The sequence below is a fragment of the Salinivibrio sp. EAGSL genome, from assembly GCF_013366455.1.
Lineage (GTDB): Bacteria > Pseudomonadota > Gammaproteobacteria > Enterobacterales > Vibrionaceae > Salinivibrio > Salinivibrio costicola.
The window spans coordinates 1-56687 of record NZ_JABWMG010000001.1 but is presented as its reverse complement, the minus strand read 5'-3'; the positions used below and the strand labels follow the sequence as shown (position 1 = coordinate 56687).

The 56687-nt window shown below is 48.7% G+C and carries 59 protein-coding genes, 1 pseudogene and 1 riboswitch (1 of these 61 running past the window's edge); of the genes and pseudogenes, 28 read left to right on the top strand and 32 right to left on the bottom strand.

The annotated features are described in order from the left end of the window. The 6 genes from ugpA to panP all read left to right on the top strand — a co-directional run. Positions 1-67, top strand: partial view of a sn-glycerol-3-phosphate ABC transporter permease UgpA gene (gene ugpA / locus HLG76_RS00300; protein ID WP_175992871.1) — the 3' portion only. Its footprint begins 815 nt before the window's first position; the window shows 67 of its 882 coding nt (coding positions 816-882); its start codon lies beyond the left edge, outside the window; it ends in the stop codon at positions 65-67. Beyond that, complete coding sequence (gene ugpE, locus HLG76_RS00295; RefSeq protein WP_077461149.1) at positions 67-915, top strand: sn-glycerol-3-phosphate ABC transporter permease UgpE; 849 nt, start codon at positions 67-69, stop codon at positions 913-915. Before ugpA ends, ugpE begins: the two co-directional genes overlap by 1 nt. Beyond that, complete coding sequence (locus tag HLG76_RS00290) at positions 916-2019, top strand: sn-glycerol-3-phosphate import ATP-binding protein UgpC (RefSeq protein ID WP_175992870.1); 1104 nt, start codon at positions 916-918, stop codon at positions 2017-2019. A gap of 32 nt (positions 2020-2051) precedes the next feature. Beyond that, positions 2052-2849, top strand: a complete 798-nt coding sequence (locus tag HLG76_RS00285) for an HAD family hydrolase (protein ID WP_175992869.1) — start codon at positions 2052-2054, stop codon at positions 2847-2849. A 233-nt stretch (positions 2850-3082) separates the two neighbouring features. Further along, on the top strand, positions 3083-3604 hold the full coding sequence (locus HLG76_RS00280) for a hypothetical protein (protein WP_021023736.1): 522 nt from the start codon (positions 3083-3085) through the stop codon (positions 3602-3604). 220 nt (positions 3605-3824) lie between these two features. After that, positions 3825-5471, top strand: a complete 1647-nt coding sequence (gene panP / locus HLG76_RS00275) for a pyridoxal-dependent aspartate 1-decarboxylase PanP (RefSeq protein ID WP_175992868.1) — start codon at positions 3825-3827, stop codon at positions 5469-5471. Between the two features lie 47 nt (positions 5472-5518). On the opposite strand, the gene HLG76_RS00270 is transcribed toward panP, so the two are convergent. The 5 genes from HLG76_RS00270 to HLG76_RS00250 all read right to left on the bottom strand — a co-directional run bounded on the left by HLG76_RS00270 (position 5519) and on the right by HLG76_RS00250 (position 9915). After that, on the bottom strand, positions 5519-5962 hold the full coding sequence (locus tag HLG76_RS00270) for a hypothetical protein (RefSeq protein WP_021023734.1): 444 nt from the start codon (positions 5960-5962) through the stop codon (positions 5519-5521). 83 nt (positions 5963-6045) lie between these two features. Further along, entirely contained in the window at positions 6046-6516 is a 471-nt protein-coding gene (locus HLG76_RS00265; protein ID WP_077461145.1) for a DUF2947 domain-containing protein, read from the bottom strand. Between the two features lie 137 nt (positions 6517-6653). Continuing rightward, positions 6654-7223: a heme utilization protein HutZ gene (gene hutZ, locus HLG76_RS00260; RefSeq protein ID WP_077461144.1), complete on the bottom strand. Its 570-nt coding sequence runs from the start codon at positions 7221-7223 to the stop codon at positions 6654-6656. Positions 7224-7225: 2 nt separating this feature from the next. After that, the gene (gene hutX / locus HLG76_RS00255) at positions 7226-7762 is read right to left on the bottom strand and encodes a heme utilization cystosolic carrier protein HutX (protein WP_175992867.1); all 537 of its coding nucleotides are present in this window, start codon (positions 7760-7762) and stop codon (positions 7226-7228) included. Positions 7763-7857: 95 nt separating this feature from the next. Beyond that, on the bottom strand, positions 7858-9915 hold the full coding sequence (locus HLG76_RS00250) for a TonB-dependent hemoglobin/transferrin/lactoferrin family receptor (protein ID WP_175992866.1): 2058 nt from the start codon (positions 9913-9915) through the stop codon (positions 7858-7860). Between the two features lie 209 nt (positions 9916-10124). Between HLG76_RS00250 and HLG76_RS00245 the strand changes: the two genes are divergently transcribed. From HLG76_RS00245 to HLG76_RS00200, 10 genes and pseudogenes are all read left to right on the top strand, one after another. Next, positions 10125-10973: a hemin ABC transporter substrate-binding protein gene (locus HLG76_RS00245; protein ID WP_175992865.1), complete on the top strand. Its 849-nt coding sequence runs from the start codon at positions 10125-10127 to the stop codon at positions 10971-10973. 2 nt (positions 10974-10975) lie between these two features. Then, on the top strand, positions 10976-12010 hold the full coding sequence (locus HLG76_RS00240; RefSeq protein ID WP_077670083.1) for an iron ABC transporter permease: 1035 nt from the start codon (positions 10976-10978) through the stop codon (positions 12008-12010). Next, positions 12010-12786, top strand: a complete 777-nt coding sequence (locus tag HLG76_RS00235; protein ID WP_158009952.1) for a heme ABC transporter ATP-binding protein — start codon at positions 12010-12012, stop codon at positions 12784-12786. The genes HLG76_RS00240 and HLG76_RS00235 overlap by 1 nt, the downstream gene beginning before the upstream one ends. A 315-nt stretch (positions 12787-13101) precedes the next feature. Next, positions 13102-14105: pseudogene (locus tag HLG76_RS00230) on the top strand (substrate-binding domain-containing protein). A gap of 178 nt (positions 14106-14283) precedes the next feature. Beyond that, a riboswitch (cyclic di-GMP riboswitch) is annotated at positions 14284-14385 on the top strand. A 145-nt stretch (positions 14386-14530) separates the two neighbouring features. After that, the gene (locus HLG76_RS00225) at positions 14531-15124 is read left to right on the top strand and encodes a TfoX/Sxy family DNA transformation protein (RefSeq protein ID WP_077461137.1); all 594 of its coding nucleotides are present in this window, start codon (positions 14531-14533) and stop codon (positions 15122-15124) included. Positions 15125-15505: 381 nt separating this feature from the next. Further along, on the top strand, positions 15506-17641 hold the full coding sequence (gene lpdA / locus HLG76_RS00220; RefSeq protein ID WP_175992864.1) for a dihydrolipoyl dehydrogenase: 2136 nt from the start codon (positions 15506-15508) through the stop codon (positions 17639-17641). Positions 17642-17657: 16 nt separating this feature from the next. After that, positions 17658-18797, top strand: coding sequence for an ABC transporter substrate-binding protein (locus HLG76_RS00215; RefSeq protein WP_175992863.1), 1140 nt, complete (start codon positions 17658-17660; stop codon positions 18795-18797). Positions 18798-18808: 11 nt separating this feature from the next. Then, positions 18809-20524 (top strand): ABC transporter permease, encoded by a 1716-nt coding sequence (locus HLG76_RS00210; RefSeq protein ID WP_175992862.1) that lies wholly within the window; start codon positions 18809-18811, stop codon positions 20522-20524. Beyond that, complete coding sequence (locus HLG76_RS00205) at positions 20484-21155, top strand: ATP-binding cassette domain-containing protein (protein ID WP_175992861.1); 672 nt, start codon at positions 20484-20486, stop codon at positions 21153-21155. Before HLG76_RS00210 ends, HLG76_RS00205 begins: the two co-directional genes overlap by 41 nt. Beyond that, positions 21148-21768 (top strand): CDP-alcohol phosphatidyltransferase family protein, encoded by a 621-nt coding sequence (locus HLG76_RS00200; protein ID WP_077669928.1) that lies wholly within the window; start codon positions 21148-21150, stop codon positions 21766-21768. The genes HLG76_RS00205 and HLG76_RS00200 overlap by 8 nt, the downstream gene beginning before the upstream one ends. A gap of 25 nt (positions 21769-21793) precedes the next feature. Here the strand turns inward: HLG76_RS00200 and punR are convergent, their stop codons facing one another. Beyond that, positions 21794-22693: a DNA-binding transcriptional activator PunR gene (gene punR / locus HLG76_RS00195; RefSeq protein ID WP_175992860.1), complete on the bottom strand. Its 900-nt coding sequence runs from the start codon at positions 22691-22693 to the stop codon at positions 21794-21796. 106 nt (positions 22694-22799) lie between these two features. Here punR and punC point away from each other — a divergent pair, with 106 nt between their 5' ends. Continuing rightward, positions 22800-24005, top strand: coding sequence for a purine nucleoside transporter PunC (punC, locus tag HLG76_RS00190; RefSeq protein ID WP_077679303.1), 1206 nt, complete (start codon positions 22800-22802; stop codon positions 24003-24005). A gap of 152 nt (positions 24006-24157) precedes the next feature. Here the strand turns inward: punC and HLG76_RS00185 are convergent, their stop codons facing one another. Genes HLG76_RS00185 through HLG76_RS00165 form a run of 5 tightly spaced genes read right to left on the bottom strand, consistent with a single transcriptional unit; the run spans position 24158 to position 26233 of the window. After that, positions 24158-24586, bottom strand: coding sequence for a VOC family protein (locus HLG76_RS00185; RefSeq protein WP_077576045.1), 429 nt, complete (start codon positions 24584-24586; stop codon positions 24158-24160). A 42-nt stretch (positions 24587-24628) separates the two neighbouring features. After that, complete coding sequence (locus tag HLG76_RS00180; RefSeq protein WP_021023716.1) at positions 24629-24922, bottom strand: hypothetical protein; 294 nt, start codon at positions 24920-24922, stop codon at positions 24629-24631. A gap of 54 nt (positions 24923-24976) precedes the next feature. Continuing rightward, positions 24977-25528, bottom strand: coding sequence for a lipocalin family protein (locus tag HLG76_RS00175; RefSeq protein ID WP_077576046.1), 552 nt, complete (start codon positions 25526-25528; stop codon positions 24977-24979). Positions 25529-25556: 28 nt separating this feature from the next. Then, on the bottom strand, positions 25557-25874 hold the full coding sequence (locus tag HLG76_RS00170; RefSeq protein ID WP_175992859.1) for a DUF4144 family protein: 318 nt from the start codon (positions 25872-25874) through the stop codon (positions 25557-25559). Next, positions 25871-26233, bottom strand: coding sequence for a DOPA 4,5-dioxygenase family protein (locus HLG76_RS00165; protein ID WP_175992858.1), 363 nt, complete (start codon positions 26231-26233; stop codon positions 25871-25873). Before HLG76_RS00165 ends, HLG76_RS00170 begins: the two co-directional genes overlap by 4 nt. 168 nt (positions 26234-26401) lie before the next feature. Here HLG76_RS00165 and HLG76_RS00160 point away from each other — a divergent pair, with 168 nt between their 5' ends. Then, complete coding sequence (locus HLG76_RS00160) at positions 26402-26875, top strand: peroxiredoxin (protein ID WP_077646713.1); 474 nt, start codon at positions 26402-26404, stop codon at positions 26873-26875. Positions 26876-26963: 88 nt separating this feature from the next. Here the strand turns inward: HLG76_RS00160 and HLG76_RS00155 are convergent, their stop codons facing one another. Both HLG76_RS00155 and HLG76_RS00150 read right to left on the bottom strand, forming a co-directional pair. Beyond that, positions 26964-28598 carry an acyl-CoA synthetase gene (locus HLG76_RS00155; protein ID WP_175992857.1) on the bottom strand — a complete coding sequence of 545 codons (1635 nt, stop codon included), beginning with the start codon at positions 28596-28598 and terminating at the stop codon, positions 26964-26966. 146 nt (positions 28599-28744) lie between these two features. Next, complete coding sequence (locus tag HLG76_RS00150) at positions 28745-30832, bottom strand: TonB-dependent siderophore receptor (RefSeq protein WP_175992856.1); 2088 nt, start codon at positions 30830-30832, stop codon at positions 28745-28747. Between the two features lie 365 nt (positions 30833-31197). Here HLG76_RS00150 and HLG76_RS00145 point away from each other — a divergent pair, with 365 nt between their 5' ends. Beyond that, positions 31198-32319, top strand: coding sequence for an efflux RND transporter periplasmic adaptor subunit (locus HLG76_RS00145; protein ID WP_077669922.1), 1122 nt, complete (start codon positions 31198-31200; stop codon positions 32317-32319). Positions 32320-32329: 10 nt separating this feature from the next. Beyond that, positions 32330-35425 carry an efflux RND transporter permease subunit gene (locus tag HLG76_RS00140; RefSeq protein WP_077576053.1) on the top strand — a complete coding sequence of 1032 codons (3096 nt, stop codon included), beginning with the start codon at positions 32330-32332 and terminating at the stop codon, positions 35423-35425. A gap of 46 nt (positions 35426-35471) precedes the next feature. Here the strand turns inward: HLG76_RS00140 and HLG76_RS00135 are convergent, their stop codons facing one another. Further along, positions 35472-36362: a LysR family transcriptional regulator gene (locus HLG76_RS00135; RefSeq protein WP_077461120.1), complete on the bottom strand. Its 891-nt coding sequence runs from the start codon at positions 36360-36362 to the stop codon at positions 35472-35474. A gap of 90 nt (positions 36363-36452) precedes the next feature. Between HLG76_RS00135 and HLG76_RS00130 the strand changes: the two genes are divergently transcribed. Continuing rightward, positions 36453-37385 carry a DMT family transporter gene (locus HLG76_RS00130; RefSeq protein ID WP_175992855.1) on the top strand — a complete coding sequence of 311 codons (933 nt, stop codon included), beginning with the start codon at positions 36453-36455 and terminating at the stop codon, positions 37383-37385. Between the two features lie 6 nt (positions 37386-37391). Here HLG76_RS00130 and HLG76_RS00125 read toward each other — a convergent pair whose 3' ends face one another. Then, on the bottom strand, positions 37392-38084 hold the full coding sequence (locus HLG76_RS00125; RefSeq protein ID WP_175992854.1) for a response regulator transcription factor: 693 nt from the start codon (positions 38082-38084) through the stop codon (positions 37392-37394). Positions 38085-38277: 193 nt separating this feature from the next. Then, entirely contained in the window at positions 38278-39519 is a 1242-nt protein-coding gene (locus HLG76_RS00120) for an FAD-binding oxidoreductase (RefSeq protein WP_175992853.1), read from the bottom strand. A gap of 270 nt (positions 39520-39789) precedes the next feature. On the opposite strand from HLG76_RS00120, the gene HLG76_RS00115 reads away from it, so the two are divergent. The 3 genes from HLG76_RS00115 to HLG76_RS00105 all read left to right on the top strand — a co-directional run bounded on the left by HLG76_RS00115 (position 39790) and on the right by HLG76_RS00105 (position 43554). Further along, complete coding sequence (locus HLG76_RS00115) at positions 39790-41742, top strand: hypothetical protein (RefSeq protein ID WP_175992852.1); 1953 nt, start codon at positions 39790-39792, stop codon at positions 41740-41742. Positions 41743-41875: 133 nt separating this feature from the next. Further along, positions 41876-42883, top strand: a complete 1008-nt coding sequence (locus HLG76_RS00110; protein ID WP_175992851.1) for an amidoligase family protein — start codon at positions 41876-41878, stop codon at positions 42881-42883. Then, complete coding sequence (locus HLG76_RS00105; RefSeq protein ID WP_175992850.1) at positions 42859-43554, top strand: gamma-glutamyl-gamma-aminobutyrate hydrolase family protein; 696 nt, start codon at positions 42859-42861, stop codon at positions 43552-43554. Before HLG76_RS00110 ends, HLG76_RS00105 begins: the two co-directional genes overlap by 25 nt. 70 nt (positions 43555-43624) lie before the next feature. Here HLG76_RS00105 and HLG76_RS00100 read toward each other — a convergent pair whose 3' ends face one another. From HLG76_RS00100 to HLG76_RS00065, 8 genes are all read right to left on the bottom strand, one after another. Continuing rightward, positions 43625-44098 carry a 2TM domain-containing protein gene (locus HLG76_RS00100; protein ID WP_175992849.1) on the bottom strand — a complete coding sequence of 158 codons (474 nt, stop codon included), beginning with the start codon at positions 44096-44098 and terminating at the stop codon, positions 43625-43627. 146 nt (positions 44099-44244) lie between these two features. After that, positions 44245-44460 carry a VF530 family DNA-binding protein gene (locus HLG76_RS00095; protein ID WP_077669916.1) on the bottom strand — a complete coding sequence of 72 codons (216 nt, stop codon included), beginning with the start codon at positions 44458-44460 and terminating at the stop codon, positions 44245-44247. An 85-nt stretch (positions 44461-44545) separates the two neighbouring features. After that, a complete protein-coding gene (locus HLG76_RS00090; RefSeq protein WP_254877477.1) occupies positions 44546-45118 on the bottom strand; it encodes a GNAT family N-acetyltransferase in 573 nt (190 codons plus the stop codon). After that, positions 45111-45632 (bottom strand): GNAT family N-acetyltransferase, encoded by a 522-nt coding sequence (locus HLG76_RS00085; protein ID WP_077676756.1) that lies wholly within the window; start codon positions 45630-45632, stop codon positions 45111-45113. Before HLG76_RS00085 ends, HLG76_RS00090 begins: the two co-directional genes overlap by 8 nt. 80 nt (positions 45633-45712) lie before the next feature. Next, entirely contained in the window at positions 45713-46300 is a 588-nt protein-coding gene (locus HLG76_RS00080; protein WP_077676755.1) for an N-acetyltransferase, read from the bottom strand. A gap of 14 nt (positions 46301-46314) precedes the next feature. Continuing rightward, complete coding sequence (locus HLG76_RS00075; protein ID WP_175992848.1) at positions 46315-47037, bottom strand: hypothetical protein; 723 nt, start codon at positions 47035-47037, stop codon at positions 46315-46317. A gap of 92 nt (positions 47038-47129) precedes the next feature. Beyond that, positions 47130-47654 carry a GNAT family N-acetyltransferase gene (locus tag HLG76_RS00070; RefSeq protein WP_077669931.1) on the bottom strand — a complete coding sequence of 175 codons (525 nt, stop codon included), beginning with the start codon at positions 47652-47654 and terminating at the stop codon, positions 47130-47132. A gap of 188 nt (positions 47655-47842) precedes the next feature. Next, positions 47843-48271: an organic hydroperoxide resistance protein gene (locus HLG76_RS00065; RefSeq protein ID WP_021023689.1), complete on the bottom strand. Its 429-nt coding sequence runs from the start codon at positions 48269-48271 to the stop codon at positions 47843-47845. A gap of 174 nt (positions 48272-48445) precedes the next feature. Between HLG76_RS00065 and HLG76_RS00060 the strand changes: the two genes are divergently transcribed. The 4 genes from HLG76_RS00060 (at position 48446) to HLG76_RS00045 (ending at position 50513) form a co-directional block, all read left to right on the top strand. Beyond that, positions 48446-48889: a MarR family winged helix-turn-helix transcriptional regulator gene (locus HLG76_RS00060; protein ID WP_077669911.1), complete on the top strand. Its 444-nt coding sequence runs from the start codon at positions 48446-48448 to the stop codon at positions 48887-48889. A gap of 117 nt (positions 48890-49006) precedes the next feature. Continuing rightward, positions 49007-49243: an RNA recognition motif family protein gene (locus HLG76_RS00055; protein ID WP_021023687.1), complete on the top strand. Its 237-nt coding sequence runs from the start codon at positions 49007-49009 to the stop codon at positions 49241-49243. Positions 49244-49437: 194 nt separating this feature from the next. Beyond that, complete coding sequence (locus tag HLG76_RS00050) at positions 49438-49689, top strand: hypothetical protein (RefSeq protein ID WP_175992847.1); 252 nt, start codon at positions 49438-49440, stop codon at positions 49687-49689. Next, positions 49686-50513, top strand: coding sequence for a TauD/TfdA family dioxygenase (locus tag HLG76_RS00045; protein ID WP_175992846.1), 828 nt, complete (start codon positions 49686-49688; stop codon positions 50511-50513). Before HLG76_RS00050 ends, HLG76_RS00045 begins: the two co-directional genes overlap by 4 nt. Positions 50514-50526: 13 nt before the next feature. Here the strand turns inward: HLG76_RS00045 and HLG76_RS00040 are convergent, their stop codons facing one another. The 8 genes from HLG76_RS00040 to HLG76_RS00005 all read right to left on the bottom strand — a co-directional run. Continuing rightward, on the bottom strand, positions 50527-51003 hold the full coding sequence (locus tag HLG76_RS00040; protein WP_368656332.1) for a GNAT family N-acetyltransferase: 477 nt from the start codon (positions 51001-51003) through the stop codon (positions 50527-50529). A 296-nt stretch (positions 51004-51299) separates the two neighbouring features. Then, on the bottom strand, positions 51300-51575 hold the full coding sequence (locus HLG76_RS00035) for a putative quinol monooxygenase (RefSeq protein ID WP_175992844.1): 276 nt from the start codon (positions 51573-51575) through the stop codon (positions 51300-51302). A gap of 113 nt (positions 51576-51688) precedes the next feature. Then, positions 51689-52288, bottom strand: a complete 600-nt coding sequence (locus HLG76_RS00030) for a glutathione S-transferase family protein (protein WP_175992843.1) — start codon at positions 52286-52288, stop codon at positions 51689-51691. A 1-nt stretch (position 52289) separates the two neighbouring features. Then, positions 52290-53486 (bottom strand): YbfB/YjiJ family MFS transporter, encoded by a 1197-nt coding sequence (locus HLG76_RS00025; RefSeq protein ID WP_077774675.1) that lies wholly within the window; start codon positions 53484-53486, stop codon positions 52290-52292. Between the two features lie 77 nt (positions 53487-53563). Beyond that, positions 53564-54289, bottom strand: a complete 726-nt coding sequence (locus HLG76_RS00020; RefSeq protein WP_175992842.1) for a class I SAM-dependent methyltransferase — start codon at positions 54287-54289, stop codon at positions 53564-53566. Positions 54290-54491: 202 nt separating this feature from the next. Next, positions 54492-54971, bottom strand: a complete 480-nt coding sequence (locus tag HLG76_RS00015; RefSeq protein ID WP_152798896.1) for a lecithin retinol acyltransferase family protein — start codon at positions 54969-54971, stop codon at positions 54492-54494. Positions 54972-55337: 366 nt separating this feature from the next. After that, complete coding sequence (locus HLG76_RS00010) at positions 55338-56081, bottom strand: hypothetical protein (RefSeq protein ID WP_175992841.1); 744 nt, start codon at positions 56079-56081, stop codon at positions 55338-55340. 79 nt (positions 56082-56160) lie between these two features. Further along, positions 56161-56687 (bottom strand): Type 1 glutamine amidotransferase-like domain-containing protein (locus HLG76_RS00005; protein ID WP_175992840.1); only part of this gene is annotated, 527 nt, incomplete at its 5' end.

Genomic DNA, 56687 nt, shown 5'->3' with positions numbered 1-56687 from the left:
GATGATCTTGGTCGGTGCATTAACCGTGATTCAGTTTAAATATGTTGAAAAGAAGGTGGCCTACTAATGGTTGAACGTCGCCCTTGGCTTACTGTGTTCTCGCATCTGGTGTTGATTCTGGGTGTGGCCTCTGTTGCGTTGCCCGTGTGGCTTGCGCTCACCGCCGCCACTCACGATAGCAGCGCCTTTGTGAGTGGTGTTACCCCATTATGGTTTGGTGACAAAGGCTTATCTGTGTTTACAGAGGTACTCACCGAAGGGACATCGCGTGAGTTAAATATCACCGTAGCAGGCATGTTATGGAATTCATTTTTAATGGCGATGGGCATATCCATCGGCAAACTGGTTATTTCAATTTTGTCGGCCTATGCGGTGGTCTATTTCCGTTTTCCTGGCCGCATGCTGGCATTTTGGATCATTTTTATGACCTTAATGCTTCCCGTTGAAGTACGTATTATGCCGACATTCCAGGTCATTGCCGACCTCAATATGTTGAATTCCATGTCGGGCCTAACGATTCCGCTGATCGCCAGCGCCACCGCGACCTTTTTATTCCGGCAGTTCTTTATGACCGTGCCGGGGGAAATGCTGGAAGCCGCCCGCATGGACGGTGCAGGTCCGTTTAAATTTTTTAAAGATATTTTATTGCCCTTATCGCGCACCAATATTGCCGCGCTGTTTGTGATCACTTTTATCTATGGGTGGAACCAGTATTTATGGCCCATTCTGATCACCACGGATGACGAGTATTACACCATCGTGATGAGTATTCAGCGCATGTTGTCTGTTGGCGACGGTGAAGTGGAATGGAACCGCGTCATGGCAACCACATTAATGGCAATGCTACCGCCTGTATTGGTGGTTTTGGGCATGCAAAAACTATTTGTTAAAGGCTTAGTGGAGACGGAGAAGTAAATGGCAACGGTAACCCTCGATCAACTTCAAAAAACCTATCCGAATGGGTTCAAAGCTATTCATGGTGTCGACTTGGCCGTACAAGATGGCGAGATGATTGTCTTGGTCGGCCCAAGTGGCTGTGGTAAATCCACATTACTGCGCATGATTGCGGGCCTGGAGGCCATCTCGGATGGCGACTTAATTATCGACAACAAGCGAGTGAATGATCTGGAGCCGGGTGAGCGTGATATCGCGATGGTGTTTCAAAATTATGCGCTTTACCCGCACATGAGTGTGTTTAATAACATGGCTTACGGATTGAGAAACCGCGGCACCCCAAAAGCGGAGATTGAAACATTGGTCAACGAAGTCGCGACCATGTTGGAGCTTGATCACTTGCTAGATAGACGCCCCAATCAACTGTCTGGTGGCCAACGTCAGCGCGTGGCAATGGGCCGTGCAATTGTTCGTCGTCCCAAGGTGTTCTTGTTTGATGAACCCTTATCCAACCTGGATGCTAAGCTACGTGTTCAGATGCGTTTAGAAATAAAAAGCCTGCAACGAAAACTCAAGACGACAGCGGTCTATGTCACCCACGATCAGGTTGAGGCGATGACGCTTGCCGACCGGTTAGTGGTGTTAAATGGCGGCAACGTCGAGCAAATTGGTACACCGCTGGAAGTCTATGATGCGCCTGCCAGCCTCTTTGTTGCCACCTTTATTGGCTCTCCGGCGATGAACATCGTCGACGGACAAATCCACAATCACGCCCTATCCATCGGTCATCACGCACTGGCTTATTGCCAGGGCACAACCGCATCATCGGTATGTGTTGGGCTACGGCCTGAACATTTAAAAATCGTCCCTAACGACCAGGCGCAATTTACGCTATCGGTGACCTTAACGGAGGCGTTAGGGGCCGATTTGTTGGTCTATGGTCACATCGCGGACACGGATAGTCTGATCACCTTGCGCTTAGAAGGCCATAGTAAAGTGATAGAGGGCGATCAACTACCGTTAGCGATTGACCCGCACAATTTGCATGTCTTTGCGGCTGAAAGCGGTAAACGGCTGACGCTTGATGTGAAAGCGCTTAGCGATGAGCGGGTTGTGGCGATTTAATCTTTAGGAGCATACTTTAGGAGCATAGCGTCATGCCAATTCAGTGTTTGCCTTTGTCATCGATACATCAACACGCCGAACGCTGGCGCGATGTTCAGTGGCTGTTTACCGATGTTGATGACACCTTGACGTGGCAAGGGGCACTTCCGTGGCAAACACTGAAGGCATTAACCGAATTGCGTGACGCGGGGATCCGAGTAGTACCCGTGACAGGGGCCTGTGCAGGTTGGTGTGATCACATCATTAACGCTTGGCCTGTCGATGCGGTCATCGGTGAAAATGGTGGCGTGGTGATGTGGCATGAAAATGGCCGACGACAGACAAAAATCAGCTACACCGCCCAGCAAGCACAACCCGGGCTGCGCGATTGGATTGATCACTTACTCGAGCAGTATCCAAATCGTACCCTCAGCGCCGATCAAGCCTACCGCCACTGTGAAGTGGCCATTGATATTGGTCAGCATACCCAACGTGCGCCACAATCCGAAGTTGATGCATTGCTTGAGGCACTCCACGCATATGGTGCCAAAGCAACGGCTAGCTCTATTCATATTAACGCATGGTTGGGTACCCATAATAAACAACAAGCGACGCTGGATTGGCTTTTTCGTTACGGTGTCACAGAAAAGGCCGCCCCTCAACAGGTTGCCTTTATTGGTGACTCACGCAACGATAACGACATGTTTGCCTACTTTCCGCTCAGTGTTGGGGTCGCCAATATTGCCCCCCACCTTGCTGCACTCGATACCCCACCCACCTGGATCACAGAGGCACCAGGTGGGCTGGGCTTCGCTGAATTTGCATCCTGCTGGTTATCATTAGTGCGCTAAGCCGATTTTTTTTACTTTCGTCACTGAGGGCAACGCCTAACTGAGGGCAGCTTCACAGCTTTTCTGCTACAGGGCTTTTTATATCAATGTGTTATTTAACTTTGTCGGTAGGTCGTTCTACAATGTGGGCGTTTTATCATGATAATGATGCCCAAACCTCACTGTTTGCGCACCTCGCATGGTTAGTGCGTATAATTATTAAGCGCAAACACGATAACGATTAGGAAAATGCTATGAAACGCTATGCCCTTGCACTGGTCGCAGCCTTGTTGCCGATGATGTCACACGCGGCACCGGTAGAAAACGCAGACTGTTATTCAGCCAAATACCATGACTACGTTGATGCATCAATTAACTGGTATCAAGCATTAGTGGAGATGACCGTTGAAAAAGACGCCTCTTTGGATGAGGTAGCCGACTGGTTTTTACGCGGCCGTACCAACCACTTTAATCTGAACGCACAAGCCTTTGACTATTATTTAAATAATGACAGCGCCAAGCTCAATCTCGATGCGCCGGTTGAATCATGGCTAATGCTCTCGCAAGAAGATGTTAAAACCCTGTCGCAAAGCTCACTGCCGCCGTCGTCACTGGCGAAAGACGTGTTTGCTTTTCGTCAAGGAGAGTCAATGGAAGGTAACTATGCGTTACGTAGTGCCCTCGCCGACCTTCTCAGCCACCCTAAAGAAATCGACAAACCATTGAACCAATATAACGATCAGATGGTAAGCATTAACGATCGTCAATGTCAGTAAGTCTGCATCAATCAACAATGAGCCGGCAGTTGTCGGCTCTGACCGTCATCATATTCGTTGCTTATGCGGCTTTTGCTGTCATCAAACGATAAAAAAGCCTGATTGCCGCGCATTTTTTTGCTATGTTGTGGCCATTTTTCAGCAAGTGATCGTGTGCATAGCCTTTGTTTGATCAGGGTTTTCACCGTTTGGACAGCTAAGCAGATAAAAGAAGAACGTCATGGCCATACATAATAAAGCCGCGGACGCGACGCCCGAAACCTTACACCGGATTTTCACTGTCCCCGAAGCGCCAGACTCAACGCTCAGTCAAATTGAGCAAGAAATCTCGCAGAATCTTAATCGATTTTTACAAAATCACATTACGGCTACCGAGCGTTCGCTGGCAGATATCGAAAGTGATTTTAGTAATCCCGCAATTCCTGAAGATCCTGCCTTCGTGTCGGATCACACGCAGTTTTTACTCGATAAATTGGTGGCCCAGTCCGTTCACACCGCCTCGCCGCGATTTATTGGCCACATGACCTCTGCCCTGCCGTATTTTTTAATGCCGTTATCAAAAATCATGATTGGCCTTAACCAGAATACGGTCAAGATCGAAACCTCGAAAGCGTTTACTCCGCTCGAGCGTCAAGTGCTTGGCATGCTGCATAATCTGATTTATCAGCAAGATGATGCCTTTTATCAAAGCTGGATGCACAGCGCCAACCACTCGCTGGGCGCATTCTGCTCGGGGGGAACAGTCGCCAACATTACCGCGCTATGGGTGGCGAGAAATAACGTCCTTAAGCCTGATGGTGAATTTCCTGGCATTAACAAAGCAGGCTTGTTTGGTGCAATGCGTCACTATGGTTATCGCGATTTGGCCATTCTAGTGTCTGAGCGGGGCCACTATTCATTGGGAAAAGCCGCCGATGTGCTAGGGATTGGCCGCGACCAATTGATCTCCGTGCCCGCAGATAACCAAAATCGCATTTGCATTGATGCACTCGAAGACACTATTACGCAACTGAATCGCGATAATATCAAACCGGTGGCCATCGTGGGTGTCGCTGGCACGACAGAAACCGGTAGTATCGATCCACTCAATGCGTTAGCTGATATTGCTGAGCGAGAAGGCATTCATTTTCACGTGGATGCCGCCTGGGGTGGTGCCACGTTAATGTCGAATAACCAGCGCCATAAGCTGGCCGGTATTGAACGTGCTGATTCGGTGACCATTGACGCCCATAAACAGCTGTATGTCCCTATGGGCGCCGGTATGGTGCTGTTTAAAGATCCTTCCGTGGTCGCATCCATCGAGCACCACGCCGAGTATATTCTCCGTAAAGGGGCAAAAGACCTCGGAAGTCATACGCTTGAAGGCTCTCGCAGCGGTATGGCGATGTTGGTATTTGCCTGTATGAATATTATTTCTCGCCGTGGCTATGAGCTGTTGATTGATCAAAGTATCGATAAAGCAGCTGCGTTTGCCAAGATGATTAGCCAACACCCGGATTTTGAGCTGATCTCAGAGCCAGAGCTTTGTTTATTGACCTATCGGTTTGTTCCCGCTCGTGTGCAAGCGGCCCTTGCGGTGGCTAATGAAGAGCAAGTCGATTTGATTCATAACTTGCTCAATGATCTGACTAAATTTGTGCAAAAACGCCAGCGTGAATCAGGTCAAACGTTCGTCTCACGGACGCGTCTCACGCCAGAGCAGTGGCAGCGGCGGACGACCACAGTGTTTAGGGTGGTACTTGCTAACCCACTTACCACACAAGAAATTCTGCACGAGGTGTTAGTTGAACAAGCTGCGATTGCGCAAGAAAGTGAGTTCGCTTATCCGCGACTGATCACCTTGGCAGACAGTATTCTAAAGAGCTAGCCAAACATTGCGGCGTGCGCAGGCAGTCACATTCAGTGGCTGCCTAATTATTTGAGCGGTCCTGTTTTGGGGATATTGGTTGACTGCAAACAGTGCGTCTGGCTTAGCGCCGTCTCACGCTGATGCTCAATGTCTAGCTGGGCTTGTTGCCATTGTATTTGCACCTGTGGCGCTGTCATTGCGCGCCCTGGCTCTGAAAATAAAAAGCGTTGCAAGGTATGATCAAATTCAGCAGTGTTTTCTTGCTCGCTATACGCGATCCCCATTAATTCGAACGCACGCGCTTTTTCTCGCGCGGTTCCAATCACTGTGTATCGCTGCGCGGTATCCAGCGTATTATCATAGCGACAATGAATCAGATCTTGCTCGGCTCCCCGTAATGCTTCGTTTAAGCCAATGGTACTGTAATTGCGCCACAGATCCGACATATTAGGTAACGAGCACCCAACCAGTAAGACCGACAAACACACGGCAGCGATTATTTTTATCATCTCTGATCCCTATACGATGACGCTATGGATTGGACATGCGGTTTATCTTTCTATTAACGGCCACGTCGTTGATGACTTGAACGTCAGTCACGTTGACCGATCACTACTTCACCTGATTGCTCAAACATCGCAACCTCTTTGCGACGACGACCAATCAAGATGGGTTTGTCATCATAGAATAGAAAGTTTTTCCAATATTGCTTGAACACGCCCCAGCGAGTTTCGACGATATTATGTTTGTCGTAACAAAAGTAGACCGTAATATTGTCTTCCCAAGGAAAATTGGACACAAAGTCTTCAGGCAGATCATCATCGTTGTCCCACGCATGTTGCCAGACCAGCCGTTGAGTCCAAACGTTTTGATGGGTGGGCCAATCTTGCTTACCAAAATGATCCGGTGTCGGGCTATCTTTACTGATAAATTCTTGCCACAACTGCGCCGCACGCGTCTCTGTCATGGGTTTAATCTCAGCAAGATCTTGCTCTGGGATAGGGAGAGATTGATGGGTGAAAATCCACTTTCTTTTGTAGTCAGATAATGGGATGTAATTCATGCTGCTCGTGGTTATCGGCTTGGTAATGGCGTTTACTTTACCATAATTGCAGCGAGGTTGTTACCAAGCCCAATACCGATAATAAAGAGAAAACGGCAATGCGAAACACATTGCCGTCTCACCCTTCATCAACTCGATTAGCCGTTAATGACGAGCTCATCGGTAGTTTTAATGTCATTGTCTTCGCCGATTTTACGGTGGCCTTGATCAAGGTGCACCATATCAACAAAGTCGTCACTGCCAACCTGAAACGCTTGGCCAAATCCTTTCACATACAGGCCGTTTTCTGGCGCCAGACGGAAGAGGCGAAAGTCTTCTAACCCACTCAAATTATCGATAATATCGCCAAACCGCGCTTTCAATGCATCAATGCCAACTTGCCAAGTCGCGGTGTTACGTTCCACCATTTCAGCTCGTGCATCAAAACTAAGACGTTGACGAGCAAAAATCTGTTTCGCGCTCCCTTCATCTTCGATCATCATCAATGACAAGTTTGGGTTTTCTTGCAGGTTACGTGCGTGACGGGCAATTTCACTGATCAGGATATAAAAGCCATCTTCACGCTGAGCAAAGGGGGCATAACTGACATTGGGTTTGCCTTTTGTATCCAATGTTGCAAGCTGTAATGTCCGGCAGTTTGCACGAAATTCTTTAATTTCAGGGCCAAGGCGGTTTTGTAGCCGTTGTTGTTTAGTCGCTTGATCCATAGTTATTGCTCCGATTCTGTTTGTTGTGAGGTCGCTAACTGCGTTTTTAGTTGGTTAAAGGCATCAATCTGATGGTCTAAAAGCTGACGTTTTTCATCACGCCCGAGATAGATCTTAAAAATCGAATCGCCTTGTTCGGTAAAAAAGCCGATGTAATGGGTTGTCTTGCCGCGAAAGGGTTTGCTGACAAAAGCAATGCCCGCCATGCGTTCTAATTTTAAGTGGCCATGCATTTCGCCGGGCTTACCCATTAAGTTGTAATAGCCGTAAGCGATTTTTCCTTTGGGGAACGGCGCTTTTACTTCAAAGATCGAGCCGCCGGAATGCACAATCGCCGTCACAGGCCCGTCCCATCCGGCCACCTGCATGAGCACGGTTTCAGCATGTTGCCCATCGACCCAAGTTTGATAATCTGCGGGCATGGCGCGTACCACTTCCCCCTCACTCACACCTAGCGTTGCTGCCATATCGGCAGGCAGCATCGAGGCATTCTCGGTCAGTAGCGCACTGACCTGCTCCGTTAACGTAGTGGTTGTCATTGATCACTCCCAGCCTATTTTTATTGTGATAGGTTCTATCAGTGTGGGCAGGCGTTCACCTGCCCTTTGTACGAGTCGTTAAAGTTGGTAACGAGCTAAATTTGGTAACGAACATTAAATTTGATATCGCGCCCTGGTGAAGCCACTTGCGCCCAAGCTTGGGTATATTGCTCGTCGGTTAAGTTATCGATCGCTAAATCAAACTTCACGCCATCCCAAGCGCCATTGGGACTGTAGCTTGCATACACATCCCACAGGGTGTAGCCATCATAAGTGTTGGCATCGTTAGTGTCGTTTTGATCGGCATAATGAGAGACTCGACCGCCGACACTCACTGGTAACGTCGCCAGCGCATAGTCGGTTTCAGCAACCCATTTATGCGCTGGGATGTTATCGAGATAGCTACCATCATTCTTATTCTTGCCTTCGGTTTGGCTGTAGCTCACGCTATTGGTAAAACCACCGAGTTGGTGATGAAGGCTTAGTTCGATGCCTTCCAGTTTGGCATCTTTAACGTTTTCACGCGTTGTAGTGCCGCCCATGAAGTCAACGTTCATATCAATAAAATCGTCAACATCGTTGCGGAACAGGCGCGCATCAACATAAGCATTGTCGAAATAGCTCGTCGGTGTAAATTGGTACGTGATGGCTAATTCTTTATTGGCACTGTGCTCAGGTTTCAAGTCCGGATTCGGTATAAATCGATTGATCAACTTTGTAGGCCCCATAGGAACCACAAAGTGAGTACCACTGGCATACATTTCTTCTAAGCTCGGTGCACGAAAAGCTTCGCGATAGCTGGCAGTCAATGCTAGCTGTTCGGTTGCGTTCCATGTCAATGCCGTCGATGGGGACCACGCATGATCGCGGCTCTCACTATCCAGTGATGTCGGCCGATTATCTTCACCTTTGTATGAGTCAAATCGAACACCCGCTTGCCAACGAATCTGGTCGAATACAGGAATATTTATTTGACCAAACGCCCCTATACTTTCTGCATTTGCATCTTGTCCTGCCGGACGCTCTCCAGGTGCACTGCTGTCATCACGTTTCGTTTCATAACTATCTCGATATAAATCCAGACCTGTAATTAAATCGATATTTTTTATGTTGGACGTATTCGTGATAGAGAAACCTATGGTTTGAGTCTCATTATTGTCACGTTCTTGCGGTGCAACACGGTGCTCTTTCATCTCAGTATTATTGAAATACAACTGAGAGTTAATATCGACCCAATGATTGGCGGGACTATAATCGTAGGCAACGGAAAAGCTCTGGTCCCTTGTTTCTCGGTATACTAACGGATAAGAACCTGACGGCTCTTTGACTGAGGGATTTGATGGAGACATATCATTAAGTTCGCCTTGACGAGCAGTCAACGTCCATTGATGATCTAAAGACGGCGTGAATGTCACTTTCGCCAACCCGCCTTTTTCTCTATCCGCTGAATAAGACAAGGTTTTACCATTACCCAGTTGGTTATCGTCCGAATCGTGATAGTAGCTTTGTACCAGCCAATCAACCGTCTCTGTGCGTCCAAACACCGCGCCGCTTGTGCGTGACGCATTATTGTTGCTGTGGAATCCTTGTTTAAGGTAACCACCTAAGGCCTGATCACCGGAAAGAAAATCGCTGGCTGATTTGGTGTTTTGGGCAAACACGCCTCCCAAAGCACCGGAGCCCCACAGGGTACTCGATGGGCCACGGACCACCTCTACCGAGCGGAGTAACTCAGGATCAATAAATAGACTGGAGCGGTGACCAACAGAAAAATTCTGACGTGCACCATCAACAAGCTGCACCACGCGGCCGTTTTCGCTGCTTAATCCACGAATAGTCACAGACTGAGCGACATCGCGCCCGCCACCAAGCACAGAGACATTGGGTAAGTGCCGAATTAAATCCGTGACGTTACTTCCTTGTCTTTTCTCTATTTCTTCCTGTGACACCGTGCTGACGGCAACAGCGCGATTCGCTTTTTGCGCGTCCATACGACTGGCATACACAGACACCGTTTCTGTTTGGTTGCCATTTTGTTGCCCGCCATCGGCGGCCATGACAGGTGAAGTGAGGCTTAATGTGCCAAGCGCAAGTCCGATAGCGAGGTTTAGGTGGCTCGGGCGTGGTATCAAAATATCCTTTTTCAATGTCATTTCAGTGCTCTCTGGTTCAACTACAAATGAGAATCATCATTATTTTTACAAGATTGTATTGATCGAGAACAGCAATGTAAACGATAATTGATCTTAATTAGTTATGTAACTAATAATTACAAATGTGCAGTGAACGATAAATCACTGCTAATGACACCGCATTACCTTTGACCAATAAGCCACTGATAAAGCGAAAATAAGGATTTAACATGGCCACCGCCGCAGTAAGAGTGATAGCTCTGTTCAGTACCCTCATATCTCTATCGATTCATGCTTCGCCACGCATCGTCAGTGCGGGCGCAAGTGTGACTGACTTGCTCGTTGAGCTTGGCGCGCAATCACAGATTGTTGGTATTGATGCCACCAGCCAATTACAAGAGAAAGACATGCCGAGCGTGGGCTATCATCGCCAGCTCGCGGCGGAAGGTGTACTTTCGCTATCACCCGATCTTTTAATTGGTTCAGAAGAAATGGGCCCAGCACCAGTGTTATCAACTCTCCGTGATGCCGGGGTCCAGGTGGTCACGTTATCGAGTACCCCGACGGTCGCTACCCTCAAGCAACGTATTCATACCTTGGCGAAGTTAACGGCGACACAAGCGAATGCCGGACCATTGATCAACGCCATGGATGACCAATTAGCCAAGCTAGAAACCCGAGCGTCAGCATCAAACACATCCACGCTCAACGGTCTTTTTCTCTTGGTTCAACAGGGACGCCCTGCCAGTGTCGCCGGCGCGGATACCACTCCAAATACCTTGATTGAATTGCTCGGTGCCACGAACCCTGCGGCTGAATCCGTCACCAGCTATAAGCCACTTTCACCCGAGGCGCTGCTTGGCTTTAATCCTGACTTTATTTTGGTCATGCAACGCTCACTCGATCAGCTTGGTGGTATGCAAGGGCTGGCAAACGCCGTCCCGTTGCTATCAAGCACACGAGCGTATAAAAACAATCGCATCATCGCTGTGGATGGCCGTGTATTAGTGGGTGGATTAAGTCTGAATACTCTTAATGAGGCCCTGCGCATTCAAACCCATTTAACCGGAAACCAATAGTAATGCACGCTTACTTTCGTGAAACGCATCAGCGGCTCTTCCCTGTGCTGATCACTGTTTTGTTCATCGTCACTGTGATGTCGATAGCCGTGGGACAGTGGCAACTTGGGTGGCTCGTCAGTTTACAAAGCTTGAGCCCTTGGCAAAGTGATGTCGCACCGCATATCTTGACCATCGTGCAACAGGTCCGCTTACCACGCACCTTATTGTGTTTGTTCGTTGGCGCACTTCTGGCAGTATCTGGCGCATTAATGCAAGGGCTATTTCGCAATCCGCTTGCGGATCCGGGGATCATTGGAGTCTCTGGAGGGGCGTCTTTAGGCGGCGCGTTGGGATTGTTGCTGTTATCCTGGGGCAGCCTTAACGTCGGTTTTACCCTCTCGGTGCCGCTATTTGCCTTTTTGGGTGCGCTGGTCGCCACCTTGTTTGTTTATCGTATTGGCACAACATCGATGGGAACATCGGTTACCGTGATGTTGTTAGCCGGTATTGCCATTAGTGCCTTGTCGGGTGCGGCGCTCGGGTTAATCAATTACGTTGCTGATAACCAAACATTGCGTGATATCGCCTTGTGGTCAATGGGATCGCTCACTGGCGCATCGTGGGGACTCATCGCGTTAACGGGCGTTGCATCCGTTACCCTCACGCTTTTTGCCTATCGCTGCGCTCCGCATATCAACGCCTTATTACTTGGCGAGAACGAAGCTGCGTATCTTGGCATCAATGTTCATCGCCTAAAGCGCTTATTGATCATTGCAACAGCCGCTGGAATGGGCGTGTCGGTCAGTGCCGCAGGATTAATTGGCTTTATTGGCTTGGTTGTACCGCATATTGGCCGTCTATTGGCTGGGCCAGATCATCGCACCCTGATCCCTTTATCGGCGATATTGGGCGCCCTTTTATTGACGCTTGCTGATATTATCGCACGAATCATTGTTGCGCCGGCAGAGCTGCCAGTGGGGATCATCACCGCACTTATGGGGGCACCCTTCTTTTTATGGCTTTTGATCCAACAACGACAAGCAGTGGTGCATTAATGTCTGATATTGCCCTCAATGTTCGTGATTTAAGTTACTCGCTTAACGGACGCCAACTACTTAATCGCATCAATGTTTCCTTTGCTGCAGGCCAATTACATGTGTTGCTCGGGCCAAATGGCGCGGGGAAAAGCACCTTACTCAAACAAGTGATGAGTGACAGTCATCCATCAGGCCAGGTTGATTTTTGGGCCATGCCTAAAGCCGCATGGCATGGTGAGCGCTTTGCTAAACAGGTCGCCTTTCTTCCCCAAAGTAGTGGCTTAACCTTTGCGTTTACGGTCAAAGAAGTGGTTCAAATGGGGGCGACACCGTTACAAGCGAATCAGGCGCAAATTGCCGCCCTCGCCGATGAGCAGTTACAGCAGTGGGATATCACCCATCTTGCTAACCGGCCTTATCCTATATTGTCAGGCGGTGAAAAACAGCGAGTCCATATGGCGCGCATTGCTTTGCAGTTAGTCCAAACCGATCCAACGCGGGCCATCATGCTACTCGATGAACCTACATCGGCGCTCGATATTACCCATCAGCATTACACGCTACAACGCTGTCGATCGCTTGCCGATCAAGGGATGACAGTGGTCTTGGTGCTGCATGACCTCAATCTTGCCAGTCGCTACGCGGATCGCCTGTATTTTCTCAAACAAGGAGAGATGGTATTAACGGGTACCCCATGGCAATGTTTTGAGAGTGAACAGGTCGCAAAGATTTATCAGTACCCGCTTAAGGTCATTGAGCACCCTGAGCATGCCTGCCCATTGATCGTGACCTAGTGCCTGAGTTATTGCTATCAAGGTGGGATCTTGCCAGCGTCGCCATGAGACTTTTGCATTGATAACCGCCTAGCTGGGTCACAAAACCGTCTGTTGATGATCGTTCGCTCATCAGACCAATTGCGACTAGGCGGCAACCTAAGTAAACTGAGACCGCAACCGATTAGCTATGAGAATGGATGAAATCGGATTCGTTACCTTCGCAACCGTCTGATGGGCCGGGATTGTGAAAGACAGCGCCGCTGCGTATCAGCGGCGTTTTTCTGTAAGGTCGCGAGTAACGATCCCAAGGCTTCACAATATAGAAGAATTAAGATGGCAACGATTAAAGATGTCGCGCGTCTCGCGGGTGTTTCAACCACCACGGTCTCACACGTTATCAATAAGACCCGCTTTGTCGCCGAAAAGACAACAGAAAAGGTTTGGCAAGCCGTTGAAGACCTGAACTATGCACCGAGTGCTGTGGCTCGTAGTTTAAAATGTAATACGACACGTACGCTCGGAATGCTGGTCACTAAATCGACCAACCCATTTTTGCCGAGCTCGTGCACGGTGTAGAAGACTATTGCTACGAGCAAGGCTACACGCTAGTTTTGTGTAATACCGAAGGCAACCTTGAAAAGCAGCGCGACTATTTGCGTATGCTGTCAGAAAAGCGTGTCGACGGTTTAATTGTGGTGTGCTCGGATCTCAATGAAGATCTCATGCTACTGCTAGAGAAGAAGCGTGACCTACCCATGGTCGTCATGGATTGGGGCAGTCACCACATTGATACCGATCGGATTGAAGATAACGCGGAACTAGGCGGCTATCTGGCAACCAAACATTTTATTGACAACGGGCATACCCAAATTGGTTGTATCTCTGGGCAAATGGATAAGAACACCTGTAAGCAACGGCTTGCAGGATTTTATCGGGCCCTGAAAGAAGCTGATATCCCCGTAAATCAAGACTGGATCATTGAAGCGGACTTTGAAGCGAATCAAGCAAAAGTCGCCGCTCAGCAGTTTATTGCCATGGAAAACCGTCCTACGGGAGTTTTTTGTTTTAATGATATCATGGCGTTAGCGGCGATCAGCACCTTCAACCAGGCGGGTATTCAGGTGCCAGATGATATCTCTGTCATCGGTTATGACAATATTGATCTGACTGAATATTACTCACCACCGTTGACAACTGTCCATCAACCTAAACGACAACTGGGCAAGACTGCGGTTAAACTTTTACTCAGCCGGATTAATGATAACGATACGCAGCAGCAAGTGTTTGAAATGGATTTATCATTAATCAGTCGAGACTCTGTAAAAAACCTAACCTAATGGTTTATCGCGTTTTTTTATGTAAAGCCACGCCCCTATGACGGTCGTGGCTTTTTTGATTTCCTATGGATAAGAGCTTTTACTTTAAATTATCAGTTACATACTTATTGAACCAATATCACATTTTGTATGCGTAGAGAGGGCGACATCTGTGTCCAATTATTATATCCTGGACAACGTTTGAACAAGGCAAACCATCGCGAAAGCATGGGACGCAAAGCCTCCGGCCTAATGATTCTGGCGTCACTGTCAGGGATTCAATGGTAGCGGGGCTGCCAGCGCTGTTGTTTTTATTGCTGAATCAAGTGTCAGCAAACGAACGGATCAAATCGAATATTTGATGCTTCGTTGACAATCTTGTCTGTTTGCCTTGTTAGACTGCGACTTTATTTTTAGGCATTCACATTCATCGAGATTGTTATTAAATGGATAAACCTGCTTTAAAAGACGCGATGCGTTTATTTGCCGAGTTTGGCAATATCAAATCCCGATCCATGTTCGGCGGATTTGGACTTTTTTGTGAAGACACCATGTTCGCCCTAGTGGTCAATAACACCCTCCACCTTCGTGCCGGTATAGAAAACGAGGCCTTACTCAAACAGCAAGGCTTAACGCCATATGTGTATAAAAAACGTGGATTCCCGGTCGTCACCAAATATTTTGCTATTCCTAGCGCTTGGTGGGACGATCCAGAGCGATTATTGGCCGAAGCGAAAAATGCTCTCGACGTTGCTATCCAGGATCGTTCTATGAAATCGGCAGCGACACCGTCAAGGCTCAAAGATCTCCCGAATCTACGATTGGCCACCGAACGAATGCTTAAAAAGGCAGGCATAGACTCGCCAGAAACATTGCAAAAGCACGGTGCCGTCGGCGCTTATAAAGCACTGAGATCTGCTCATGAAACACAATTGAGTCTCGAGCTTTTGTGGTCGTTAGAAGGGGCGATTACCGGTAAACACTGGTCGGTAGTGCCACCCCAACGCCGTCAAGAATTATTACAACACTTAGAAAAATAACCTCTCACAGTCACCTTTGTATGACTTACTAATTTTCCTGTGAGCAATGTTTGCGTTCAACACCGCCTTCTGGCGGTGTCGCTTTATTCTATTAACTCATTGACATGCCTCTATGCCCTTCCTTTTGCGTCATCATCTTATCGAGTGCGCTTTTCTTTCCGTCGACTCTAGTTCGTGGAGATTAATCGGCGTTTTTTTGATTTAATTGGCGATTTTTCGTTTAACTGAAAGTTTTTAGCGATCGATACGGTCTTGTCAGAGGTAAGATCGACAGCACAGTTCGCTGATGCAACCGATAAATCAGCCAGTTAGTTGCCAACCGTCCACAAAAGTACTCTAAAGTAATAGCTGGCCCTCTTTAATTTAGCGACGAGACCTAATATGTCAGTAAAAAAACTTCTTGTTGGCCTAATGATTGCCGCCATCGTCGCGCTCTGGTTTAGTTTCGACCTTGGCCAATGGCTCACGCTCGACAATGCGAAAGCGCAACAGGCGATACTCAACGATTACATCGTTCAGCATTTTACCCAAGCCAGCCTATTTTTCTTGCTTGGCTATATTGTGATGACTGCCCTATCACTCCCCGGTGCCGCGGTAGCGAGCTTATTGGGCGCCGCATTGTTTGGATTTTGGTGGGGGCTGATTCTGGTCTCTTTCGCCAGCTCTATTGGTGCCACCCTCGCCTTCTTGGTCAGTCGTTTTTTACTCCAAGACTGGGTACAAAATCGCTTCGGTCAAAAATTAGATGCCATTAACCGTGGCATTGAAAAAGATGGCCGCTTTTATCTGCTCACGCTACGCCTCATTCCCATTTTTCCCTTTTTCTTAATTAATCTAGTGATGGGGTTAACGCCCTTAAAAACGCGCACCTTCTACTGGGTCAGCCAGCTAGGCATGCTACCGGGGACAGCTGTGTACGTGAATGCAGGGACTCAACTCGCCCAAATCGACGCACTTGGCGATGTGGTGTCGCCTTCGGTGCTTGGATCGCTCGCATTACTCGGCCTGTTCCCGCTGCTAGCAAAATGGATCATGGCGTGGGTCACGCGTCGTAAACGCTATCAAGGTTGGCGCAAACCCCATCAGTTTGATCGCAATATGGTGGTAATTGGTGCCGGCGCAGGTGGACTGGTATCGAGTTATATCGCTGCAGTGGTGAAAGCAAAAGTCACGCTAGTTGAAAAAGATTCGATGGGAGGTGATTGCCTAAACACCGGGTGTGTTCCCTCTAAAGCGCTGATACGCGCAGCGAAAACAATGCGAGAAATCGGCAAGGCCAAGGCGTTTGGCATTCATGCCCAAGCGCCAGTCGTTGATTTTCCAGCGGTGATGGCGCGGGTAAAACAGGTGATTACCCACATTGAGCCCCATGATTCGGTCGAGCGTTACACCAAGCTCGGCGTGGAGTGCGTGCAAGGCGAAGCACACATCGTCTCGCCATGGGAAGTTGAAGTGAATGGCGAACGCCTCACTACCCGCAACATCGTGATTGCGACCGGCGCACGCCCCATGCTCCCTCCCATTCCCGGTTTGGCTGAGGTGACACATTACACCTCAGATACGATTTGGTCACTGACTGAACTGCCACCACGGTTGTTGGTTTTGGGCGGGGGTCCCATTGGCGCAGAATTGGCACAAAGTTTTGCGTGTTTAGGCAGCCAAGTGACGCTCGCGGAAATGGCCGACCAACTTCTCAGCCGTGAAGATAAAGACGCTGCCCACTTGGTTGAGCAGGCCTTAGAATGTGACGGCGTCACGGTTTTAACACAGCACAAGGTCAAAGCATTTGAACAACGTGGCAATGAGCAAATCGCCTTACTCGACGGCCCTGACGGTGAGAAAACCGTCACATTTGATGCGGTGCTGGTCGCGTTAGGACGCAGCGCCAACACCAAAGGCTTTGGTCTCGAAAAGCTCGATATTCCAGTGACCGAGCGTGGCACCATTCAGGTCAATGACTATTTACAAACTAATTACCCCAATATCTATGCAGTGGGTGATGTGGCAGGGCCCTTTCAGTTGACCCATGCCAGTGCCCATCAAGCGTGGTATGCCGCGGTCAATGCGTTATTTGGCCAATTTAAGCGTTTTAAAGCGGATTACTCGGTGATGCCAGCGGCAACATACACGTCCCCAGAAGTTGCACGTGTTGGGCTTAATGAAAAAGAAGCCAAAGCCAACCAACAAGACGTCGAAGTGACCTATTACGGCATTGATGATCTGGATCGCGCCATCGCTGATGGCAATGATCATGGCTTTATTAAAGTGCTGACACCAAAGGGAAAAGACACCATACTGGGGGTAACGATAGTGGGAGAACATGCCGGCGATTTATTGGCCGAGTTCACCTTAGCGATGCGCCATGGCTTGGGGCTGAACAAAATACTCGGCACCGTTCATCCTTATCCCACCATGAGTGAAGCGGTTAAATATACGGCGGGTATGTGGAAACAGGCGCATGCACCGGAGAAACTCCTACAGTGGGTCGAAAAATATCAACGCTGGATGCGTCATTAATCAATAAGGAAGAACAATGAAACAATGGATAGCGGCCCTAACGCTCGCAATCACCAGTGGCTATGCCTTGGCCACTCCCGCTGAGCAGGATTGGGCACAAGTCGAACAAGACGCGAACGGGCAAACCGTATATTTCAATGCCTGGGGCGGCAATCAGCAAATCAATGCTTATCTTCGTTGGGCTGGGCGTGAACTCAAACGTGAATACGGTGTGACCCTCAAACACGTTAAAGTGGCTGATATTGCAGAAACAGTGAATCGTTTATTGGCTGAAAAAACGGCGGGAAAAGATACCGGCGGCAGTGTCGATATGGTCTGGATTAATGGCGAGAACTTTAAATCGATGAAGGAAAACGGGTTACTTGAAGGCCCCTTTGTCGAGGCGCTGCCTAACTGGCAAATCGTTGATAAAACCTTGCCCGTGACAGAGGACTTTACTGAACCCACCAAAGGCTTGGAAGCACCATGGGGGGTCGGGCAACTGGTGTTTATTCACGATAAAAAAACACTCACCAATCCTCCAAGCTCTTTTGCTGAATTGTTACAGCTCGCAAAAGCTAATCCCGGTCGGATCAGTTATCCGAAACCGCCCGAATTTCATGGCACCAGCTTTTTAAAAGCGGCATTGCTTGAGCTGACAAACAATCAACAGGCGTTGTATCAGCCTGTCGACGATGCAGACTTTGAGACCATAACTGCACCGCTATGGGACTATCTTGATGCGCTGCACCCAGTCGCTTGGCGTAATGGGGAGCAATTTCCCTCAGGCAGCGCACACACCATGCAGCTTGTCGATGACGGTGCGCTGTTAATCGGGATCGCTTTTAATCCCAATGCGGCAAAATCCGCCATCGCCTCAGGGACGTTAGCGCCAACGGCACGCGCCTTTGCTTTTGAGCAGGGGGCTTTATCTAATATCCATTTTCTGGCGATCCCATACAATGCCAATGCAAAAGCCGGCGCCAAGATAGCGATCAACTTTTTGATGGGTGAGAAGGCGCAATTGCGCAAAGCTCAGACTGATATTTGGGGCGATCCACCGGTGGTTAAACTGCCTGACACCGCTAAAACGCGCCGTTTTCAGTCCCAGCCAGAGCCGCATCCCAGTTGGCAAACCGCTCTCGAAAGCGCTTGGCTTAAACGTTACGGACAATAAAAGAGACCGTCATGGCACGTTTGTTGTTTGCCATCACGCTGGCGGTGTGCTGCCTGCCCTTACTTCCTGGGCTGGGAGGCCTGTTAACCAGTGCATTTGCGTTTTTACCTGCTTTGGGGCTGGCTGAAGCCAGTCTCTCGGGTTGGCGTGAACTCATTGCCTGGCCAGGCTTATCTCACTCACTCTGGCTCACACTGCTCTCTGGGCTAGCAAGTAGCTTATTGGCAGTGATGTTGAGCTTCGCTATTTTGCAAGCCACGTGGCAGACGCCCTTTTGGCAACGCATCGCGCGTAGCTTACCCGGTTTACTGGCCCTGCCCCATGTTGCATTTGCTATTGGACTGGTATTGTTTTTGTCCCCTTCAGGGTGGCTATTTCGCCTGTCTAGCCCATTGACCGGAGACATGCCACCGACTTGGTCACTAATACAGGATCCGTATGTGCTGGGCTTAACCCTAGCCCTCACCCTGAAAGAAACGCCGTTTTTGCTTTTAATGAGCCTTTCTGTGCTAAGCCAAATTGATTTGCATCGCTTAACGATGGTCTTTGCCAGCCTCGGCTATGATCGCACCAGTACCTGGATCAAAGTGATTTTTCCACTTTGGTTCGCCAAAATGCGTTTTCCTATTTTTGCCGTGGTGGCCTATAGCCTCTCGGTCGTCGACGTAGCGATGATTTTAGGTCCAAACACGCCACCAACCTTTGCTGTGTTAGTTTGGCAGTGGTTTAACGACCCTGATCTTTCATTACTCCCCCGAGCGTCGGCAGGGGCTTTGGTCCTGTTTTTACTGTGTGCCTTAGTACTCATTGGTTATCGATTTTTCGAATGGTTGATTTGTGAGCGCTTTAATCGTTGGCAATTCACAGGAGCACGTCGTGCTTGGTTACCAGGGAGACACCTCTGGTGGCCCGTCGTGATTGTTCCCTTGTTGGTAATCCCGGCTTTGTTCATTTGGTCGTTCGCCTTACGCTGGTCATTTCCCGATTGGCTCCCCAGCCGTTATGGGCTGCGCTTTTGGAATCAAGAGCTTGCTTACGTTGGGGCGTTAATTGGGAATAGTGTTTTACTGGCGTTGATCAGTGCGACAGTCGCCGTCATATTTGCCATGGGCTGCCTTGAGCGCGCGGCTTCTCCTCGTCAAGGAGCACTGCCTAAAGCCGTGATTGCCATTCCTCTTTTGGTACCTCAACTGTCCATTTTGTTTGGGATCCAAGTGGCTGTGTATAGTTTACCGGGACAATGGCATGTACCCGCGACTATTTGGGCGCATATCTTTTTTGCTTTTCCTTATGTTTATTTAGCATTAGATGGCCCGTGGCAACAGTTTGATCAACGGCTTATCCAAACGGCTCGCAGTTTAGGCGTCAGTGCGATGACAGCCTGGCTGCGTATCAAACTTCCCTTACTGTTACCGGCGATTATTCTCGCCTGGGCAGTGGGCGCCAGTGTGAGCTTAGCCCAATATCTTCCTACGCAATTATTGGGGGCGGGTCGGATCAATACCCTAACAACCGAGGCAGTGAGCTTATCCAGTGGGTTGGATCGACGGATTAGCGGCCTATACGGCCTGATGCAAGCGCTGATCCCCTTACTGGTTTTCGTCCTAGCAACGTTTCTCAGTCGTGTCATGCAACGGCGACTGACACCTCATCAATCGGTTGCGACGCAACCAGGAGCAAATAATCATGACGCTGTGTGTCAATCAACTCAGCATAAACGCGCCTGATCAGTGTTTATTACACGATGTCTCTTTCAGCGTATCGCCTGGCGAGATCCTCACCGTGATGGGGCCGAGTGGCTGCGGAAAATCCAGTCTATTGAGCGTATTGGCGGGACACATCCAACCGCCAATGCATTACAGCGGCCAACTGACCTTAAATGGTGAGCCCTTTGATCACTTACCGCCGGAGCAGCGCCGTATCGGGATTTTATTTCAAGATGATTTACTCTTCCCGCATCTCAACGTCTGGCAGAACTTGGCCTTTGCACTGCCCTCATCGATGAGTAAAAAAGAAAAATACAACCATACCCTGGCAGCACTCGACGCAATCCACCTCGCTGCACTGGCTAACTATGCACCGTCGCAACTATCGGGAGGACAACGTGCGCGCATCAGTGTACTACGCGCGTTACTCGCTAAGCCCGATGCGATTTTGTTGGATGAACCGTTCAGTAAGCTTGATAAGCCGCTACGCCGTGATTTTCGCGCTTTTGTGTTTGGACAAATTGAACAAAGGCAAATCCCGGCGGTGATTGTGACCCACGATAGCGAAGATATTGCGCATCCTGATCATCGCCTAGACTGGCCAATCCCAGAAACGCCCCTCACACCACAGGAGTACCCAGCCAATGCTTGATCGTTATGCGATTGCCGTGATCCGCTGGCCATTGAAACAAGCGGCGGTCCAACTCAGTCGGTGGGGAGCCAAACCTGACACGGTGACCTTGAGCGGGTTTTTTATTGGCTTACTGGCGCTGCCCGCTCTGGCGCTTCAAGCCTATGGGCTTGCGCTTAGCTTTATTGTGATTAATCGGCTTTTCGATGGCCTTGACGGTGCGATCGCGCGCGAGCAGGGCCTCAGTGATGCGGGAGGCTTTTTGGACATCACACTTGATTTTATTTTCTACGCATCCATTCCGTTGGGCTTTGCGCTCGCGGACCCAGCCAATAATGCGATAGCGGCAAGCTTTTTACTTTTTTGTTTTATGGGCACCGGGGCCAGCTTTTTAGCCTTTGCGACAATGGCGAGCAAGCATCAAATCGACAACCCCGTGTATGCAAACAAATCCTTGTATTACATCGGGGGGATCACCGAAGGCACCGAGACCATTGCCAGCTTTGTCTTGATGTGTCTTTTCCCGTCTTACATGGCGTGGATTGCTTGGGTATTTGGCATCGCGTGCTTGGTCACCGCTTCCAGTCGCGTCTGGGCTGGATACCATACGCTACGTGACATTGAAGGACGCTAGCAACACTATCTCATGCGCGCTCACGTTATAGCCACTGCTGCTGTAATTGCTCTTTATCACCCAAATAATCGAGCAGCCAGCTTATCGGTGGCGATTCTTTATCTGAACGCCAAGCAATACAACATGGGCTGCTTAAAAGCGGATCCGCAAGCGTTAGCTCCACCAGCTCACCTCGAGCGATAGCCTCTTCGGCCATGTGAGAAGGCATCACACCAATGCCCAAACCGGCCTTAAAACATTGTATGGCGCTGTGCCAATTCGGCACCGTTAGACGACGCTGGTTGTCCAATAGCCAAGTGGTACGGCGCGGCAAACGGCGCGAGGTGTCCTCTAAACAAATGGCGGGATACGCTGCGAGCTGATCGTTGTCTAACGGTTGTTCGCACTGCATGAGTGGGTGCGATGGACTGACAACAAACCGCCAACGCAAGGTGCCCATTTCTCGATAACGAAACGCACCACTGACGGGGACGGCGGCGGTCGCACCAATCGCGATATCTGCTCGATCATCGGCAAGTGCATCCCATACGCCATTGAACACTTCCATGGTCAGTAACAGTTCCACATCAGGAAACGCATCATAGAAGTCGCGCACGAGTGTGTTGACACTGTCTTCACGCACCACATTGTCGAGTGCAAGTGAGACACTTTGCGCCCATCCATTCGCAACCCGTTGTGTTTGTTGACGAATATTAGCCATCGCTTTCAGCATTTCGCGTGATTGTTCAACAAAGTATTCCCCAGCAGGCGTCAGCTTTACTTGGCGATGAAGACGTTCGAACAGTACCACCGCCAATTTGTCCTCTATTTGCCGCACTGTATAGCTCACCGCACTGGGTACTTTATGGAGCTCTGCGGCCGCGCCTGAAAAGCTGCCTCGGCGCGCGACCACCTCAATCACCTGAAAATCTTGGTAAGAAAACATTCACATCAAATTTTTTGAAAGGTATGTTCAAATCATACCGTTTCACAGCATGGATTGTTAGTCATAAACTGCTCGTTACATTAATCTTTGTATCAAGAGATAAAAAATGAACAAACAAGTGCCATTTATCACGCTGTTTTGGCTTGCAGGGCTCAGTATGCTGGGTTTCTTAGCCACCGACATGTATTTGCCCGCTTTTGAGGCCATGCAAATCGATTTTGCGACATCGTCGGCGAATATCGGTTTAACCTTGAGTATCTTTTTGCTTGGTATGGCCTGTGGTCAACTCGTTTATGGCCCCCTTTCCGACCGCATTGGCCGTAAACCTGCACTGTTAATTGGCTTAAGTCTCTATAGCGTTGCGACCGTGGTATGTCTGTTTGCAGATAATATTTATCTGTTACTCGGTGCGCGCCTTGTTCAAGCGTTGGGCGCATGCAGCGCGATTGTGATTTGGCAAGCGGTGGTGATTGATCGCTACGAAGGCAAGTTGGGGCAAAAAATGTTCGCGACCATTATGCCGCTCGTTGCGCTATCGCCGGCATTAGCGCCTCTACTGGGCGCCTATTTACTTCAACATTTTGATTGGCGCAGTATTTTTGTGGTTTTATTTGCCCTAGGGATCGTTTTTATTGCACTGACTCTACGAGAGAAAGAAAGCTTAACTAAGCCAGCACAAGATACTAAAATTATTGATAAACTGAAGACTGATTATCAGCAAGTTTTTAAATCAAAAAAGTTCATCGGAAATATGCTGATCTTTGCTGGTTGCTCGGCCGCTTTCTTTGCCTATTTGACTGGATCGCCGTTTATCATGTCAGCGATGGGCTACACAGAATCCGATATTGGCCTGAGCTATATTCCACAAACAATCGCGTTTGTTGTCGGCGGGTATGCCTGTCGTTATGCACTGAATAAACTGAAAGATCACAGCATCCTTCCTTGGTTACTGAAACTGTTTGTCGCCAGTGTGGTGGTGATCTTTTTAATTAGCTGGCGCACTGATGTCACTAATATTTGGGCAATCTTGGGCCCATTCTGCTTTCTGGCGGCGGCCAATGGTGCCATTTATCCACTCGTGGTAAACCGAGCCTTAGAAGATTTTAAATCATGTAGCGCGACGGCCGCGGGCCTGCTCAACTTCTTACAGATGATTATCTGCTTTGTCGCGAGCGCCTTGGTCTCTGCGTTTGCCGCCTCAGGATTGTTCGCGGTCACGACCGTGATGCTATCAACCTGCGCGGTGGTGATTATCGGCTTTGGTTTAGTCTGGCATGCCAACCGTCAAGCGCAGACGCTAGCAACGGCATAAATGACTCGCTCGCTTCTCACAACGTAAAAAGGCGCCATAAAGCGCCTTTTTCTTTTTGAGTTTCGCTCACACAGATGCTGCAATCAACTGAGCCAGTGTTCGTTCAAACGTTTGCATCACAATGTATGTTTAGTCCAATACTAAGAGTATGTTTAGTCCAACACTAAGCTGCCATTGTCATCAAACTGCCAAGCCTCTCCATAGGCAACTTCCCACAAATAGTTGTCAGGGTCAGCAAAGTAACCACTATAGCCGCCCCAAAAAACATCTTGAGCAGGTTTGACAATTCGACCGCCGCATTCTTTAGACAGCGCAAGCACCTCATCGACCTCTTCTTTTGAACGCGTGTTATGCGCAAGCGTGATCCCACTGAAACCAGCGTCACTAACAGGCATACCGGGCTTTATGTCATCGGCTAAAGCGTCGATTGCATATAACGCTAAACGCGTTCCCGCTGTACTAAAAAACACTATCCCTTCTTCGGGGTGATTATGGGTTGGAAACCCTAGTTGGCGATAAAATTCATACGAACGTGATAAATCGGCAACCCCCAATGTAATGATGCTAATCCTTGCTTCCATACTTCCTCCGTGGTGTTGATTCTAGCTTACATCTTTGGGTGACTACGCGGTGTTAAGTTGCACATGGTTTGCTATACTTTTCAATGTGATTCCTGCCGCTGATAAGCGTGATTGGATCGCCATTAACGCCACATTGTATTCATGACTGTTTTTAAAATCTGCGATCCTTTGCCGATCCGTAAACATCAAACGGATCATCACACTTTGCGGAAAACGTTGATAATTCACCTCATGCGTTAGCCATTCAAAACCATCGACGTGTTTCATGGTCAGCTCACACACCTCAGTCAGTGCTTCGCGGATAGCATTGTCGTATTTTTTATCGGTTTTTCGCATGATTATCTCTTTTTGGTCTTCAGAAGATTGTTTGTCGCCATCAGATTACCCAGTTTAATCACTCGAAACTGGCTGCTTAGGATCAGTGCGGGAGTGATCAACAAAAATCAGTTCTTCCGTGGCAAAGCCTCGCTGTTTGGCTTCAGAGATAAAACGTTCTTTGACAGACTCAGGTACGGTCGGCGTGCGAGAGAGCAGCCAAAGATAGTCATGATCAGGGCCTGAAATAAAGGCATACTGGTAGTCATCATCTAACTCAAACACTACATAAGAACCATAGAAAGGCCCAAAGAACGAAACCTTCAGATACGCCGTCTTATCATTTTCAACGAAGTACGCTTTACCCTCTGCTTCTTGCCATTTGCCCTCTTCGCGGCTAAAGCCTCGGTTGATTACTTTGACGCCACCGTCTTCACGCAACGAGTAAGTTGCCGTCACATCGGATAAGCCGCGCTCAAACGAGTGATCAAGTCTTGCCACTTCGTGCCATGTTCCCAAATAACGGTTGAGGTCAAAATTGGTTACTGGCGTCACATCTTTAGGCATACCAAGGCAGCCGGTTAATATCGTCGATAACAGAAACACGAATCCTAATCTTAATCTCATCACTCACTCCTTGCCGGATGGCACGAATCTAGTGCACCGCCAAACTGGCCATGGCGGCGGCCCTATCTTTAAACTGGATTTTTCCCACACAGCATTGACCCAGCTGCGCATAATGCGCTTGGATATGTGTCACGAGCTGAACAAGCGGCATGGTCTGCCCGCTTGGCTGCCAGTGCTGACCAGCGTCTTGACTCAACCAGCAAACGCCTTGGCTATCCACCAGCCGATCATCTTCTGTGATCAGGTTTTCACTCAGTCGACCGAGCGACGCCGAGTCTGGCGCGTATGATAGTTCGTCATCCCCTTGCCAAATCAGTAGCGCAGGATAGTTGATATACGTGGTCATGACTTGGGCTTAAATATATCAAGTTTGAGTGCCACTGACTTCCCTAACCAACCCACATGATCGGTATGATCAATGTAATCATCGCCCGTCACGCCATGCAAAAAGACGGTTAAATCGCCCCGATGCGCTTCAAGCCATGTCATCACCTCATCGAACGCGGCGTTGTCAAAGGCGATCTGAAAACTCCACTTTGGGTGTGGACCGACGCATTTACGATGAAAGCGGCCAAGGTCGATAGGCAGTGACGATGCAGCGACCGCTTGATAGATAACATCCGCCTGCGCTTCGGTGTCGGCTTCATAGTAGACATGGGCGTGGTAAGCCTGGTGAACATTGGCAAAAGAGTGATTAGAAGACATAAGCATCATTTGATTGAATACAATGGAATTGGGAATAGTTTACTCCAAGCATCCAGTGATAAACAGGTTCAGTCTGTAAGGTAATTCGAATAGGCACTGATGTGTTTGCTAACGTTTACGCGTGTTATGCTGTGATTGAAATATAATACAACGATTAAAGGAGTCATCATGATTCAGCAAGGACAACCTCTACCCAGCGCTACGCTCAGCGAACTCACTGCTGAAGGAATGCAAACCCACGACATCCCTGCCCTTTTCGCCAACAAGAAGGTTGTGCTGTTCGCGGTGCCGGGGGCCTTTACCCCAACCTGTTCAGAGTCGCACTTACCGGGTTTTGTGGTGAAAGCGGATGAGATTAAAGCAAAAGGCGTCGATATGATTGCCTGCGTATCGGTTAACGATGCCTTTGTGATGCAGGCTTGGGGCGAGGCACAAAATGCCAATCAGATTCATATGCTGGCCGACGGTGATGCGAGCTTTACCAAGGCGCTAGGACTAGAAATGGATTCAGGTAAGTTTGGCGGTGTTCGCTCACAGCGCTATGCCATGATCATTGAAAATGGCACCGTCACCCAGCTTAATGTTGAGCCGCCGAAAAGCTTTGACGTTTCCAGTGCTGAGGCCGTACTCAAGCAGCTATAGGTTTGCCAGATGTTAGGCGATAACTCGCCCAACTGACGGCCTGAACGTGATTTAATAAGCGGTGACGGGATGACGCCACCGTTTTTTATTACACTGACTTTTCACTCACGTTACGACGCAGTACATATTTTTGCACTTTCCCTGTCGACGTTTTTGGGAGTGTTGTAAAGATCACTTTTTTAGGCGCTTTAAAGTGAGCCATTTGGTCACGACAGAAAGCAATAATGTCTGCTTCGGTCACGGCTGATGCTTCGGTCGTTTTGACAAACGCACAGGGAACCTCCCCCCATTTTTCATCGGGCATCGCTATCACCGCGACTTCATCAATCTCGGGGTGACGATACAAGACATCTTCAATTTCAATGCTGGAAATATTCTCTCCACCACTAATAATGATATCTTTCAGTCTATCTTTGATTTCGATGTAATTATCGGCATGCCACACCGCTAAATCGCCAGTGCGAAACCAGCCGTTACTCATGGCGTCTTCCGTCGCGCTCGGATTCTTTAGGTAGCCTTTCATCACGATATTACCGCGAACAAAAATCTCACCCAGCGTGCCACCATCTTTTGCAACCGGTTTAAACGTCACCGGATCAGCGACCATCAGATCCCCTTGCATCGGCGCGCGTACGCCTTGGCGCGCTTTCATCCGCGCTTTTTCTTGTTGGGAGAGGTGATCCCAATGATGCTGCCAATCACACACCACGCAAGGACCGTAGGTTTCGGTGAGCCCATAAACATGGGTCACAGCAATGCCCATCGCTTCCATGCCCTCAATCACAGAGGCAGGTGGCGCGGCGCCTGCGGTCATGACCTTGATGGTATGCTTAATGCCAGATTTTAACGCCGGATCAGCACTGTTGATCATATTAAGAACAATGGGCGCACCGCAGAAATGAGTGACCTTATGGGTTTTTATCGCATCAAAGATAGGCTCGGCCCGCACATGCCGTAGGCTGACACTCACCCCCGCCGTTGCGGCCACCGTCCATGGGAAACACCAACCATTACAGTGGAACATGGGTAGCGTCCAAAGATACACTGGATGTGAATCCATGTTCCATGACAACACATTACTTACCGCATTCAGATGGGCGCCACGGTGATGATACACCACCCCTTTGGGGTTGCCGGTTGTGCCTGAGGTGTAATTAAGTGAAATGGCCTGCCATTCATCGTCTGGCAATGCGTACTGATAATCACCATCCCCTTTTGCTAAAAACGTCTCGTAGGTAGCTTCACTGATGCATTCGCCATGCGGATACAAGGGATCATCAATCGCAATCACTAACGGACGGTGTTTAATCATCTTCAACGCCCGCTTAGCCACTTCCGTCATTTCCTTGTCGACGATAAACACTTTGCTTTCCGCGTGTTCAAGGATAAAGGCGACGGTTTCCGCTTCTAACCGAGTATTAATGGTATTGAGTACGGCGCCTGTCATCGGCACACTAAAATGCAACTCAAAGACTTCAGGCAGGTTGGGAGCCATCACCGATACCGTATCACCCAGCCCAATGCCGGCTTGAGTCAATGCCGACGCAAATTGACGACAACGCTGATCGACTTGCTGCCAACTCCAACATAAATGGCCATGAACGCTGGCCGGATAATCTGGATAGACGCTGGCGGCCCGCTCAAGGAAAGAAAGCGGGCTCAGTGTTTGATAATTGGCTGGACTTTTGTCCAAGCCAAGATCGTAGATATTATTAGATGACATAACGCACTCCTTGCTGACTGTGTCTAGATAACTAGATCACGTTAGCATGTCATCGAGCATGCGCTATTCAACTTAAGTCGATATGGCGGCGACAACACAAAAAGGCCCAGCGATGCTGAGCCTTGGTGATTAATGTTCCGTTTAAGTTAAAAGTGCAGTGACGCGCCGAGGACGACTTTGCGCTCTTCGCCCAGCGTGGTTTTATTTTGGACACCACCGGCGAGATAGCTTTCGTTGAAGAGGTTTTTAACATTCACCGTGAGTTTTAGATCAGATCGTTCACTGGTTTGTACCGTGTGGCCGACACCTGCATTCACTGTGGTGTAACCTGGCTTATGATAGGTATTTTTAGTATCGCCATAACGATCACCGACGTAACGCGCACCCACGTTCACATAGGTTTGGTTATCGACATCATAGCGAGACCAAATACTGGCGCCCCACTCGGGTGTATCAGCAGGCTGTTTACCGTCATGCTGAGGGTCAAACGGATCTTCGGTCCGTGCATGCAAATACGTTGCGGAACTATGCAGTGACCAGCTATCGGTCACCTGGCCGGCAAGGCTGACTTCAACCCCTTTATGCGTTTGTTTACCTAATTGTGTGGTGCGTGAAGTAAGACTGCCTTGTCCGGTGATCGACTCTTTGACCACTTTGTTTTCTTGTTCAATTTGGAACAAGGCGGCACTGAATAACGCTTGATCGTTCAGTAACGCTTGCTTGTAACCGAGCTCGTACAACTTACCTTTTACCGGATCCAGCGCCATGCCGTTATTAATATCGGTATCACTATCAACCGGGTTTTTCGGCTCAAAGCTCTCGGAATAAGTGACGTACAGCGTTTGTTCGGGGGCTGGGTGATACATCACCGCCGCTTTCGGTAGCAAGTTATAGTAAGTATCGGTTTCGTTCTCTTCGCGATCGTAGCGAAGCCCTGCAAGCAGCTGCCACTGAGGATTTAATGTCATTAAGTCTTGCGCATAAAAGCCAATTGAATCGGTGGGTTCAGGATCACGCGCAGTTGCTGTGCCATAATGGATATCCGGCTCTGGATACGTACCACCAATCACGGCTGTTTGGTTTTTCTCCATCACACGCTGACCGACATAGTCATTACGCAGCGCATTGGAGCCAATCAGCACTTGGTGATCGATATTCCCGAACTGAAATGCACCGATGACATCAATATAAGCCGTATCCAGTACCCAATTGTCGTGACGGTCCATGGCAAAGTATTTGAACGATTGTGTATTGGCGTCATAGGTTTCACGCTGTCCGAATCCTTCATGGTAATGACGTTTGTAGTCTTGGCGATTATAGCCTGCTTTGACTTTCCAATCCGGCGTTAATTGGCTGACGAGATCAAGACCATAGTTCTCGACATCAATGTCCATGAACGACCAAGGCGCTTCCCAGATAAATTGGCTACCCAGTTGCGGTTTACCATTAATAATGTTTGCACCGTTATCGCTGTTACTGTCATCAACCACACGATCATAATGAAGAGAAAGTTGGGTATCGGGGGTGATGTCATAATCAAGCATCAAGCCTGCGACTTGGCGATCGAGCTCAGGTTCACTGCCATCTACATAACGACGTGATGAGCCCTCGCTTTGTTTCGACAGCACCACACGCCCGCGCAAGGTGCCGCTTTCGTTTAAGGAGCCAGAAGCGTCTGCCACTGTATGTTGATAATCATCGCTGCCAAGTTTTTGGCTTATCGAGGCTTGAAACGCGGCGGTCGGACGTTTGGTGACCATATTCACCAGACCGCCCGGTGCGGACTTACCGTAGAGTAAACCGGCTGGGCCTTTTAGTACCTCAACGCGCTCCATCAGCTCTACAGGATGGCGGTAATAAGACCACTGCTGCTGACCATTACGCAGGTAGCCTGTTCCGGTATCAAGTTCAAAACCGCGAAGCATGAAAATCTCACGATTACGGTCCGTACCGCCCACACCAATGCTGGCGTCATTCACCAACACATCCCCTAACGTCGTGGCGTTTTGCTCTTGAATCAAGGTTTGATCCATGACCGCCACTTGACCGGCTGTTTCGAGTTGACTGACATCCATACGCATTGCAGTTTCATTGCTATTGGCTTTAAAACGGGCCTGCTGGCCTTCAATAACGTAAATTTCATCAACCTGTTCCGTGGTGTTGGTCGCTGCTGTACTGGCTAGGGGTGACAGCGCGACAGCCACAAAAACGGCAAGGGGGTGTTTCTTCAACATGAGACTTCCTGTAGCTAACGATTATTTGAACACACCGGAACATAAACGATAACCAGTCTCATTTCTATTTATTTTCAAGTTCAGGGAACTGTTTGCTTTTATTTTAGTCAGCGAAGGCATCAAAACGGATGAAAACAGGTGGGTTTGATGTTGAGTTGCAACGATTCCTTCTTATAGGCCAAGGTTTATGACTCTAGCCTGAACAGCTCCACAAAATCATCAATTTACTCCCAACCAATGAACCAAACAGTGATATGGTTTGTATTAGTCAATTCGACGTACCGTTGTAAGGTAAGCCTACCTTTTTGCGTTTGCGTTTTATGCGCTGACCACGGTCGGTGATGGATTTTTTTCAGGGACTTTTTATGACAAAGCGTTTAATTCTGATGTTAGTCGCGTGTGCGCTCGTATTTGGTGGGATTTTTGCCTACAAAATGGTGGGTGATCATTTTATGAATCAATTTTTTGACAATATGCCTGCCCCGACGGCGACTGTCACAGCCACCACAGTGTCGACGCACCCATGGCGTGAACAACAAACTACCATTGGTAGTTTTGCCGCGATTAATGAAACCCAGTTGACCACCGAAGCAAACGGCATTGTCGATGATATTTTCTTTGATAATGCGACCCCAGTAAAAAAAGGGCAACGGCTGCTGACACTCGATGCCAGTGTTGATCAAGCAGAGTTGCGCCGACTCGAATCTGTGGCTGAACTAGCACAATTAGAGATGCGACGTTACCAACGCCTTTACAGAGACAAAAACGTATCAGAGTCGGAACTCAAACGTAAAGAAAGTGAGGCTAAACAAGCAAATGCAGCAGTTGATAGCCAACAAGCGCGCATTGCACAAAAGTCGCTAACCGCCCCTTTCGATGGCATTATTGGCATCCGTAAAGTCAGTCTTGGTCAATTAATTGCTCCAGGTTCAGTGGTCGCAACCCTGACCTCAGTGAATCCGATTCATCTTAATTTTACCCTGCCCGAGCAACAGCTTAGTACCCTGCAAGATGGCCAAACAGTCTCAGCGACTATTACGGCGCGACCTGAACAAACGTTTACTGGCACAGTCACCGCTATTTCTCCTGTCGTTACCCAATCGAGCCGTAGTGTCGACATTCAGGCCACCTTTGACAATCCAGACGCCATTTTACGCTCGGGCATGTTTGCACGCGTGAGTCTTGATCAAGGTGAAGAAACGCAAAATGTCTTACTGGCGCCACAAACCGCGATTCAATTTAACCCCTATGGCAACGCCGTTTTCGTGATCCAAGAACAAGATGATGCACTGACGGTGCAACAGCGTTTTGTTCAAACCGGCGCACGCCGCGGTGACATGATTGTGATAGAGGATGGCCTGGAAAGCGGCGATCGCATCGTGACTTCCGGACTGCTCAAGCTGCGCAACGGCAGTAACGTGAAGATCAGTGATAATCCGCGTGTTCAGCCCAGCGAAGATCTTGATCCCAACGTTGTGAATCAATAGGAGCTATTCGATGCGATTTACCGACGTATTTATCAAGAAACCCGTATTAGCGTCCGTCGTTAGCCTGTTCATTATCTTGCTAGGTTTACGCGCCATCACCGACATGAATGTGCGCCAGTTCCCGGAAATTAAGAATGCGGTTATCAGCGTGTCGACCACCTATATCGGTGCCGATGCCGATTTGATTCAAGGCTTTATTACCACACCGCTGGAGCGTGAAATTGCCGCATCAGAAGGGATTGATTACTTGGTTTCGACGTCGACGGCAGGCGTCAGCACCATCGAGGCGTATTTGCGTCTTGATTACGACCCTAATGAAGCACTCACGCAAATTGCCGCACAGGTCAACAAGGTACGGTCTGAGCTGCCTGAAGATGCGCGTGAACCCGTGGTCACCTTGCAAGTCGGTGAAACCGTGGCGGCGATGTATCTCGCCTTTTACTCTGAGGTACTCAGTGATAACCAAATTACCGACTACTTGGTGCGTGTGGTTGAGCCGCAACTTTCTACAATTCCCGGCGTACAACGCGCCAATGTACTCGGTGCCAGCAGCTTTGCAATGCGGGTTTGGCTCGATTCGGTCAAGCTCGCTGCATACGATCTTACCGGCACGGATGTCGTTGCTGCACTGCGCAATAATAATGTTCTGGCAACGCTTGGACGCACCAAAGGCCAAGATGTCGCGATAGATTTAAACGCTGCCACAGACATTCATGACGTCAGACAATTTGAAGATCTGGTGATCAGTAGCGATGGCCAATCGGTGGTACGTTTAGAGGATGTCGCGACGGTTGAATTAGGTGCAGAAAGTTATCAAACGTCCGTTAACTTTAACGGATTAGATGCGACCTTTATCGGCATTGAAGTGTCCCCGGATGCCAATGCCCTTGATGTTATTGAATCAGTCAATGAGGTTTGGGACGCGGATATTATCCCCCAACTACCGCAAGGCTTATCAGCCTATATCGCTTATGATTCCACCGAGTATATTGATAATGCCATTGATGAGGTGGTGATATCGATTATTCTCGCCCTAGCGATTGTGGTCTTCGTTATTTATGGCTTTTTAGGATCATTGCGCTCGGTGATTATTCCGGCGGTCGCCATTCCGGTGTCATTAATCGGCACCTTCTTCTTGATGTTTCTATTAGGCTTTTCCATCAACCTACTCACCTTGTTGGCAATGGTTCTCGCGATTGGCGTGGTGGTCGATGATGCGATTATCATGCTGGAGAATGTCCACCGCCATATTGAAGAAGGAAAGAGTCGAACAGAGGCCGCTATTGAGGGGGCGCGTGAGCTAGCTTGGCCGATTATTACCATGTCGACAACACTCGTCGCGGTATTCTTGCCCATTGGCTTTGTCGGCGGGTTAACCGGTGTCTTGTTTGTCGAATTTGCGTTTACCCTCGCCGCCTCGGTGATTTTGTCGGGGGTGGTCGCACTAACACTTTCACCGATGATGTGTGCTTATGTGCTCAAACCTTATCAAGCCGATAAAGCGGCGAAAGAGAATTCTCTTGAACATTGGTTAGATAAACAATTTGATCGTTTATACCGTCGCTATAAACGTACCCTACATAGTTTGCTAAATACTAACGGCGTTGTGCTTACTTTTGGCGCAATTGTGTTGGTATCTTGCTACTTTTTGTTTATCACCAGCCCCTCTGAATTAGAACCGGCAGAGGATCAAGGGTTCGTCTTCTCTATTTTGGAGGCCGATAGCCAAACCACACTGGACGCGCTATCTGCCAGCACAGACGAGTTAAACCGGCTCATTGATGATGTGCCAGAAATTGATAATGTCTTTATTATTAATGGCTCAGGCGGCACCAATAATGCCATCGCTGGTATTGTGCTTGCCCCTTGGGATGAGCGTGAGCGCAGTACCCAAGCCATCTTAGAAAACGAGATTCAGCCCTTTATGGAGAGCCAGCCAGGCTTAAGTAGCTTTGCATTGGTGCCACCTTCATTACCGTCTCCAGGCGGAGGGACTCCGGTCGAGTTTATTATTGGCTCAACCCAGCCTTATGAAGCCATCAATGAAGTCGCTAATAATATCGTTGGTAAAGCGATGCAAAGTGGGCGATTTATCTTTGTGGATACCGATTTAAGTATCGACCGTCCAAAGCAAACGGTCAACATCGACCGTGAAAAGGCCGCCTTGATGGGTGTGAGCATGCAACAGCTCGCGGCCGACATGGGCTCACTGTTATCCGGCGCTGACGCTGGACGGTTTTCACTGGATAACCGCTCATACCGTGTAATCCCACAAGTCGCGCGTAGTGAGCGTCTTACGCCAGATCAACTGCGTCAGTTTTATACCCGCAACCAAGAAGGTGAATTGATCCAACTCTCGACCTTAGTGACCTTAGAAGAAAGCGTTCAGCCACAAGCACTGCGAGGCTTTCAACAACTCAATGCGGTTAAAATCTCGGGCGTCCCGCGTCCAGGTGTCCCCTTAGGCGAAGCGCTAGGTGTATTACAAGAGATCGCCGCAACCGAATTACCGGCTGGGTTCAGTGTCGATTATGCAGGGCAATCGCGGCAATTTATGAGCGAAGGCCAACAACTGGTCGTCACCTTCTTCTTTGCCCTGGTGGTGATTTTCTTAATCTTGGCGGCGCAGTTTGAGTCGTTTAAAAACGCGATCATTATTTTGGTCACGGTCCCCATGAGTGTGTGTGGGGCATTGATATTTATCAGCCTTGGTTTTACCACGCTGAATATCTATACCCAGGTCGGTTTGCTCACCTTGGTGGGGCTAATTGCAAAACATGGTATCTTAATCGTCGAGTTCGCCAATCAGTTACAGCAAGATGGGCGCACGAAGCGCGAGGCGATTGAAGAAGCGACAGCGATCCGTTTACGCCCTATCTTGATGACAACGGCCGCGACGGTTCTCGCCATGATCCCGCTCTTGATTGCCTCAGGAGCCGGTGCAGGCGCGCGTTTTGCCATGGGGTTAGTGATTGCCAGTGGGATGACACTGGGCACCTTGTTCACCCTGTTCGTGGTACCCGCGATGTACTTGTTCTTAGCCAAAGCGATTACGCCGACGCCAACTGAACATATGGTATCAACGGAAACAAACCACGACGCCTAACCTTCCCACATCAGGCCACAGCGCAAAACACTGTGGCCTGATTTCATTATCCAACAAACCGCGCGAGCACGAACTCCACCAGCAACCGCACCCGCAGCGGCACGTGCTCCCGATCGCGATACAACAAAAACAGCGTTCGTGCTTGGCTCCGCCATGATGGCAACACCCGTTGTAGCGCTCCTTGTTCAATCAACGGTAATGCGGAGTAGTCAGGAATGTAGCCCATCCCAAAGCCTGCCTGCACGGCATGGGTCAGCATTTGAATTTCGTCAACTTCAGCCCGAATACCCGTCGTGGCTTGATAGTCATAAGCGTCACCGGTTGTGTCGTGCTCTAGCTGCCAAACGGTCATTGGGTGACACAGCACGACAGGTTTGCCCACCAGCTCTTTTGGTGATTGAAGCTGACCATAATCACTACCTGGACTCGCGCAGACAATAAAGTGAATATCGGTTAATGGCCGTGCGATCCAATCTTCCACGACCGGATTACCGACCCGAAACACCACATCCATTCCTTCGCCTTCAATATCAACCAGTGTGTTAGAAAAACTCAGATCAAGCTGAATCTCTGGGTAGGCGCGCATAAAATCAAACAAAACAGCGCGTAAAAACTGTTTACCGGCATTAATAGGGGCGCTAACACGGATCTTACCTTTAGGATGCTGCTTTTCGCTCAAGAGTTCATCACTGACCGCGTTCAGTTCATCAAAAAGACTCGCAGCGCGTTCGAAATAGCGATGACCCGTTTGCGTGAGCGAGATACGATGGGCATCACGGTTGAGTAACCGCAAGGCCAGATCCTGCTCAAGTTGACGAATTCGCCGGCTTAAGGTCGATTGAGGCATCGACAGCTGTTGCGCTGCGGCTTTAAAGCTGCCTAACTGGGCAACAGTACAAAAGTAACGCAAATCGTCTAGCGAATAGTTAAGTTTCATTATTGGCATTTACCGTTCTGATATTGCCGGTTTATTCAAATTTTGAAACTTATACACTAGCGCACATCGTTTAATAAGTCAGGTATTGATATGAATACAACGTCGATTTGGAAAGCCATCGCCCTACTCATTTTATGTGCGTTTTTTTGGGGCAGCACCTTTCCCATCGGTAAAGATGCCCTGAATGAGGTCAGTGCACTCACGCTTGTTTTTTGGCGATTTGGGATCGCGGCCATTTGTCTGGCTCTGTATCTCAAAGCAACCCGAGCCAAGATCCCCCCTCTCAGTGGCAAACAATGGCTATGGGCAACTACCGTCAGTGCTGTAGGCATTGGAGGGTTAAATCTTTGCTTGTTTACCGGGCTTGAATATACCCAAGCCACCAACGGCTCATTAATTATGGCGCTCAGCCCGTTAGTCACCTCTTTCATTGCCTGCGTAGCAATACGCGCACTTCCGCGCAAAGGGCAAGTTTTCAGTTTGGTGGTCAGTTTATCGGGGGTATTATTGGTGATCACCGACGGACAGTGGGATGTTTTACGCAACCTCAACTTTAATCAAGGCGATCAGATGATTTTCACCGGCATGTTCGCGTGGAGTGCCTATACCTTTTTCAGCCAAGGGATTGGTCGTTGGATGCCTGTCATCCCCTATACCTTTTTGGGTATGCTCAGTGGCGCCACGGTCATCGGCGTGATGTGTGCGATGACACCTAATGTACATCCCTTTGGTGAGGTGATAACCGCCAGCCCAATCACGGTTTCAGAGTTACTTTATATCGGTGTGCTAGGCACCGTCGCGGGCTATTTGCTCTGGCTTAACGGTGTACGCCACCTTGGCTCAGCCAATGCTGCCCTATTCTTTAACTTTGTACCGGTGTTTGCAGTACTCACCGCGTTCTTGATGGGACAAGCGGTCAGCCAAATCCAAGTTTTAGGGATTGCGATTGTTGTTGCCGGCTTGCTGTTGCCTCGCTTACCCCATCCTGGTCGCTGGCGACTTGCGCTGTCACGCTCAGCTTAAACGCCATTAAATAAAGCAATAGCCTTTGCCGTGGTCGGTTTGCAAGCGCTCAGGCGGCAGTCCAGCGTCAGCGAGTTTTTTCCGAACACGGCTTAAATGCATATCGAGGCTGCGATCATCAGGCGTAAACGTTTTTTTAAGCACCTGACGATAAAGGAGTGACTTACTCAACGTAGTATCTTTATGCTGCGCAAGAAGCCACAAGAGTTCGAATTGTATGGGTGTTAATTTGACCGCTTGGTCATCCACTCTGACTTGGTGTGTGTCTTGGTGCATCCAGAGATTATCAACTTGCAGCTGGCCTGATGACTCTTTGATCACCACCATGGCATGGCGACGATGCATCGCAATCGCGGTGCGCAGCATACACTCATCAATATCAATAGGGGCAGATAGCACATCTTCCGCCCCGGCATTCAGCGCGGCCACGCGATCAGCCGCCGCTTGACTTGCCATTAAAGCAATAAACGGGCACTGCTCGCTCAACCAGCGCAAGGTTGTCATTTGCACCTCTCCCTCAGGCACCCAGCTAATCAATTGCACAGCATCCCAATCGGGCATTGGATCATCAGGGCCAATCACAGTCACATCGCAGCCGTGATCTCGCAGCCGAGCTTCGAGTAGCGCGATAAATGACTGATCTTCTGGGCCGCGCACGACAATGGCGGGCTTAGTTTTGGAGAAAAACGCCTGGTGCATCAGTGGTCCTATCTAAACGTTCACGTCACATCAATGGCTGAACCCTATTTATCGTCATTGTCACTCAAAAAAGGATTCGCCAAGCTATTCATTGTCTTACAGTATTAGCCTGTAAAGCAAACGGGTTTACGTCGACTTCAGCGTTTTCGATCCCTCATGGCGTGGGAATGATGACAAACTCAGCAGCCGACCACTAAAAGCGATCGACACGATACGGATGCATATCAATATCCGTGTGCTCCTCATCTATCATTTGTCCCAACAATTTTCCGGTCACGGGGCCCAAGGTAAAGCCTTGATGACCATGACCGCATGCCAACCACAACCCCTTTTGGTCTGGCGCCGGGCCGATCATGGGCTTCATATCGGGTAGACAAGGACGCCCACCTTTCCAAGGGGATGCATCAAGACGTTCACCAAGCGGATAAAGCGAACGCGCGACCTGTTCAGCGGCATTCAGTTGGCTCTCATTAACCGGCGCATCCACTGCTGTCAGTTCCGCGCCCGTCGTCAGGCGAACACCAGCGCGCATCGGCGCCAAGAGGTACCCGATTTCCGCATCCATAACCCAATGATTCAGCGGTGCTTTTTTATTACATGCATAGTGCATGTGGTAGCCGCGTTTCGCAAACAAAGGCACCTGAATTCCCAGTTGATCCAACCAATACGATGACCAAGGCCCCATTGCCATCACCACCTGGTCAGCGTGCAGACTTTCTTTGGTGGTTTGAATGAGCCATCCCGAGCCTTGCCGTGTTAAGCCTGTTAACGAAGCATGTTTAATGGCCCCTCCTTTGCATTTTACATCCGCGGCGTAAGCTTCGACCAGGGCGCCGGGATCTGTGACGGTCCAAGGCTGCTTCCAATGAATCGCCCCCACCATAGACGGAGACAAACTCGGCTCTCGCTGTGCAAGCTGTTGACGGTTTAACACATCAAACTCAACACCGAATAGCGTGCTGTCAGACGCTGTTTTTGTCAGTTCTTCATCAAGCGCTTTTTGGGTACGGAACAGTTTAAGGTAACCGGCTTTGCGAATTAACGCTTCCGCCCCCGCAGACCGTATCATCTCATCATGCGTATCGAGTGATTGCATTATCAAGGCTGCGTATTCAGGGACAAGCTTTCGATAATGCTTATCACTGGAGTAATGCCAATATTGCAATAACGCGCGAGCCGCTCGAATCACACTGCTAGGACGATAGCGAATATCCACCGCACGGTTCGGCAACACCCGCAGCAAAGTGGTGAGATCACGCGGAAAGGCATAGGGCCGAACGGCTTCACGTTGAATAATGCCTGCATTGCCAAACGATGTTTCTTGCCCTGGAGGCACGCGATCGATCAAGGTGACGGCATACCCTCGTTTAAGTAAATGCCAAGCCACGGATACACCGACCATTCCGGCCCCTAACACCACGACCTGCTTCGTCATACTTCACTCCCTGAATGATGTTATTTTTTGTTTTGTTGTTAAAACTGTTGAATTTTTATCCTTAAGTTACAAGCTTTGCGCCAGTAGCGATAGTGGTCAAGGGGGCTTATGGTTACTATTTTCTCTGAAGTGTGTAATAGTAGTTCGACTATAATCAGGCACAAAAGGACGTTGTAGGCTGACGACCAACCCAGGTGAAGGTATTTAACACATGCCTACCAATGGGCTGGCAGGCGCCGCTGATACAGCGCAGGAAAGAACATCATTGATATGTCAAGCTTACTAAAAAACCTTGATCATGCTGTGGTGCAGCTTGATCAGGCAAGTTCAATTGATAAACCAAGCTGCCAGTTTCACGTGATTGATATCTGTGAGCAAGTCCTGACGCAAGAGGACGGCATTAGCGCTCTATATACGCGTATCCATACGCTCAATGCAGCCGGTCTCTTTGAAGGTACAGACTGGGATCACCCAGAATACCTATTACCCAATTTAGTGCCGGCAACACTCGCACATGCGGACAAAGCCACCGTTCTACTAGATTGCCTCAGCCAATTAAGAATGCTAGCTATTGTTGAGGGTAAGAGCCCCCCTTCGACTTTCTCAGCCCAAGAGGCTCATCAGTTTCTTGCCAAAGTACTCAGTCTTAATTTGTCACTCATCATGGGGATCACCGACGAAACTAGTCGTATCCGCCTTGGTGAGATGGCACCCGCTATCAGTGCACTATACCGGTTTCTTCTCACGCATTTAGGCTACGAAACCATTCTTAGTGAGTTAGTTGATGAAGTCTGGCGCGTTCTCGCCCAACGCCCTATTCAGGTCAATCCGATAAAAGCGATGATCACCCAGATATCCATTCTCGTGTCTCAAGAGCAAGTCAACCTTGGTGAAGCAAAACTCGGGATTGACCGTCTGGTAAGCGCGCTATATGGCCCGACTCAAGGTTGCTATGACGATCCGGGGCTCGATGCCTATTGCCAACGACTAAACGCCATGGATAACAACTCCCTCCAACAGGAGGCGATGGGCTTTGCACGCGCGATGCACGATGTCGGCTTGGCGTCTGACTATCACGCCACCTTCTTACGCTGGCTACTCGACAACCAAGGCAGTGACATACTCCCCACCGCGCTAGGGCTCAGTAATACAGGGGTAGATTGTCTCGTGACCTATCGTCAATTGGTCCACACATTAATTCAAGAAGCTGTCTATCCGCAGACCGCACAAGCAGTCTATGGGCTGGCGATGCTGCTTGAGCGTGGGGTATTGTTTGACGCGCCCGTCGCACCGAGTCTATGGCGGCAAATTTATTTAAATTTACATCCGGATGTTGCCGCCAGCCTAACCCTCGCGTTTGGCGATCAACTGCCGGCGCGGGTACATCTTCTTGCAGGCGTGATGTCAGTGCTTGGTCAACCGCTTGGTGTGGCACAAGGAAACAATCCAACTTGCCAATCTGCTCGAGCCATCTCAATGTGGGCCTATAATGATCCCGATTATCTACTCAACTGTATCGTTCAAGTCGCCTGTAATACAAGCTTACGCATGCACTTTGAAGGTAAAACATTGGACTCACACACGTTGCTACAAGGCCTAAGCACAGCATTGCCGTTTGACACCGATCCTGTGTCCGTGGTCCTCGTCCCTCATCTCGACAAGCTTTATATTGAAATGGGCCGTTGCTGCGTCAGTCGAGAGCAAGATCCCCACAAATGGATAAACCCCGAATTTCACGGCTGGTATGTCGGGCGCGAATTTATGATTGCGGTTGACGTTAAAACAGGCCTACTCAAAGATTTCGATTGCTTTATCGAGCGTTTTTATCGTAGCTATCATCCTTTATACAATGGCAACATTCCTGTCATTCATCCTCAACCCGTTGGAATTGCAGTGACAAGCAGTCAGGGGCGATTTATTGGATGGCACGCTGTTACTTTGATTCGTGTCGCATTCGACCAAGACAACGTGATGCGGGTCTATTTTTATAACCCGAATAACGACAGTGGCCAAGATTGGGGGAATGAAGTGGTTGTTTCCACCCAAGGAAAAGGCGAACAATACGGCGAAGCGTCGCTACCTTTTGAGCAGTTTCTCTCTCGGCTTTATCTTTATCATGACGACACCATTCAAGTCGGGATAAAAAGCTCACTGCCAGATGAAGCCATTGCCGATGTAAAACGAATGGCTTTAACAAGCTGGGCGGCAGATCGTATTAGCTGATGAAAGCCAAAGAGCATTATATTTGCGATTTGTTTAGGCTAATTCCCGAACAAATCGAGGCGATTTCCCTTTAATCAGCGCATCGTGACCCCCATGTATTTCATATGTTTATCCGATAAGTGAGGCTCCATTGATGAATGCGTCCCCTTCACCGTTAAAAACACCCCCTCATACCACCAATGCAGAGGGAAAAACGCGCTGCGTCGGTGTTGAACTTGAATTGAGTGGTATGGAGCTAGACACCATTGCACAGCTCGTTGCAAAACATTTATCCCTGACGGTTGAGCATGGCGGCCGTTACGACCGAAAACTAACCGGTGACAATGCGGGTGATTGGATCATAGAGCTTGATTACGCCAAGCTAAAACGCCTTGGACGGAACGATCGAAGTGAGAAGACTCTCGCCAATCAAATTGACCAATCCGCGGAAGAAGTTTTAGCTTGGGCAGCTAAAATGGTCGTACCGGTCGAAATAGTCAGCCCACCGCTTCCGCTTGATCGACTTCAAGACGTCGATAGACTGATTGATTTTCTGCGACAACAAGGTGCAGAAGGCACAGAGGACAGCCCTGTCTATGCATTTGGGATGCAGCTTAACCCCGAACTGCCCGACTTATCCGCTCACACCATTAACGCGCATCTGAAAGCATTTTTATGCTTGTATGATTGGCTAATTAAACGTGCCGATATTGATTTATCCCGTCGTCTCACAAGCTATGTCGATCCGTTTCCAAAAGCGTATATCACGCGTGTTCTCGCGCACGATTATTGGCCCGATCGCGACACCTTGATTGCCGATTACCTTGCTGATAATCCGACGCGTAATCGTGCGCTAGATATGCTGCCACTCTTCACTCACCTCGATGAGAAACAAGTGAATCAGGCGCTCAATGATGGCCTGACAAAAGCGCGCCCCACGTTTCACTATCGTTTACCGGATAGCAAAGTAAGTCGTCCACAATGGGGGATCCATGAGGCATGGAATGATTGGGTAGAAGTAGAGAAACTTGCCGCAGATTCAAAACGACTGACAGCTTGCTGTGATGCTTATCTTGCTCACTTAAACGATCCATTATCACGCATTACCAATAACTGGGCGGAGAAAGTGAATACGCTATGGGTAGACCCGTTATCGCAATAACCGGCCCCGACAAAGGTGCCTTCTTACCGCGTTTTTTCGTTGCCACCGCGGTGCGTCTTTATGGCGGGCAGCCCCTGCAGTTGCGGCCAGGTTCAATATTTAAGCCTGATGATTATCACGGTGTGGTGATCACAGGCGGCCACGATGTTGAACCTGTGCTGTATGCTGCTGAGCCCGAAGTGAAACCAAACTACGATCCCGAACGTGATGAACTAGAGAGCGCAGTAATCAAAAGCGCGTTAGCCAGTCAAAAGCCGCTGTTGGGCATTTGCCGTGGTGCGCAACTTCTCAACATTTGCTTAGGCGGCACCTTGCACCAAAGCTTACGCGAACAGCGCAAGAAAACCTCTCATCGCTGGACAATATTCCCGATGAAAACCTTGTGTATATTGCGTGATGTTAACGGCCATATACAGCAACGGTTGGGGCAAGGTAGGCGCAAAATAAACAGCCTACACAACCAAGCGATTAACGAGTTAGGCGAGGATTTAACGGTAAGCGCACGTGATTTAGATGGTATTGTACAAGCGATAGAGTCGCCCAACCGCCCTTATACACTGGGGGTACAGTGGCATCCAGAATTTTTGCTTTATCTTGGCTGTCAGCGTGCGCTGTTTAAGGGCTTGGTCGAGCATGCAACGCGCTTCCAGCAGCGACAAGCGGCATCTTAATGAGCATACCCGTTATCGGGCGATAAACAAAAACGCCGAGGCACATTCACTCGGCGTTATCAGGGAAGGGTTAGCGCTTTGACCGCGCGTTCATGCGTTTCTCTATTTGACGCTTTTCCCACTTGTCACCAAAGAGATCGACAATGCCCAGTGCATTCACACCGTGGCTGACCACTGCAATCCCCCATCCCATTGCGGCCCACCAAGCCCAATAATAGCCGGGGCTAGTTTGCCAGTTGACAATAAACAGAATCGCCATCACGACCACATAGCGCGTCAAATGAGAATAAAACCCTCCGAGGGCACGGACGCGATTGGCAATCGCTCTTTCTTCTGGACTCATTGAAGTATCTGCCTGCATGTCTGTCTCCTTTTGCAAATCAGTAATGTCGATATCAAACACAGCAGCCAACGATTTCAGCGACTCCAATCCGGGTTTGTGGCCGCGCTCGATACGTTGAATCGTTCGAACACTTAACCCACTAAATTGTGCTAATTGGTCTTGCGACCACCCTTTTTGAACTCTGAGTGCTTTCACGTTCATCCTTGCTCCTTTGTGCTCTTCCCTATCAACACTATGCAAAATAGGGGCGACATTACCACGACAGCGCCCCGACACCTTAACGACAGTTATTTAAAATCAATCATTTACCATGAACCCGCCTGATAACCAATCCGTGTATTTTATCCTTAGCAAAAGGTATCAATATACAAGGCTTCGACCTTATCTCGCGCCCACTGCGTTTTACGCAAAAATTTCAGCGATGATTTCATCGAAGGATCGTTGTTGAAGCAGTTCACGTTGATGTGTTGGTAGAGGCCTGACCAACCATAGTGTTCAACCAAACGGGTCAAAATGGCTTGTAGGGTTAACCCGTGCAGCGGGTTATTGGGTTGTGTATCCATAAGGGTTCTCAGCAACTCGAGCACGCGCTCGTCAATAAATGCGTTACTTTACGTGACGACGTAAAAAAAGGCGAGATTAACTGACTCACTCAGTCTTATTGCATTCCGCCACTTTGGCATAGACCACAGTACTAGAAATCGCACCGCTAGGTAGGATACGGTCGTTGGTAAGCATCGCTTCTTGATGATACCCACAACGCTCGGCTACCGCGCGGCTGCGGGTGTTTTCGTAGGCGGTTTTGATTTCGACACGCTTGGCATTAAGGTCATTAAACGCATACCGCTCTAGCGTTCGCACCGCTTCACTCATATAGCCAAGGCCTTCTTTGGAGCTCCGCAGCCAATAGCCTATTTCAAAATAAGGAATCGCGATATTACGGATCATTAGACTGATCACACCCACCAGTTGCCCCGTCGATTTTTCAAAAATCGAGTAGCGTAGCTCATTAATAAACATGTCGAAGTCATCAATCGCTTGTTGGGTGTTTTCAATCGAGCTCGATTCGGTCAGCGCGTGCGGCAGCCAATCCATAAAAGGAGCAAGGGTGTGCTGGCTTTCCAACACGGCTTCTAAAATTAAAGGCTGATGGGCCATATTAGGCGCCACCAGCAACAGACGGTCACTGTCCAGTTGGTCCACGCGCGGGGAATCATCCATTAATGTCCACCCAGTACCGCGCCAATGATTCATTGAACACTTCGCCATTAATGATGTTTTCCAACGTGCCGCCATTAGCTTCAATTACTTTGCGCGATGCCATATTGTCTTCATTCGCGGTAATTAGGGCGCGAGTGATCCCTAGCTCGCTCGCCTTGGGCAGCGCTAAGGCTAACATTTGCTTGCCATATCCACGTCCACGATATGACGGCGCAATATCGTAACCAATGTGTCCGGCTTCTTGAGATAGAAATGGCGTATTGATGTGATGGCGGATCCGAATCGCGCCAATGATTTGTTGCTCAGCATCAAGCAGCCAAAAATGACTACACGGCACATAACCTTTACGAAGGTTTTTACCCAATGACTCATCCGTTAACCGAGTCACGTAAGTGGCGAAATCATCTTTTCCCGGCCGATAGTAATCGGCATTCTCGGGATCAAACTGAGCAAAATCATCATAAAAGCGCGTAAAGGCTGCTTGGTGATTGAGTGTGGGGACGACTAATTCCATGTGCTTGTTCCTATTCCTATCATAGAACTAGGCTATCTCATTGATATTGAGAAATAAACATCCTTGTCTCTCTTGTTGTTTTAGTTCAGCGCCTTGACCATGGTGGTGGCGCCTGAAAAGCCGACTAACCATTTTAGGTGCGGAAAGCGCTCTTCTTTGGTAGCGACAAAGCCTTTGGCTTGATAAAGCTTGCGGGCTCTGGGGTTGCTATCAATGACATCTAATCGAACGCTTTCAAAGCCATGTGCTTGGGCATAATCGAGAATGGCATCCAGTAATTGGGAACCAATCCCCTGACCTCGTATCGCGCTATCAACAGCAATGCCATCCATCACCAATTCATTGTGTGCCGCTTTACGCTCAAACAGCGCCAATATCGCGCAGGCCCAAATGCCTTTGATGGTCCCCAAACTATCGATCAACTGTTTCGCGCCCATGCCCTGTGTCAATGCGCCGGCTTGGGTTTGAAACCCAGCTAACCCCACCACCTTGCCGTTTTGCATAGCGGCAAACGAAAAGTCTGGGACAAAACACTGAGACAACACAGCCACGCGCGCTGCCTGATTAGGGATTGCCCGTGCGAACTTCATTCCAAACGCCTGCTCATATAACTCTGCGACGTGTTGTGCTTGCTCAAGCGGCCATCCTTGCTGGATCGCTATCTCCATTTCTTCCCTCGCAGTTAAAACCGGTACCGGAGGCTGGCTAGGCCATAGTGAAGCCAAGAAAAGTTATAGACTTCATCGTTGTCAGCCCCACCTTCTAGGGTGCGATACCCCAGAGCGCCATACCAGCCATCGCCAAGGTGATACTCCAACATCAGCGCCGCATCAACCGCTCGTCCCATGGGTGACCACGCGCCTTCCACATCCAAGATCAACGCCGCGCGATCGGATAGACGATATTGACCATAGCCATGCAGCAAGGGCACCACGCCAACGTTGGACTTCGTTGCTTTTGTTTCACCTTGCGCGAGGGTGATTTCAGCATCTCTCACCAAGGCGGCGGCACCGACGCCCCACTGCCAAGGGCCTTGATCGTAAAACGTCCAGCGGTATGTCGCACGATAGGTATTGAATTGATAATCCGCATCAATGGCTTGCTCGGCGGCAAAGCGCTGATCCTGAAACTGGATGCTTTTTGACAGCGTGCCACGACCATCGACAGAGAGAGGCGCAAAGGTTAGCCGTACCGCGTGCTGGGGATTGAACTGATACGTGCCATACAAACGCAAGTAAGGCGTTGCGGTTCGGCCGGTTAAATCGGTCATATCAAAGCGAGTGCCGGTATCTCCGGGGATGCTGACATCATTTTTGCTAAACGTCACCCCGCCGGTTTCAACGCGAAAATCCAACCCTTGCGCATAGGCCCCCGTTGATAGCCCCCCGACAAACAACACACTCATGATTCGAGCTGTCTGTTGGCACATCGTGTGCAAGTCTAAGCCTGCTCTAAGCCATTGTCGCATATGACCAAACGTTGTGGTTCTGCCCTTTCTCATTGCGCTTTGCCCTTATTATCGGCGTCAATCGCAGCATACATAATATGCTGAGGCCCTGCCGCGCCGCCCCAGTACAGCTCGCCTGTATCAGTAAAGCCGCCTTTTTGGTAACAGGCTTTAGCGGCCGGGTTTTGACAGTTCACAGTGAGATACACCCAATTGAAATCACGATAAGCAACGGGCAAATACTTAAGCAAAGCTTTAACCGCACCGGTGCCTAGACCTTGCCCTTGATAACGCGCATCCACTACAAACATGCGCAGGCCTAACGTCTTTGGCGGGCAAAAGTCATACTGAGACGTATAGTCGGTATCAAGTTTAAAAAAGCCTACCGTCTCGCCCGCTCGTTTGATCACATGGCGGTGAATAGTCTCACTGTCCTCAGCAAGAAATTCGTCTGCGGTCCCCGCAAACTTTACTTGTTGGTGAGGTAACGATACCTCTCGAACACCCTCTATGTCTTCATTCGTTAGCGGGGCGACATTTATCTCGGTAAGCTTACTGGTGGTGGCATCTGGCATGTTAGCTTTCATCATCCTTGTTATTGGTATAGGGCTTGCGTGTTAGTCTTCGTGGTCAATAGTCTTAGCGGTCAATGCTGAGCACTCGAGGTTAGGGAGCACCGAACAACGCGCTGCTTCCTTAAAGAGCGGACATAAAAAAGGGAGCCCTGCTTAACAGTGCTCCCTATCATAGCGTGCCCGCTAGGTTAAATCACTGACAGTTCAACCTTAATATTGCCGCGCGTGGCATTAGAATATGGGCAGACTTGGTGCGCTTGCTCGACCAATGAATGCGCGGTGTCTTTATCCAGATCACCAACAGACACTGCCAGCTTCACTGCAATACCAAAACCACCATCAATGGGGCCAATCGACACTTCTGAGTTAATGTGGGTGTCTTCGGGCAAGGTCACGCCTGCTTTACCCGCCACCAAACGCAGCGCACCAATAAAACACGCCGCATAGCCGGCAGCAAAAAGCTGCTCAGGGTTAGTGCCTTCGCCATCGTTTCCGCCGAGCCCTTTAGGCGTGGAAAGCGCCACATCTAAACGCCCATCATCGGATTTTGCAGACCCTTCGCGGCCTCCGGTAGCGGTGGCTTTTGCTGTATAGGCAACACTTTGTAGCTCTTTCATTTCACTCTCCTGTGTCTCAGTCCGCTTGTGGCTTTCTCGTACTCAGCAAGTACGGTGAAGCCCGCTTACATCAGATTTATTTTGCATGCAAAACAATAGATCGTATAACCCAGCATTGCAAATACTTTGCGCACAAAATAAAATACTCACTAGACACACGGACAATGACAAGCCATGACCTATCCCCAATTGAAGCTCAATAGCCAAATCTGTCACCGCTTATACAAGGCCTCCAACGGTATTTCGCGCGCCTACCGCACCTGGCTGACCGAGCTTGATCTCACCTACCCGCAATATGTGGTGATGATGGCGCTGTGGGAAACTGACCGACTCGCGATCGCAAATCTGGTTGAGAAAACCGGCATTGATGGTGGCGCGATGACGCAGATTTTGAAAAAGATGAGCGATAAAGGCTTGCTCACCATCGTGAAAGACGAAGACGATAAGCGAAAGCGGTGGGTAACATTGACGGGCAAAGGCATTGAGCTGCAGCACCAAGCAGCGGAAATTCCTGAAAAGATTCGTTGTAAGTTTCCTAGCATTGATGATCAGCAAGCCCAGCAACTTATTGCACTGCTGGATAAAATCAATCATGACTTAGGGGAAAGCGACGCATAAACGTCGGCTGAGCAGCACTCAAGGCTAACGTATCGATAAGAAAGCCAAACTATTACTTGGTCGTGGCATCCTTTACTGAGACAATCGGTGTTGTTACCTCGATATTAACGGACAATAATGAAACTTTTAGCTCGCAACCTTGCACGCACCACCACCGAACAAGAACTCCGTCAGCTGTTTTCTGAACACGGCGACGTCACCGACTGCAATCTGGTGCTGGATCAAGAGACTGGCGAATCCAAAGGCTTTGCTTTTGTGACTATGCCTGACGATGCCCAGGCCAACGCTGCAATTGCCGCACTGAACTTGGCCAGCGTTGCAAAGAGCAAAATCCGCGTGAAAATCGCGAACTAAGCAAAAAAAGCCCTTTACACTTACATTGGCTGTGAGGCGGGAACGATAGCCAACACGATCACCCGTGTTGGCTTTTGTTTATGGTTGCCAAGCGTTAATAACGTAAAGCGTCATTAAACGATAGCTGATTGACAGCCTACGCCCGACTCGTCACTATCAAGCTTTCGGCATGTAGTGGCGCTCGAGCAATCAAAATGGCAAAACCGAATAAAAAAGGCCCCATCAAAACCGTCGATATTTTCTGTAAACGTTGTAATGCGCCACTATTTAAATATCGCAAAGGCGGCAAAGGTGCATTGGTGAAGTGCTTTAAAGAAAGGATTGTTGAGGATGCCACCACCACGCCGTGTCACTGCCCTCAGTGCCAACAGCCCTTTGCGCGTGACACCCTAATGCGAGGCACACCAGCCTACAAATTCATTGGCGGTAAGGTATGGTTCAAATGAAGATAACCCCTTTAGGCAATACGTTAGGGGCGCAAGTCGATAATATCGATTTATCCCAGCTGTCAGACACTGAGTTTGCGGCGCTATACCAAGCATTTTTACGCTACAAAGTGCTTTTCTTTCGCGAGCAGCCTCTCTCAACCAACGACCATGTCGCACTGGCAAAACGCTTCGGCGAGCTTGAGCCTCCTCACCCGTTTTTCCCTCACCTGCCCGACAACAACCAAGTGGTCGTAATTGAAACCAGCCGCGGCAATCCACCCAGCCAAAGCTATTGGCACACCGACATGACATGGCAAGCGGTGCCGCCCAAATGCTCGGTTTTACACGCGCAATATGTACCAGAACATGGCGGGGATACGATTTGGTGTGACATGGCAGCAGTATGGGCCGATCTAACCGAGGAAGAAAAAACCGAGCTACGCCAGCTCAATACCATTCACGCACTGCACGCCTTTGAAGGTAGCCGTTACGATCATCAAGACGCCGACGGCCAGAGTGTGGTTTCGAAACGCGCTCAAGACTACCCGCCTATTCGCCGTGCCATGGTGCAAACCCACCCAGAAACCGGCCAAGAAGTGCTATTTATTAACGAGCAATTTACTCACGCGATTGCCGAGTGGCCAGAGGCTGATAGCCAACAACGGCTGGCGACACTGTTTAGTCAAGCACGCCAATCGAAATATCACGTTCGTTTTCGCTGGCAAAAGCATTCGGTGGCGATCTGGGATAATCGCGCCACCCAACACTACGCAGTAACCGATTATGGCGACGCACCCAGACGGTTGCACCGCGTCACAGTTCAGGGTGACAGTGCTCAGTAACACCTAACGGCGTTCAGGCGCGGGTATATTCATATAGATTATTGCTATGCCCATAAAGCATGATTTGGCATTGTAGCTGAAACCCGAGCTTTTCGAGCAAGCGGTTGGAGGGTTGGTTGTCCGGTAAGGTCACTGCTTGAACGGTGTTCAGTCCGCTTGCTAATAAGGTTGCCTCAAGCACCGCCTCGGCGGCTTCTGTGGCGTATCCTTGCCCGGTGTAACGCGATAAAAACGCGTAGCCTAAATCTGGATATGCCAACTCATCGCGCTTAAGCACACCGCACATGCCGATGGGCTCACCATCTTCCCGCCGTTCTACCAGATTCAGGCCAAAGCCGTGTGCTTGATAACTCGCAAGCGGCCCGTGACGGAGATACTCGATCGCATCTTGTTCAGTGCGCACCTTTTTATCCGCGATATAGCGTATAAACGACGCATCATTAAGCAGCTCCACAATAAACGGCGCATCGTCGAGTGTAAACTGTCGCACATTGAGCCTTTTTGACCGGCATATCAGTGTCATAAACCATCTACCTACTGAAACATCCAATCGCGCCATAATCGCATATTGGCACGAATAAGTATTTAGGCTGGCAGCCAACACTGATAAAAATCTTCCCCCCCCCTCATCGGAGCCAAAGCTACACACAAAAGCGTCCCGACGTGCAGCCACGCAATAAGCAAAATCGGTTTCAAGATTGATGGGACGGAAAGTCAGGTGCATGGGGGTATCCTTACGCTTTAGCGGCTATACGCGATAAATAACGATGGTATTCAGCCCAGGCTCTATTCGCTGATCTGGTAGTGACGCGTGACATTTTGCGTAACCGCTCCCCAATAGGATGATTTAACTCTCTCTTGGTGCTTATCAAAAGCTGAGCGATCGACAAACTCTTCATAAACATCAAATCGCAGCGGGTTCTCCGAATGTTGCTGAACCTTAAAGATCAAGCAACCCGGCTCTTCCAACGTCAACTTTTCATGATTAACAAGCTCTCGCGTCACAGCCTGAAGATCAGCGTCTGGCACGAGAATAAAACCTTCTAGAATGACTTTTGACATATAGTTTATTTTTAAAATATCTCGTTAATTTGGTGAGGCCTTTAATATCGGAACCAGCCATATCGACCTAATGTAATTTTGGCGATAGTCACTAAAAATAATCATTACAAAACCTAAGTAAAGGCCGTTTCTTTGACACTTGCACGCTCTAAAAACCTCGTTAACCAGTCAGCGAGGAGTGGCTGGCTTTCACCCCATTGCAGCTCCGGTAATCGAAAATCGATATAGCTCAGCGCAATGCCAGTAACAATCTGGCCAAGGTTAATGTCGGACTGCATAACGTCAGTATTCACCCTATCCTCCAGCGTCTGAAGGCACCTGATAATGGCATTCTGTCGACGAACGCCGAGTACTGTACTATCGCTCGCTTTCCCAAAGTGCTTCCGATTAATAACCGTCATAAAAGCTGCATCGGTAAGGCCCTGACTAAGCCCCGAGAGAGCAAGGACATCAGTGTAGTTGGGTGCACCAAGCAAGCTGTTCGTCGAAGAAAGCCCGTCCAAGTATGACGCGATGAGAAGGGATTCTGATAAAGTCTCTCCCCTATCCGTTACAAGCACGGGAATTTTTCCGTTCGGATTGGCGGTGAGCAACGCATTGTCATCCGCCCAAGGATCTACCCAGATGAGCTTCACATCATCCAACTGCTTTTCAATCGCGCAGATTCGGACAACTCTTGCATAAGGCGACGTCGTGTTCAGATACAGTTCCATATCAATTTTTCTCCATCTGTGTGGCTTTTCGAACAATAAGATATCGGGTTGATAGCAAGAGGACGCCGCTCGCCAGAATAACGGCACCAATGCTGAATAAAGGTTCATAGGTACCAAGAAAGGCGTAGACAAATGCCAAAGCGTACCCGCCTGCTGCTTGAAATGCAGCAAACATGGCGGTCGCCATACCCCATATCTTTTTATGACCAGCAGGCCCCATAATCTCTGAAAGCCGCCCTGCTGTGAGCGCAACAATGCCGGGGATCATGGCTCCAACGACAAAGGATGAAACCGTGATACTGGCCATCGATACCGATATAACCGGTAATGCCGTCGCGATGGACTTTGCCAGAAACCCTGACAGCAGAGCCCCGTGCCAACCGAGCTTTTTAGCCGCCCTCCCGGCAATGAAAGGTCCGAAAACAGCACCGACACCCAGAACAGCCCATTGGAAACTCGCGATGGTCTGCCCCATACCGACTTCACGTGCAAGATAATCTACCCAGAAAACCGTATGGGGAACAAAGCCGACTCCGTCCATCGCATACGCCGCCATGACGATTCCGATGCTCCATTTCTGTGCAGCGGTTAAGCCCTCTGACCCATTACCTGAATGGGGAATAGCTGGTAATGATTTCAAGCCTGCGAGCGCCCTATCGGCGATAAGGCCAGCTGCAACAGCAAGTACCCCGAGCCCAACCCAGGCTAAAACAAGCCCTACATTTAACAATAACGGAATTGCGGTGGCCGACAAAAAAGCCCCAATTCCGATACCGGTAAAAACTATCGCTCCAGTAGCTGGTCGTTGTGAAGCAGGCGTACTTGAGAGTGCCAGAGAGGGACCGACCACCATCAAGGTTGCACCGGCAAAACCAGACACAAATCGCCAGATAAAGAACCACACGAAGCCGATCGGGCTCAGACAAAGAAAGAAGCTTAACGCGACTGCGATATAAGCGCCCCCAAGCACATAACGGAGTTTGTATCGTTCAGAGAGGATGTGCGCGCCAATCGCTCCACCGAGATAGCCGAGCAGATTCGCGGCCCCCAAGTATGCCGCTTCCGTGGCCGTAAACCAGTTGGCTTCTACGAGTGCAGGAATAATTGGTGTGTAGGCGAACCGCGCCACGCCAATCCCCACAAATGTTGCCATCGCCCCAACGAGCAACGCAGAGAAATTGAATCTACTCGGTCTCATATTGTTATGCCCTCCATGGCGCTAAGTGTGCCAGGCTCACAGCGTTATTCAGACTGGGAGAGCCTCAGACTCATTTTTTAGATGCTTTGGGGTGTAGCGTGAATGAATAGGTATAGAGCAAACCCCATTGTTTCTCGCCCCCACCTCAAATACGCATCTTTCCAATGTCGTCTCGTTTTTACTTTATCCAATAGCTCGATATTTTCAGGGTCTAGCAACAACTCGCGTTCAGCAGCTAGCCAAAACGAGCTTTCAAACGTATCCCAATCTTGATAAGAAGAATGGACGACATAAGCGCATTCAAGGCCTAGTTGATTTCCTGCTTCTATGTTTTGAAGGTTTGAACGTAACTCTAGCGGATCAATACCTGTTGCGAGTAAGTACTCTTTATCTGGTTCTTTTCGCCAATACGCATCCCCAAGTACAATTACGCCATTAGACGCTATGAGAGCCTTCATGTCAGACAATGCATGGTCTAAAGCTTCACCAACATCGCCAAAAGCATGAGTAGAGCCTAAGCTAAAGCACGCATCAAATACGCCCCTAGGCAGTTCCACATCTTTGAATGCTGCATTATGAAAGGTGACTTTATCTAAATAAGGCTCCAAGTTTTCCTTGGCTTTAGCAATCTCCCTTTCATCAATTTCAATGACTACCGCCCGACAGTTAAACTTTTCTAAAACGCTTTTAATTAATTCGCCGTTACCACAACCAACATCTAAGACTAAAGAGTCCTCATTGAGCCATAGTTCACCCAGCAAGTTATCTATACAACTTGGGTTGATGGGGTTGTTATATTTCATTATTACTTTCCATAGTGTTTTTAATTGAAAATTGATATAAGTGTTAGCGTCACTAACGCCTAACGAAGATGAGCAATATTCGCCATTGTTGCCTTTGTACGTATGATGAACGTGAGCTTAGGCTCAATGCTCAGAGGAGGAATGATGTGGGGTAAAAGCCTCGCCATCCTCTAGTGATTGGCGAAATAGCCGTTTGTCTTACCTATTTTTCCTCAACGGCTTTAGTAGCTAAAACGGCTAAACCACCCAGAGCTAATGAACCACCGAGAAATTTAGCAAACTTCGGATTTTCTGAGTATAAACCAATTAAACTTGCACCCAAAACAGCACCAGTTGCACCAGCAACAACTTGAGTCGAAGACATTTTTAATCCTGTTGCCCATTTAGCGAAATGCTCACAGTTTCGGTCTGTTAATGAGTATTTCCACTGTCCAATTTGAGAACGAGCGAGTTCGAGCACCTCTGGTACTGGGCGGTCGTAAGTAACTTTAGCTGGATAGGTATGTTTACCTTGGGTTACTACATCCCAGTTTTCTTCTTGAACGGTACCATTTCTCTGAGTTGCAGAAATAAGCATAGGCAGACCCTTTTCACACAAAGCGTCTGAAACTAAAGACCAGTGCTGATAAACACCGAAGTTGCTGACGACAATATCGCCAGCATTTAGGTTTTGAATTGACATATGTAACCCTATATTTAATTAATTGACGACATCAATATGTATGAATATTTTATCGCTTCAAGTAGTTGCATAGATATAACTAATAACATAGATCCCCCCTGTTTAGGATCTGCCACACTTAGGTGCGCTCTTTAATAGCGGAGGTAACCATGTCTAATCAATTATTTTGTAGTGTTTATTTCACCAAGCATCATTTTTTAATATAACAATGTATCCGCTTACTTCTTGGCTGCTCTCGCGCTGAAAAAAGTGCTAGACGCAGCGCCTACTGATCCGCATTCGAGCTATTTACTTAATAAAGCAACGGGCTTATTCAACACCCAAATAAAGTGTCGGCTGCGCGACACTTATTCTTATTTGTTATGTTCAGTTTAGGACAATGAACTTATGTTCCGGCAATATCTCTTTGCATGCATCTCGTAAACTTCGAAATATGATCTTTAGCCCCTTTTCTGTCTCTAAAACATTTGTTTCCAGTACTTCTACAGACTGGTATGCAGCCTTAAATATTGGAGGTGGTAGTGCATCTTCATACTCACCAATCGTTGCTTTAGGATCAAGCAAACCCAATTCAAACATCTTAGGCTGCAAGATATTTAAGTAGTGCTCATTTCGTATTTTAAAAGATTCAATTGTTTGAATATAACCATCTTGTACATTATTAATTTCCAGTAACAACTGAGGTTTAGAGGTTAATATTAAAGCAATTTCATTTATATCAACAATGGCATTGTCGTTAAAGTTTTTCTCAGCATTCATCGAGAAAGCTTTATCATGTATCGTATTGTACTTAGACAACTTTTTCTTCATGTTGCCGATAGTATTCAACTGCATAGCTATGTTTAATAAGGCTTTGTTCAAAATGGCTGCATTTTGTGCTTTCTCTTTTAACTCAATTCTTTCATTTTTAATACCCTCAAGCCGATTGTTAAACTTGAAGGCAAGAGTTGCACCAAAGCCAGCACTGCCAGCGACAGTTAGAGCCCGTATAATATGCTCGTAATATATAGGCACTACGCCTTGCTCGATCGCAATACCAGATAAATACCATGCATTTATGAGTAACAATGCAAATAAAACACCCAAAAATTCGGGTAAATAGTTTTTCAAGTTCACCTCCTGAACATAACGCTTTACTCACTGGAAAATGACGAGCGTCAGCGAGTTATTTTTCCAATGCAGTAACTTGTTAAGTTTTGTCACCCCAGACTTCAAATTTATTGTCATGTATGACAATCGCTTGTGTGTTACTAATGGGGCAAAGATCTATTTCCTCTTCATAACTAGAGATGATTTTCTCGACTGCCTCTTTGAATGGGAAGTTTGTGTGGTGAGGAACCGGATAAAAATCAATCATTCCTAATGATGAAAACGAGCCAATGTTCGGCGCGGCAGTGAAATCATCCATGTCTTTTACATACTCAATATTGCGTGAAAGCACAATGGAACCAGCAGACTCACCAATATACATTTTCCCTGAATTTACCTGTTCATATATAACTGTGTCCGTTCCTGTTCTTTTCAGCTCTTGAAGGAGAAAGAAGGTATTACCACCAGTAACATAGATGTAGTCATTCTTTTTGAGCGTACTATCTATTTTTTCCTTGGTTGCAGTTGAAATTTCAAGCTTGTCAACAATTAGCCCGCGTTCTTCAAGAGCTTTTTTGCCAGCATCCACATAAAATGTAACATCTTCGACAAGACTCGCCGTAGGTA

Coding starts and splice junctions, on each gene's coding strand:
- ugpE (WP_077461149.1), top strand. CDS start 67: ATGGTTGAACGTCGCCCTTGGCTTACTGTGTTCTCGCATCTGGTGTTG.
- HLG76_RS00290 (WP_175992870.1), top strand. CDS start 916: ATGGCAACGGTAACCCTCGATCAACTTCAAAAAACCTATCCGAATGGG.
- HLG76_RS00285 (WP_175992869.1), top strand. CDS start 2,052: ATGCCAATTCAGTGTTTGCCTTTGTCATCGATACATCAACACGCCGAA.
- HLG76_RS00280 (WP_021023736.1), top strand. CDS start 3,083: ATGAAACGCTATGCCCTTGCACTGGTCGCAGCCTTGTTGCCGATGATG.
- panP (WP_175992868.1), top strand. CDS start 3,825: ATGGCCATACATAATAAAGCCGCGGACGCGACGCCCGAAACCTTACAC.
- HLG76_RS00270 (WP_021023734.1), bottom strand. CDS start 5,962: ATGATAAAAATAATCGCTGCCGTGTGTTTGTCGGTCTTACTGGTTGGG.
- HLG76_RS00265 (WP_077461145.1), bottom strand. CDS start 6,516: ATGAATTACATCCCATTATCTGACTACAAAAGAAAGTGGATTTTCACC.
- hutZ (WP_077461144.1), bottom strand. CDS start 7,223: ATGGATCAAGCGACTAAACAACAACGGCTACAAAACCGCCTTGGCCCT.
- hutX (WP_175992867.1), bottom strand. CDS start 7,762: ATGACAACCACTACGTTAACGGAGCAGGTCAGTGCGCTACTGACCGAG.
- HLG76_RS00250 (WP_175992866.1), bottom strand. CDS start 9,915: ATGACATTGAAAAAGGATATTTTGATACCACGCCCGAGCCACCTAAAC.
- HLG76_RS00245 (WP_175992865.1), top strand. CDS start 10,125: ATGGCCACCGCCGCAGTAAGAGTGATAGCTCTGTTCAGTACCCTCATA.
- HLG76_RS00240 (WP_077670083.1), top strand. CDS start 10,976: ATGCACGCTTACTTTCGTGAAACGCATCAGCGGCTCTTCCCTGTGCTG.
- HLG76_RS00235 (WP_158009952.1), top strand. CDS start 12,010: ATGTCTGATATTGCCCTCAATGTTCGTGATTTAAGTTACTCGCTTAAC.
- HLG76_RS00225 (WP_077461137.1), top strand. CDS start 14,531: ATGGATAAACCTGCTTTAAAAGACGCGATGCGTTTATTTGCCGAGTTT.
- lpdA (WP_175992864.1), top strand. CDS start 15,506: ATGTCAGTAAAAAAACTTCTTGTTGGCCTAATGATTGCCGCCATCGTC.
- HLG76_RS00215 (WP_175992863.1), top strand. CDS start 17,658: ATGAAACAATGGATAGCGGCCCTAACGCTCGCAATCACCAGTGGCTAT.
- HLG76_RS00210 (WP_175992862.1), top strand. CDS start 18,809: ATGGCACGTTTGTTGTTTGCCATCACGCTGGCGGTGTGCTGCCTGCCC.
- HLG76_RS00205 (WP_175992861.1), top strand. CDS start 20,484: ATGACGCTGTGTGTCAATCAACTCAGCATAAACGCGCCTGATCAGTGT.
- HLG76_RS00200 (WP_077669928.1), top strand. CDS start 21,148: ATGCTTGATCGTTATGCGATTGCCGTGATCCGCTGGCCATTGAAACAA.
- punR (WP_175992860.1), bottom strand. CDS start 22,693: ATGTTTTCTTACCAAGATTTTCAGGTGATTGAGGTGGTCGCGCGCCGA.
- punC (WP_077679303.1), top strand. CDS start 22,800: ATGAACAAACAAGTGCCATTTATCACGCTGTTTTGGCTTGCAGGGCTC.
- HLG76_RS00185 (WP_077576045.1), bottom strand. CDS start 24,586: ATGGAAGCAAGGATTAGCATCATTACATTGGGGGTTGCCGATTTATCA.
- HLG76_RS00180 (WP_021023716.1), bottom strand. CDS start 24,922: ATGCGAAAAACCGATAAAAAATACGACAATGCTATCCGCGAAGCACTG.
- HLG76_RS00175 (WP_077576046.1), bottom strand. CDS start 25,528: ATGAGATTAAGATTAGGATTCGTGTTTCTGTTATCGACGATATTAACC.
- HLG76_RS00170 (WP_175992859.1), bottom strand. CDS start 25,874: ATGACCACGTATATCAACTATCCTGCGCTACTGATTTGGCAAGGGGAT.
- HLG76_RS00165 (WP_175992858.1), bottom strand. CDS start 26,233: ATGTCTTCTAATCACTCTTTTGCCAATGTTCACCAGGCTTACCACGCC.
- HLG76_RS00160 (WP_077646713.1), top strand. CDS start 26,402: ATGATTCAGCAAGGACAACCTCTACCCAGCGCTACGCTCAGCGAACTC.
- HLG76_RS00155 (WP_175992857.1), bottom strand. CDS start 28,598: ATGTCATCTAATAATATCTACGATCTTGGCTTGGACAAAAGTCCAGCC.
- HLG76_RS00150 (WP_175992856.1), bottom strand. CDS start 30,832: ATGTTGAAGAAACACCCCCTTGCCGTTTTTGTGGCTGTCGCGCTGTCA.
- HLG76_RS00145 (WP_077669922.1), top strand. CDS start 31,198: ATGACAAAGCGTTTAATTCTGATGTTAGTCGCGTGTGCGCTCGTATTT.
- HLG76_RS00140 (WP_077576053.1), top strand. CDS start 32,330: ATGCGATTTACCGACGTATTTATCAAGAAACCCGTATTAGCGTCCGTC.
- HLG76_RS00135 (WP_077461120.1), bottom strand. CDS start 36,362: ATGAAACTTAACTATTCGCTAGACGATTTGCGTTACTTTTGTACTGTT.
- HLG76_RS00130 (WP_175992855.1), top strand. CDS start 36,453: ATGAATACAACGTCGATTTGGAAAGCCATCGCCCTACTCATTTTATGT.
- HLG76_RS00125 (WP_175992854.1), bottom strand. CDS start 38,084: ATGCACCAGGCGTTTTTCTCCAAAACTAAGCCCGCCATTGTCGTGCGC.
- HLG76_RS00120 (WP_175992853.1), bottom strand. CDS start 39,519: ATGACGAAGCAGGTCGTGGTGTTAGGGGCCGGAATGGTCGGTGTATCC.
- HLG76_RS00115 (WP_175992852.1), top strand. CDS start 39,790: ATGTCAAGCTTACTAAAAAACCTTGATCATGCTGTGGTGCAGCTTGAT.
- HLG76_RS00110 (WP_175992851.1), top strand. CDS start 41,876: ATGAATGCGTCCCCTTCACCGTTAAAAACACCCCCTCATACCACCAAT.
- HLG76_RS00105 (WP_175992850.1), top strand. CDS start 42,859: ATGGGTAGACCCGTTATCGCAATAACCGGCCCCGACAAAGGTGCCTTC.
- HLG76_RS00100 (WP_175992849.1), bottom strand. CDS start 44,098: ATGAACGTGAAAGCACTCAGAGTTCAAAAAGGGTGGTCGCAAGACCAA.
- HLG76_RS00095 (WP_077669916.1), bottom strand. CDS start 44,460: ATGGATACACAACCCAATAACCCGCTGCACGGGTTAACCCTACAAGCC.
- HLG76_RS00090 (WP_254877477.1), bottom strand. CDS start 45,118: ATGGATGATTCCCCGCGCGTGGACCAACTGGACAGTGACCGTCTGTTG.
- HLG76_RS00085 (WP_077676756.1), bottom strand. CDS start 45,632: ATGGAATTAGTCGTCCCCACACTCAATCACCAAGCAGCCTTTACGCGC.
- HLG76_RS00080 (WP_077676755.1), bottom strand. CDS start 46,300: ATGGAGATAGCGATCCAGCAAGGATGGCCGCTTGAGCAAGCACAACAC.
- HLG76_RS00075 (WP_175992848.1), bottom strand. CDS start 47,037: ATGAGTGTGTTGTTTGTCGGGGGGCTATCAACGGGGGCCTATGCGCAA.
- HLG76_RS00070 (WP_077669931.1), bottom strand. CDS start 47,654: ATGCCAGATGCCACCACCAGTAAGCTTACCGAGATAAATGTCGCCCCG.
- HLG76_RS00065 (WP_021023689.1), bottom strand. CDS start 48,271: ATGAAAGAGCTACAAAGTGTTGCCTATACAGCAAAAGCCACCGCTACC.
- HLG76_RS00060 (WP_077669911.1), top strand. CDS start 48,446: ATGACCTATCCCCAATTGAAGCTCAATAGCCAAATCTGTCACCGCTTA.
- HLG76_RS00055 (WP_021023687.1), top strand. CDS start 49,007: ATGAAACTTTTAGCTCGCAACCTTGCACGCACCACCACCGAACAAGAA.
- HLG76_RS00050 (WP_175992847.1), top strand. CDS start 49,438: ATGGCAAAACCGAATAAAAAAGGCCCCATCAAAACCGTCGATATTTTC.
- HLG76_RS00045 (WP_175992846.1), top strand. CDS start 49,686: ATGAAGATAACCCCTTTAGGCAATACGTTAGGGGCGCAAGTCGATAAT.
- HLG76_RS00035 (WP_175992844.1), bottom strand. CDS start 51,575: ATGTCAAAAGTCATTCTAGAAGGTTTTATTCTCGTGCCAGACGCTGAT.
- HLG76_RS00030 (WP_175992843.1), bottom strand. CDS start 52,288: ATGGAACTGTATCTGAACACGACGTCGCCTTATGCAAGAGTTGTCCGA.
- HLG76_RS00025 (WP_077774675.1), bottom strand. CDS start 53,486: ATGAGACCGAGTAGATTCAATTTCTCTGCGTTGCTCGTTGGGGCGATG.
- HLG76_RS00020 (WP_175992842.1), bottom strand. CDS start 54,289: ATGAAATATAACAACCCCATCAACCCAAGTTGTATAGATAACTTGCTG.
- HLG76_RS00015 (WP_152798896.1), bottom strand. CDS start 54,971: ATGTCAATTCAAAACCTAAATGCTGGCGATATTGTCGTCAGCAACTTC.